46 protein-coding genes and 1 tRNA gene (2 of these 47 cut by a window edge) are annotated in these 57,671 nt (G+C 72.4%); 20 read left to right on the top strand and 27 right to left on the bottom strand.

Going from position 1 to position 57,671, the window contains the following annotated elements:
* Nucleotides 1–1,159 carry the 3' portion of an MFS transporter gene (locus OG937_31850; protein WUD78955.1) on the top strand. The gene continues 146 nt to the left of window position 1, outside the view, so 1,159 of the gene's 1,305 nt are visible here — the last part of the coding sequence; the start codon falls outside the window, past its left edge; the stop codon is at nucleotides 1,157–1,159.
* Nucleotides 1,160–1,170: 11 nt separating this feature from the next.
* On the opposite strand, the gene OG937_31845 is transcribed toward OG937_31850, so the two are convergent.
* The 7 genes from OG937_31845 to OG937_31815 all read right to left on the bottom strand — a co-directional run bounded on the left by OG937_31845 (nucleotide 1,171) and on the right by OG937_31815 (nucleotide 10,803).
* Nucleotides 1,171–2,151: a TerC/Alx family metal homeostasis membrane protein gene (locus tag OG937_31845; GenBank protein WUD75962.1), complete on the bottom strand. Its 981-nt coding sequence runs from the start codon at nucleotides 2,149–2,151 to the stop codon at nucleotides 1,171–1,173.
* Between the two features lie 252 nt (nucleotides 2,152–2,403).
* Nucleotides 2,404–4,161, bottom strand: coding sequence for a TerD family protein (locus tag OG937_31840; protein ID WUD75961.1), 1,758 nt, complete (start codon nucleotides 4,159–4,161; stop codon nucleotides 2,404–2,406).
* 20 nt (nucleotides 4,162–4,181) lie between these two features.
* Nucleotides 4,182–4,760: a TerD family protein gene (locus OG937_31835; protein ID WUD75960.1), complete on the bottom strand. Its 579-nt coding sequence runs from the start codon at nucleotides 4,758–4,760 to the stop codon at nucleotides 4,182–4,184.
* 109 nt (nucleotides 4,761–4,869) lie between these two features.
* Nucleotides 4,870–6,966, bottom strand: coding sequence for an excinuclease ABC subunit UvrB (gene uvrB, locus OG937_31830; protein WUD75959.1), 2,097 nt, complete (start codon nucleotides 6,964–6,966; stop codon nucleotides 4,870–4,872).
* Between the two features lie 49 nt (nucleotides 6,967–7,015).
* Nucleotides 7,016–8,167 (bottom strand): acyltransferase, encoded by a 1,152-nt coding sequence (locus OG937_31825; GenBank protein ID WUD75958.1) that lies wholly within the window; start codon nucleotides 8,165–8,167, stop codon nucleotides 7,016–7,018.
* Entirely contained in the window at nucleotides 8,164–10,338 is a 2,175-nt protein-coding gene (locus tag OG937_31820) for a glycosyltransferase (protein WUD75957.1), read from the bottom strand. Before OG937_31820 ends, OG937_31825 begins: the two co-directional genes overlap by 4 nt.
* Nucleotides 10,339–10,344: 6 nt before the next feature.
* A complete protein-coding gene (locus tag OG937_31815; protein WUD75956.1) occupies nucleotides 10,345–10,803 on the bottom strand; it encodes a hypothetical protein in 459 nt (152 codons plus the stop codon).
* 283 nt (nucleotides 10,804–11,086) lie between these two features.
* On the opposite strand from OG937_31815, the gene OG937_31810 reads away from it, so the two are divergent.
* Complete coding sequence (locus OG937_31810; GenBank protein ID WUD75955.1) at nucleotides 11,087–12,124, top strand: chitinase; 1,038 nt, start codon at nucleotides 11,087–11,089, stop codon at nucleotides 12,122–12,124.
* On the opposite strand, the gene OG937_31805 is transcribed toward OG937_31810, so the two are convergent.
* Together OG937_31805 and OG937_31800 are read right to left on the bottom strand one after the other, a co-directional pair.
* Nucleotides 12,089–12,880 carry a hypothetical protein gene (locus OG937_31805; protein ID WUD78954.1) on the bottom strand — a complete coding sequence of 264 codons (792 nt, stop codon included), beginning with the start codon at nucleotides 12,878–12,880 and terminating at the stop codon, nucleotides 12,089–12,091. The genes OG937_31810 and OG937_31805 overlap by 36 nt on opposite strands.
* Nucleotides 12,881–13,074: 194 nt before the next feature.
* Nucleotides 13,075–14,013 carry a hypothetical protein gene (locus OG937_31800; protein WUD75954.1) on the bottom strand — a complete coding sequence of 313 codons (939 nt, stop codon included), beginning with the start codon at nucleotides 14,011–14,013 and terminating at the stop codon, nucleotides 13,075–13,077.
* Nucleotides 14,014–14,195: 182 nt separating this feature from the next.
* Here OG937_31800 and OG937_31795 point away from each other — a divergent pair, with 182 nt between their 5' ends.
* Together OG937_31795 and OG937_31790 are read left to right on the top strand one after the other, a co-directional pair.
* Nucleotides 14,196–14,774, top strand: a complete 579-nt coding sequence (locus OG937_31795; protein ID WUD75953.1) for a methylated-DNA--[protein]-cysteine S-methyltransferase — start codon at nucleotides 14,196–14,198, stop codon at nucleotides 14,772–14,774.
* 68 nt (nucleotides 14,775–14,842) lie between these two features.
* A complete protein-coding gene (locus OG937_31790; GenBank protein WUD75952.1) occupies nucleotides 14,843–15,673 on the top strand; it encodes an N-formylglutamate amidohydrolase in 831 nt (276 codons plus the stop codon).
* Here the strand turns inward: OG937_31790 and OG937_31785 are convergent.
* The 6 genes from OG937_31785 to rpsA all read right to left on the bottom strand — a co-directional run bounded on the left by OG937_31785 (nucleotide 15,666) and on the right by rpsA (nucleotide 23,615).
* Nucleotides 15,666–18,770, bottom strand: coding sequence for an alpha-N-acetylglucosaminidase (locus OG937_31785; protein ID WUD78953.1), 3,105 nt, complete (start codon nucleotides 18,768–18,770; stop codon nucleotides 15,666–15,668). The genes OG937_31790 and OG937_31785 overlap by 8 nt on opposite strands.
* 147 nt (nucleotides 18,771–18,917) lie before the next feature.
* On the bottom strand, nucleotides 18,918–19,286 hold the full coding sequence (locus OG937_31780) for a tetratricopeptide repeat protein (GenBank protein ID WUD75951.1): 369 nt from the start codon (nucleotides 19,284–19,286) through the stop codon (nucleotides 18,918–18,920).
* A 92-nt stretch (nucleotides 19,287–19,378) separates the two neighbouring features.
* Nucleotides 19,379–20,314, bottom strand: a complete 936-nt coding sequence (locus OG937_31775) for a slipin family protein (protein WUD75950.1) — start codon at nucleotides 20,312–20,314, stop codon at nucleotides 19,379–19,381.
* A 77-nt stretch (nucleotides 20,315–20,391) separates the two neighbouring features.
* On the bottom strand, nucleotides 20,392–20,994 hold the full coding sequence (coaE, locus tag OG937_31770) for a dephospho-CoA kinase (protein ID WUD75949.1): 603 nt from the start codon (nucleotides 20,992–20,994) through the stop codon (nucleotides 20,392–20,394).
* 41 nt (nucleotides 20,995–21,035) lie between these two features.
* Nucleotides 21,036–21,971 (bottom strand): PAC2 family protein, encoded by a 936-nt coding sequence (locus tag OG937_31765; GenBank protein WUD75948.1) that lies wholly within the window; start codon nucleotides 21,969–21,971, stop codon nucleotides 21,036–21,038.
* Between the two features lie 147 nt (nucleotides 21,972–22,118).
* Entirely contained in the window at nucleotides 22,119–23,615 is a 1,497-nt protein-coding gene (gene rpsA, locus OG937_31760) for a 30S ribosomal protein S1 (GenBank protein WUD75947.1), read from the bottom strand.
* A 303-nt stretch (nucleotides 23,616–23,918) separates the two neighbouring features.
* Between rpsA and OG937_31755 the strand changes: the two genes are divergently transcribed.
* Nucleotides 23,919–24,779: a methyltransferase domain-containing protein gene (locus OG937_31755; GenBank protein ID WUD75946.1), complete on the top strand. Its 861-nt coding sequence runs from the start codon at nucleotides 23,919–23,921 to the stop codon at nucleotides 24,777–24,779.
* A complete protein-coding gene (gene hrpB / locus OG937_31750; GenBank protein WUD75945.1) occupies nucleotides 24,683–27,346 on the top strand; it encodes an ATP-dependent helicase HrpB in 2,664 nt (887 codons plus the stop codon). Before OG937_31755 ends, hrpB begins: the two co-directional genes overlap by 97 nt.
* On the opposite strand, the gene OG937_31745 is transcribed toward hrpB, so the two are convergent.
* Together OG937_31745 and OG937_31740 are read right to left on the bottom strand one after the other, a co-directional pair.
* Nucleotides 27,315–28,052 (bottom strand): hypothetical protein, encoded by a 738-nt coding sequence (locus tag OG937_31745; protein WUD75944.1) that lies wholly within the window; start codon nucleotides 28,050–28,052, stop codon nucleotides 27,315–27,317. The two genes, hrpB and OG937_31745, sit on opposite strands and share 32 nt — an antisense overlap.
* Nucleotides 28,053–28,163: 111 nt before the next feature.
* Nucleotides 28,164–28,236, bottom strand: a tRNA-Leu gene (locus tag OG937_31740).
* 99 nt (nucleotides 28,237–28,335) lie between these two features.
* Between OG937_31740 and OG937_31735 the strand changes: the two genes are divergently transcribed.
* Nucleotides 28,336–28,962, top strand: coding sequence for a response regulator (locus OG937_31735; GenBank protein ID WUD75943.1), 627 nt, complete (start codon nucleotides 28,336–28,338; stop codon nucleotides 28,960–28,962).
* 18 nt (nucleotides 28,963–28,980) lie between these two features.
* Here the strand turns inward: OG937_31735 and OG937_31730 are convergent, their stop codons facing one another.
* Complete coding sequence (locus OG937_31730) at nucleotides 28,981–29,538, bottom strand: DUF4352 domain-containing protein (GenBank protein ID WUD75942.1); 558 nt, start codon at nucleotides 29,536–29,538, stop codon at nucleotides 28,981–28,983.
* A gap of 247 nt (nucleotides 29,539–29,785) precedes the next feature.
* Here OG937_31730 and OG937_31725 point away from each other — a divergent pair, with 247 nt between their 5' ends.
* From OG937_31725 to OG937_31705, 5 genes are all read left to right on the top strand, one after another.
* On the top strand, nucleotides 29,786–30,958 hold the full coding sequence (locus OG937_31725; GenBank protein WUD75941.1) for a branched-chain amino acid ABC transporter substrate-binding protein: 1,173 nt from the start codon (nucleotides 29,786–29,788) through the stop codon (nucleotides 30,956–30,958).
* 133 nt (nucleotides 30,959–31,091) lie between these two features.
* Complete coding sequence (locus OG937_31720) at nucleotides 31,092–32,021, top strand: branched-chain amino acid ABC transporter permease (protein WUD75940.1); 930 nt, start codon at nucleotides 31,092–31,094, stop codon at nucleotides 32,019–32,021.
* Nucleotides 32,018–33,385 (top strand): branched-chain amino acid ABC transporter permease, encoded by a 1,368-nt coding sequence (locus OG937_31715; protein ID WUD75939.1) that lies wholly within the window; start codon nucleotides 32,018–32,020, stop codon nucleotides 33,383–33,385. Before OG937_31720 ends, OG937_31715 begins: the two co-directional genes overlap by 4 nt.
* Nucleotides 33,382–34,314 (top strand): ABC transporter ATP-binding protein, encoded by a 933-nt coding sequence (locus OG937_31710; protein ID WUD75938.1) that lies wholly within the window; start codon nucleotides 33,382–33,384, stop codon nucleotides 34,312–34,314. The genes OG937_31715 and OG937_31710 overlap by 4 nt, the downstream gene beginning before the upstream one ends.
* Nucleotides 34,311–35,078, top strand: coding sequence for an ABC transporter ATP-binding protein (locus tag OG937_31705; GenBank protein ID WUD75937.1), 768 nt, complete (start codon nucleotides 34,311–34,313; stop codon nucleotides 35,076–35,078). Before OG937_31710 ends, OG937_31705 begins: the two co-directional genes overlap by 4 nt.
* A gap of 94 nt (nucleotides 35,079–35,172) precedes the next feature.
* Here the strand turns inward: OG937_31705 and OG937_31700 are convergent, their stop codons facing one another.
* Complete coding sequence (locus tag OG937_31700; GenBank protein WUD75936.1) at nucleotides 35,173–35,658, bottom strand: hotdog fold thioesterase; 486 nt, start codon at nucleotides 35,656–35,658, stop codon at nucleotides 35,173–35,175.
* 56 nt (nucleotides 35,659–35,714) lie between these two features.
* Nucleotides 35,715–38,024, bottom strand: a complete 2,310-nt coding sequence (locus tag OG937_31695) for an FdhF/YdeP family oxidoreductase (protein WUD75935.1) — start codon at nucleotides 38,022–38,024, stop codon at nucleotides 35,715–35,717.
* 67 nt (nucleotides 38,025–38,091) lie between these two features.
* On the opposite strand from OG937_31695, the gene polA reads away from it, so the two are divergent.
* Nucleotides 38,092–40,827: a DNA polymerase I gene (gene polA / locus OG937_31690; protein WUD75934.1), complete on the top strand. Its 2,736-nt coding sequence runs from the start codon at nucleotides 38,092–38,094 to the stop codon at nucleotides 40,825–40,827.
* Here polA and OG937_31685 read toward each other — a convergent pair.
* Nucleotides 40,758–41,660, bottom strand: coding sequence for a DUF4184 family protein (locus OG937_31685; GenBank protein WUD75933.1), 903 nt, complete (start codon nucleotides 41,658–41,660; stop codon nucleotides 40,758–40,760). The two genes, polA and OG937_31685, sit on opposite strands and share 70 nt — an antisense overlap.
* 140 nt (nucleotides 41,661–41,800) lie before the next feature.
* Between OG937_31685 and OG937_31680 the strand changes: the two genes are divergently transcribed.
* The 3 genes from OG937_31680 to OG937_31670 all read left to right on the top strand — a co-directional run bounded on the left by OG937_31680 (nucleotide 41,801) and on the right by OG937_31670 (nucleotide 44,299).
* Complete coding sequence (locus OG937_31680; GenBank protein ID WUD75932.1) at nucleotides 41,801–43,015, top strand: lytic transglycosylase domain-containing protein; 1,215 nt, start codon at nucleotides 41,801–41,803, stop codon at nucleotides 43,013–43,015.
* A gap of 87 nt (nucleotides 43,016–43,102) precedes the next feature.
* Nucleotides 43,103–43,237, top strand: coding sequence for an SPW_0924 family protein (locus OG937_31675; GenBank protein ID WUD75931.1), 135 nt, complete (start codon nucleotides 43,103–43,105; stop codon nucleotides 43,235–43,237).
* Between the two features lie 12 nt (nucleotides 43,238–43,249).
* On the top strand, nucleotides 43,250–44,299 hold the full coding sequence (locus OG937_31670; protein ID WUD75930.1) for a DUF3068 domain-containing protein: 1,050 nt from the start codon (nucleotides 43,250–43,252) through the stop codon (nucleotides 44,297–44,299).
* Here the strand turns inward: OG937_31670 and pyk are convergent.
* Both pyk and OG937_31660 read right to left on the bottom strand, forming a co-directional pair.
* Nucleotides 44,208–45,647, bottom strand: coding sequence for a pyruvate kinase (gene pyk, locus OG937_31665; GenBank protein WUD75929.1), 1,440 nt, complete (start codon nucleotides 45,645–45,647; stop codon nucleotides 44,208–44,210). The genes OG937_31670 and pyk overlap by 92 nt on opposite strands.
* Nucleotides 45,648–45,786: 139 nt before the next feature.
* Nucleotides 45,787–46,491 (bottom strand): SIMPL domain-containing protein, encoded by a 705-nt coding sequence (locus OG937_31660; protein ID WUD75928.1) that lies wholly within the window; start codon nucleotides 46,489–46,491, stop codon nucleotides 45,787–45,789.
* Nucleotides 46,492–46,665: 174 nt separating this feature from the next.
* Between OG937_31660 and OG937_31655 the strand changes: the two genes are divergently transcribed.
* On the top strand, nucleotides 46,666–48,495 hold the full coding sequence (locus OG937_31655) for a 5'-nucleotidase C-terminal domain-containing protein (protein WUD75927.1): 1,830 nt from the start codon (nucleotides 46,666–46,668) through the stop codon (nucleotides 48,493–48,495).
* 133 nt (nucleotides 48,496–48,628) lie between these two features.
* Here OG937_31655 and OG937_31650 read toward each other — a convergent pair whose 3' ends face one another.
* The gene (locus OG937_31650; GenBank protein WUD75926.1) at nucleotides 48,629–49,516 is read right to left on the bottom strand and encodes a LysR substrate-binding domain-containing protein; all 888 of its coding nucleotides are present in this window, start codon (nucleotides 49,514–49,516) and stop codon (nucleotides 48,629–48,631) included.
* A gap of 91 nt (nucleotides 49,517–49,607) precedes the next feature.
* Between OG937_31650 and OG937_31645 the strand changes: the two genes are divergently transcribed.
* From OG937_31645 to OG937_31635, 3 genes are read left to right on the top strand one after another with little or no spacing between them, the layout of a single operon-like run.
* Nucleotides 49,608–50,342 (top strand): succinate dehydrogenase cytochrome b subunit, encoded by a 735-nt coding sequence (locus OG937_31645; GenBank protein ID WUD75925.1) that lies wholly within the window; start codon nucleotides 49,608–49,610, stop codon nucleotides 50,340–50,342.
* The gene (locus tag OG937_31640) at nucleotides 50,339–52,279 is read left to right on the top strand and encodes a fumarate reductase/succinate dehydrogenase flavoprotein subunit (protein ID WUD78952.1); all 1,941 of its coding nucleotides are present in this window, start codon (nucleotides 50,339–50,341) and stop codon (nucleotides 52,277–52,279) included. The genes OG937_31645 and OG937_31640 overlap by 4 nt, the downstream gene beginning before the upstream one ends.
* Nucleotides 52,276–53,034: a succinate dehydrogenase/fumarate reductase iron-sulfur subunit gene (locus OG937_31635; protein ID WUD75924.1), complete on the top strand. Its 759-nt coding sequence runs from the start codon at nucleotides 52,276–52,278 to the stop codon at nucleotides 53,032–53,034. Before OG937_31640 ends, OG937_31635 begins: the two co-directional genes overlap by 4 nt.
* On the opposite strand, the gene OG937_31630 is transcribed toward OG937_31635, so the two are convergent.
* The 3 genes from OG937_31630 to pepN form a co-directional block, all read right to left on the bottom strand.
* Entirely contained in the window at nucleotides 52,976–54,409 is a 1,434-nt protein-coding gene (locus tag OG937_31630) for a SidA/IucD/PvdA family monooxygenase (GenBank protein WUD75923.1), read from the bottom strand. The genes OG937_31635 and OG937_31630 overlap by 59 nt on opposite strands.
* Nucleotides 54,406–55,809: an aminotransferase class V-fold PLP-dependent enzyme gene (locus OG937_31625; GenBank protein ID WUD75922.1), complete on the bottom strand. Its 1,404-nt coding sequence runs from the start codon at nucleotides 55,807–55,809 to the stop codon at nucleotides 54,406–54,408. Before OG937_31625 ends, OG937_31630 begins: the two co-directional genes overlap by 4 nt.
* Before the next feature lie 308 nt (nucleotides 55,810–56,117).
* Nucleotides 56,118–57,671, bottom strand: the 3' portion of a protein-coding gene (pepN, locus tag OG937_31620) for an aminopeptidase N (GenBank protein WUD75921.1). 948 nt of this gene lie beyond the right edge of the window; only the last 1,554 of its 2,502 coding nucleotides appear in the window; its start codon lies beyond the right edge, outside the window; the stop codon is at nucleotides 56,118–56,120.

Raw genomic sequence — 57,671 nt, 5'->3', positions numbered from 1 at the left:
CACCTTCGCGGCGGGCTTCGTCGCCCGCCCGCTCGGCTCGGTCCTCTTCGGCCACATCGGCGACCGCGTCGGACGGCGCCCCGTGCTGATCGGCTCCCTGCTGCTGACCGGGCTGGCGACCACCGCCGTCGGCTGCGTCCCCGCTCACGCCTCGATCGGCCCGGCCGCGCCCGTGCTGCTGGTGACCCTGCGTTTCCTGCAGGGGCTGGGGCTGGGCGGCGAGTGGGGCGGGGCGGTGCTGCTCGTCGCGGAGCACGCGCCGGGGCGGCGCCGCGGACTGTGGGCGAGCCTGCCGCAGACCGGTCCCGCGGTGGGCTTCCTGCTGGCGAACGGGATCGTGCTCGCCCTGTCCGCGGGGCTGAGCGACGCGGCCTTCCGCTCCTGGGGCTGGCGGGTGCCGTTCTGGGTGGCGGGCGTGCTGGCGCTGGCCGGGCTGGCGCTGCGGGCGGCGCTCCCGGAGAGCCCCGCGTTCGCGGCGGCCGCGGGGCGCGGGGACCTGGCCCGGGTGCCCGTCTCGGAGCTGCTGCGCGAGCACGGCCGCCTGGTGCTGCTCACGGCGGGCGCCATGGCGTGCGGCTACGCCGTCTTCTACACGGTGACCACCTGGTCGCTGGCGTACGCCACGGAGCACCTCGGCATGGACCGCACGGTCGTGCTGGGCTGCGTCCTGGTGGCCGTCCTGGTCAAGGGGGTCCTGACCCCGCTGGCGGGACTGCTCGGCGACCGCTTCGGACGCCGGCGGATGGCACTGGCCGGTACGGCGGCGATGGGCGTGGTGATCTTCCCCTACGCCGGACTGCTCGCGAGCGGCTCGCCGGTGGCGATCACCGTGGGGTCCGCCGCGGAGCTGCTCGCCTTCATCACGGTCTTCGCCGTCGTGGGCGCGTACCTCCCGGAGCTGTACGCGCCCCGGGTGCGCTGCACCGGCGCCGCCCTGGGCTACAACCTCGGCGGTGTCCTGGGCGGCGCGCTGACCCCGGTCGTGGCGACCCGGCTGGCGGCGGGCTCCGGCACGCCCTGGCCGGTGGCGGCGTACGTCGCGGGGGTCGCGCTGCTCAGCCTCGGCTGCTTCGCGGCGCTGCCGGAGACCCGGGGCGAGGCCGCCGCGGACGCGACGGCGGGGTGCGCGGCGGTCCGCCGCGCACCCCGTCCGGGCTGAGGAGCCGTGGGTCAGGCGTCGATGTGCTCCTCGTCGCGCTTGTCCGCGGCCGCCTGCTTCTTCGACGCCATGAGGCTGGTGACCGTGGTGACGGCGAGGACCACGACGATGAAGCCGAGGGAGAACGGGATGCTGATCTCGGGGACGTGGACCCCCGCCTCGTGCAGGGCGTGGAGCACGAGCTTCACGCCGATGAAGCCGAGGATGATCGACAGCCCGTAGGAGAGGTGGACCAGCTTCTTCAGCAGACCGCCGATGAGGAAGTACAGCTGCCGCAGGCCCATCAGGGCGAAGGCGTTGGCGGTGAAGACGATGTACGGGTCCTGGGTCAGGCCGAAGATCGCCGGGATGGAATCCAGCGCGAACAGGACGTCGGTGGTGCCGATCGCCAGCATGACCACCAGCATCGGGGTCATGATCCGCTTGCCGTTCTGCTGGATGAAGAGCTTGGTGCCGTGGTAGCGGTCCGCGACGCCGAAGCGGCGCTCGGCGGCCTTGAGCAGCCGGTTCTCCTCGAACTCCTCGTCGTGCTCCTCGGCCCGGGCCTCCTGGACCAGCTTCCACGCGGTCCAGATGAGGAAGGCGCCGAAGATGAAGAAGACCCAGGAGAAGCTGGCGATGATGGCGGCGCCGGCGGCGATGAAGGCCGCTCGCAGGACGAGCGCGATGAGCACGCCGAAGAGCAGCACGCGCTGCTGGTACTGGGACGGCACCGCGAACTTCGCCATGATCAGGACGAAGACGAAGAGGTTGTCGACGCTGAGCGACTTCTCGGTGATGTAGCCGGCGAAGAACTCGCCCGCGGGCTGCCCGCCGGCGAAGAACAGCAGGCCGAGCCCGAACAGGGCGGCCAGGACGATCCAGACGACGGTCCAGGTCCCGGCTTCCTTGACGGACACCTCATGGGGCTTGCGCCCGATGAAGAAGTCGGCGGCGATCAGGGCGCACAGACCGGCGATGGTCAGCACCCACAGAGTCAGGGATACATCCACGCGATGCCTCCGGCAGATGGGCTGGCAATTGTCAGCGTTGTCGCTGCCGGAGGTCTCTTCCACCCGGGCCGTCAGGCCGGGGCCGGTGTCCCGGGGCCGTTCCGGCCCGTGATGACGGGATGCACCGCAAGCAGGGAGTACTCCCCTCCGCGTAAAGAAGAGTACATGAAATCCCAAGGAAAGGTAAAGAGAGTAAAGTGATGGTCAATCAGGAGGGTGTGCCGGGGCCTCGTGGGGCTGGTCGGCAGCCGGTCAGTGGCGGCCCGGGTCGTAGGTCCGGCGCGCGGCGGCCACCTGGCGCAGCACCTGCGCCAGGACCGCGCTGCCGGCCGGGGCCAGCAGCGGTTCGTACGTCCAGGCGTGGCCCACCCAGGGGTCGGCGAGGTGGTCGTCGGGCTGCGGGGTCAGCCGCAGCATCGAGCGCCACAGCGGGTCGAGGAGCGGACCGTACTCGCGGGCGTCCTCGCGGTCGGCGACCAGGACCAGGTGGACGCCGACCTGCGGGCCCTCGTCGGCGAGGTAGCGCAGCTGGTTGACCGTCCGGTCGTCGAAGCCGTACGGGAAGTCGTTGACGACCAGCACCTGGCGGGCCGGGTCGACGCCCGGGGGGACCTCGAAGGGGACGTCGGCGCGCAGGGCCATCTGCACCAGGTCGACCCGCTCGGTGAGCCGGGCGAGCAGGGCCGCCACCCCGGCGGCGCCGGTGGCGGGCGGCTCGCGCAGCGCGCCGGAGTCCGTGAACGGGGCCAGCGCCGTCCCGGCGGAGCCCGCCGGGTCGATGACGTGGACGGCGCAATCCCCCGCCGGGTGGGAGGCCAGCAGGCGGGCGGCGAGCGCCACGGCCACGTCCACGGCACGGCGGCGGTCCTGGGCGCTGTCCACCCACAGCCCGCGCTCCAGCGGCAGCCGTATCAGCAGGGGGACGCGCAGCTCCGGGCGCTCGGGCAGGTGGAGGTCGCCGAGCCGGACCGCCATCGGCGGCTCGGCGGGGGCGCGGTAGCCGTGCCAGGCCGGGCTCTCCCAGCCCGCGTAGGGCGGCGGCAGGGCGGGCTCGACCACCTCGGCCTCTGCGATGAGCTGGGCCAGGTCGCGGTCGAGCACGGCACGCGCCCGGTCCACCAGCTCGGCCTGGCGGGCCCTGGCCTGGTCGCGGGCGGCCTCGGCGGCGGGGCCGACCCGGGTGCGCGGGTCGGCGAGGAGCGTGTCCAGCTCTTGGTCGAGCCGGGACTCGGCGAAGTCGACGGCGCTGCGGTACGCCGCGATGGTGCGGGCCAGGTCCTCGAACATCCCCCAGACCTGGTTGTAGAGCCGTTCCTCCATGCTCCAGCCCGCGGCGTCACCCGCGACGGGGGCGGAGGCCGGGGGCACCGTGTGCGGCACGGAGTCCGCGGGGGGCGGGGTCGGGGGAACGGGGGGCGGGGGCGGCGCGGGGGAGGGTGCGGTGGGCACCGTGGGCGCGGGGCGTACGGCGTCCGCCACGCGCGCGGCCACGGCGTCCGCCTCGGAGCGGCCCAGCCCCTGGTCGCGCAGCAGCTCCGCCAGCCCGCCGCCGTACCCCTGGCCGAGCGCCCGCACCTTCCAGGCGCCCTGGCGGCGGTAGAGCTCCAGGGCGACGATCGCGGCCTCGGCGCCGAGCCCGGTGACGGTGAAGCTCACGACCGGCGCCCCGTCGGGGCCGGCGACGGTCAGATGGGGCGCGGGGCAGGCCCCGAAGCGGGTCGGTGCCCCCGCGACCGGTGGCAGCGCCAGCAGGACGTGGACGCGATCCACGTCCGCCGGCACGGCCGCCAGGTCGGCGGTGACGCGCTGCTCGGCGGCGAGGCCCGCGGGCACCTGGATGCCCGGCAGCCGCGGCGCCCCGGGGTGGGCGACGGACCCGGGGCCGCTCACGCGCCCCTGCCCGTCACCCAGCGAGACGCCGGCCACCACCGGCGTGCCGGCCGACACCCGTACCACCAGCGAGGTGCCGGGAAGCGGATGGTTCTGCCCGTGGACCAGCTCGATGGTCATGCCCGCGCCCCCCTGTGCGGTCAGAGCGCCGGCAGGATCGCCGGCATGAGGTCCTGGAACGTGCGGCCGTTGGCCGGGGAGCCGATCGCGGTCATCGACCAGCCGTCACCGCTGCGCTGCACCTTCGCCATGATCTGCGCGGTGTAGCCACCGCCCCCGGTCAGGGTGTAGCGGGCGAGTTCCTGCCCGTTGGTCTCGTCGACCAGGCGGCAGAAGGCGTTCTGCACCTCCTGGAAGGTCTGCCCGGTGAAGGAGTTGACGGTGAAGACGATCTGGTCGATGTGCACCGGCACCCGCTGCAGGTCGACCAGGATCGACTCGTCGTCGCCGCCCTGTCCGGCACCGCCGACGAGGTTGTCGCCGGTGTGCCGGACCGAGCCGTCGTCGCTGACGAGGTGACGGAAGAACACCACGTCCACGGGCTGCTTGTCGGCGAACAGGACCGCGGAGGCGTCGAGGTCGATCTCCCGGGTGCGGGAACCGAAGAGACCGCGACGCGGGGCGGCCTGCCAGCCGAGCCCCATGCGGACCGACGAAAGCGTCCCCCCGTCCGACTTCTGCAGGCTGATCTTCTGACCCTTGGTCATGTTGACCGTCACGCGCTGTCCCCTCTCAACCGTTTTGCCGTCGTGCGGTTGCTCCGCACCCTATGGGGAGACGCACGGGTAGGGCACCGTGGTTCGGCAAGAGATTCGACAGCCGGTACGGTCAGGCCACGCCGGCCTCCCGCATCTGCCGCAGCTCCTTCTTCAACTCGCCCACCTCGTCGCGCAGCCGGGCCGCGACCTCGAACTGGAGATCCGCGGCGGCGGCGTGCATCTGGTCGGTCAGCTCGCCGATGAGCTCCGCCAGTTCGGCCGCGGGCAGGCTCTTGGCGGCCCGCTTCTCCCCCGCCTTGGCGGACAGGCCCGGCACCGGCGCCTTGCCGCGCGAACGCTGGCGGCCGGAGCCCAGCAGCTCCTCGGTGTCGGCGTCCTCGCGGGCGAAGGAGTCCAGGATGCCGGCGATCTTCTTCCGCAGCGGCTGCGGGTCGATGCCCCTCTCCTCGTTGTACGCGATCTGCTTGGCCCGGCGCCGGTTGGTCTCCTCGATGGCCTTCTCCATCGCCGGGGTGATCTTGTCGGCGTACATGTGGACCTGGCCGGAGACGTTGCGCGCCGCGCGGCCGATGGTCTGGATCAGGGAGGTGCCCGAGCGTAGGAAGCCCTCCTTGTCGGCGTCGAGGATGGCGACCAGCGACACCTCGGGCAGGTCCAGGCCCTCGCGGAGCAGGTTGATGCCGACCAGGACGTCGAACTCGCCCGCCCGCAGGTCGCGCAGCAGCTCCACCCGGCGCAGGGTGTCGATGTCGCTGTGCAGGTACCGCACCTGGATGCCGAGTTCCAGCATGTAGTCGGTGAGGTCCTCGGACATCTTCTTGGTGAGGGTGGTGACCAGGACGCGCTCGTCGCGCTCGGCGCGCAGCCGGATCTCGTGCACCAGGTCGTCGATCTGCCCCTTGGTGGGCTTGACGATGACCTCGGGGTCGACCAGGCCGGTCGGACGGATGATCTGCTCGACGACGCCGTCGCCGCGGGAGAGCTCGTACTTGCCCGGGGTGGCCGACAGGTAGACGGTCTGCCCGACGCGTCCCAGGAACTCCTCCCACTTCAGCGGGCGGTTGTCGAGGGCGGAGGGCAGGCGGAAGCCGTGGTCGACCAGGGTGCGCTTGCGGGAGGCGTCGCCCTCGTACATGGCGCCGATCTGCGGCACGGTGACGTGCGACTCGTCGATGACGAGGAGGAAGTCCTCGGGGAAGTAGTCGATGAGGGTGTCGGGGGCGGAGCCCGCCTCGCGGCCGTCGATGTGCCGCGAGTAGTTCTCGATGCCGGAGCAGGTGCCGATCTGCCGCATCATCTCGATGTCGTACGTGGTGCGCATCCGCAGCCGCTGGGCCTCCAGCAGCTTGCCCTGCTTCTCCATGACCGCGAGCTGCTCGCCGAGCTCCTTCTCGATGCCGGCGATGGCGCGCTCCATGCGCTCGGGGCCGGCGACGTAGTGGGTGGCGGGGAAGACGTACAGCTGCTGGTCGTCGGTGATGATCTCGCCGGTGAGCGGGTGCAGCGTGTACAGGGCCTCGATCTCGTCGCCGAACATCTCGATGCGGACGGCGAGCTCCTCGTAGACCGGGAAGATCTCGATGGTGTCGCCGCGCACCCGGAAGGTGCCGCGGGTGAACGCCACGTCGTTGCGCGCGTACTGGATGTCGACGAACTTGCGCAGCAGCGCGTCCCGGTCGATCTCCTGGCCGACCTTGAGCCGCACCATGCGGTCGATGTACTCCTGGGGGGTGCCCAGGCCGTAGATGCAGGACACCGAGGCGACCACGACCACGTCGCGGCGGGTCAGCAGCGAGTTGGTGGTGGAGTGGCGCAGCCGCTCTACCTCCTCGTTGATCGAGGAGTCCTTCTCGATGTAGGTGTCCGTCTGCGGGACGTAGGCCTCGGGCTGGTAGTAGTCGTAGTACGACACGAAGTACTCGACCGCGTTGTTCGGCAGCAGCTCGCGGAACTCGTTCGCCAGCTGGGCGGCCAGGGTCTTGTTGGGCGCCATGACCAGGGTCGGGCGCTGCAACCGCTCGATCATCCACGCCGTGGTCGCCGACTTCCCCGTGCCCGTCGCGCCGAGCAGGACGACGTCGTTCTCGCCCGCGCGGATGCGCCGCTCGAGGTCGTCGATGGCGGTCGGCTGGTCGCCGCTGGGCTGGAAGGGGCTGACGACCTCGAAGGGCGCCACACTGCGTTCGATGTCTGATACGGGCCGCATGGGTCAACGGTACGACCCCCCACCGACAACCGGTCCCGACCGGCCCGGGTCAGGGCAGGAGCCGGGGCCGGCGCCCCGCGGCGAGGTCCTCCACCCGGCCCAGGAGCAGAACCGCCACCGCGATCAGCACCCAGGCCACCGCGAACTGGAACCAGGTGCTGTCCAGCGGCAGCGACAGCTCGAGGAGCCTGACCCGCCACATCAGGTCGATCAGGGGGACGCTGAGCATGAGGGCGACCTCGTGCCACAGGTAGACGGTCACGGCCCGCGCGCTGACGATCCGCGCCGCCCGGTCCAGCGGCCGGAGCCGCCCGGCCGGGCCGGCGCCCGGCCGGAAGCGCAGCAGGAGCAGGACGAAACCGGCCGACCACAGGGCCTGGGCGAACGGGATCTCGTTGAGGTCGTACGAGCCGTCCGCACGGTGGGACCAGGCCCACCAGCCGCCGGCCGCCATGGCGACGGCGGCCAGGACCGGCACCAGGCCCGCCCGCGCGCGGTCCAGCAGTCCGTCGCGGTGGGCGAAGCCGAGCAGCCAGCAGGGGAGGAATGTCGCCAGATCGGTGACGGCGCTCCCGGCCCCGCCCAACGGCGGGATCCGGAGCGTCTGCAGGAGCACGACCGGGGCGAGGGAGGCGACGATCACGGCGGTGGGTGACCGCCGGAACACGCGCAGCAGCAGCGGCGAGAGCAGGACGAACCACAGGTAGGCGCGCACATACCACAGGACCCCCGTGGCCTGTTCGGCCCAGACGCTGCCCGGCGGGTCCGCCAGCGGCACCACCCACCACAGCAGCCGCGCCCACCAGCGCCCCGCGTGGTGCTCTCCTGGCGACCAGCCGTGGAGCAGCATCGCCGGGACCAGGACGGCGCCGAGGCACCACAGCGGCGGCAGGAGCCTGCGCAGCCGCCCCCGCACCACCGGCAGCGCGGGCCGCTTCTCCAGCGACCGCGCCATGAACGAGCCCGCGAGGGCGAACATCACGCCGAGGGAGGGGAAGACCAGGCTCAGCCACGCCCAGCCGAACGTGTGGTACGTCACGACGCGGACGAGCGCCAGGGCGCGCAGCAGGTCCAGGTATCGGTCGCGGGCGCCCGGGGCAGTGGTGGCGGCGGTGGCGACCGCCCGCGCGCCGCGGCGGGCGGCGTGCCGGCCGGAGGTCCCGGGCCGCGGCAGGGGCAGGGAGGTGCCGGACGCGGTCACCGGGCGGCTCCCGCGGACGCCTGTGGGGAGTTGACCTCGCCGGTGCGCTCGAGCTTCTGCCAGCGCAGCCGGCCTCCGGTCATGGCCGTGACGCAGGAGTGGATCAGGACGAGGTACATCAGCTGCCGGTAGACGATCTGCTGCAGCGGCAGCATCAGCAGGTGGCGGTAGTGCTCGCGGTCCAGGCGGAAGGCGTAGGCCGCGCACAGCAGCTGCACGGACATCAGCGCGGCCCAGGCGAGGAGCGACCTGACCGGGGCGACGAAGACGGCGCCGTAGACGGTCAGGAGGTCGATCAGCGGCGCGAAGAGGGGCGTGACGATCTGGAAGAGCACGACCAGCGGCATGCCGACCCGGCCGAAGCGTCCCGAGGGCCCGCGGTCCACCAGGGAGCGCCGGTGCTTCCACAGCGCCTGCATGGTGCCGTAGCTCCAGCGGTAGCGCTGCCGCCACAACTGGCCGATGCTGCCCGGTGCCTCGGTCCAGGCGCGGGCGTGCTCGGCGTACACCACGCGCCAGCCCGCGCGGTGCAGCGCGATGGTGACGTCGGTGTCCTCGGCGAGGGTGTCCCCGCTCATGCCCCCGGCCTCGAGCAGCGCGGCGCGGCGGAAGCCGCCGACGGCGCCCGGGACGGTGGGCATGCAGCCGAGCAGGTCGTACATGCGCCGGTCGAGGTTGAAGCCCATCACGTACTCGATGTGCTGCCAGGCCCCGATCACCGTGCCGCGGTTGCCGACCTTGGCGTTGCCCGCGACGGCGCCGACCCGTGGATCGGCGAAGGGCTGCACGAGGCGGTGCACGGTGCCGGGCTCGAAGACGGTGTCGCCGTCCATCATCACGACGAGGTCGTGACGGGCGTGCTCCAGGCCGCGGTTGAGCGCGGCGGGCTTGCCCGCGTTCTCCTGGCGCACGACGCGCACCTGGGGCAGGCCCATCGCCTCGACGATGGCGGCGGTGCCGTCGGTCGAGCCGTCGTCCACGACGACGATCTCCACCGGGTGGCTGCTGGCCGCGAGCGAGCCGACGGTGTTGGCGATGCACTCCTTCTCGTTGTAGGCGGGCACGATGACGCTGACCGGTTCGGTGACCGCGGGCCCCCAGCTGAAGCGGCGGCGGCCGCGGATCCTGGCGTGCCGGCGGGCGAGGACGAGCATCAGGGCGAAGCGGGCCAGGACGGCGACGCCGACCACGACGAGCAGCCAGAACAGGACGGGCATGGTGAACTCGGCCAGCGCCACGACCCCGATCAGGGCGCGCCCCTGCCACAACTCGGCGCCGCTCGCCCGGTGGTTGGCGGTCGTGGCGCCCAGGCTCGCGGTCAGCGTCGTGAAGGTGTAGCCCTTCGCCTTCATGGTGTCGATGTACGTGCCGAGCGCCTCCACGGTCTGGGAGCGGTCGCCACCGGCGTCGTGGAAGAGCACGGAGGCGCCCTTGCCGCCCCTGGGGGTGGCGTCGCGGACGATGGCGGCGACACCGGGGCGCCGCCAGTCCTCGCTGTCGGTGTCGACGAAGGCGCTGATGTAGCCCTTGGTGCCGAGGTAGCGGTAGACGGGCCACGTGGTGTCGTCGACCGCGTCGGCCTCGGAGGAGTACGGGGCGCGGAAGAGCGAGGTCGTGATGCCCGCGGCGCCCGCGAGCGCCAGCTGGGTCTGGGCGAGTTCCCGGTCGATCCTGGCCCTGTCCTGGTACGCCAGGTCGACGTGGGAGAAGGTGTGGACGCCGATCTCGCCGCCGGAGTCGACGATGTCGCGGATGAGCGCGGGGTACCGGGCGGCCATCTGGCCGACGACGAAGAAGGTGCCCGGCGCGTCGTGCTCGCGCAGCACCGCGAGCACCTTCGCGGTCCACCGGGGGTCCGGGCCGTCGTCGAAGGTGAGCGCGATCGTCCGGGGCGGCAGGGTGTGGCTGACGGGCTCGCCGTCGGCGCCGAAGGTCAGCACGGGGCCGCCCTCGAGGACGGAGGCGGGCACCTGGCTCGCGCTCCCGGACTCGTGGACGCGGCCGTCGTTGCCGATCTCCGAGTGCAGGTAACCGTCCAGCAGCATCACGCACACGAGCGCGAACAGCCCCAGCACGGCCATGACCACGCGAGGTCTGGGCACGGCCTGCCGGCCGGCCGACGCCACCTTGGTGATCGCACCGGGTGCCGCGTGCCGGGCCGTCCGCGCCATGGCCGCTCAGTCGTCCCAGCCGTCGCCGGGCACCGGGTCTCCGCCGGCGTCGCCCGGGGGGAAGGCGGGGGTGTCCGGCCCGGGTGTCACGGGGACGGAGGCGGACGGCGAGGCGGTGGCCGTGGGGGTGCGCGCGGACGTGGGCCGCGGGGAGGCGCTCGCCGTCGCGGTGGCGCCGGTGCCGCCGGGGCCGGCGGAGGGGGTCGCCGAGGCCGTGGCGCGGCGCCCGGTGGCGGAGGGGGTGACCTCCGCGGCCGCGACGACGGTGGGCGCGGCGGCGGGGCCCCGGGCCGCCGGGGCGGGGGCGTGAACGGCGGCAGGGGCGCTCGCGACGCGTTCCGCGGTACCCCCGGTTCTTCCACCCGCCTCGGCCTGCGCCGACGCGCCCTCGGGGACGTCGGCGCCCGGAATCAGGGTCTGGGGCGCGAAAGGGGTGCCTCCCGCGAAAGCCACCCCCAGCAGCACGGCATATCCCGCGCAGGCGATCCCGACGGCCAGTCCGGCGCGCCGGATAATGCGCGCCCGGCGGCCCGACGCATCGACGAATACGGGCCCTTCCTCCGTGGACCGCCCACGGGGACACGCCCGTCGGGAGAGGGAATGCATGGGCAGAATGCTAGCAGTAATTTCTCTCCATGAATTCCGCGGATTCACTTCCGCATTAATCCCACAAATAACCCGAGGCCTTCATTCACTCAATTCAAGGAAAGCGTGATCCGAAATTCCCGGGGCAGATAGTCTCTCCGTCATGAAGAGCCGCACGGCACAGCTGATCACCGGACTCGTGGCAGTCGCCGTCGCCGCCACGACCGCCTCCCTCCTCACCGGCACCGAGCCCGCCGGCTCCCCGGCGCGCCACGCGCCCGAGGGGAGGGAACCGGTGGCCGAGGTGGCCTTCACCCCCTACGTGGACGCCTCGCGTTCCACCGCGTACGACATGGCGGACGCCGCCCGCAGGACCGGGGCCGACGGTTTCACCCTCGGGTTCGTGACCGCTCGCGGTGACTGCGCCCCGACCTGGGACGGGCGCGACGGCATCGCCCACGGCGACCTGGCGGGCCGGATCGCCGCGCTGCGGGCCGCCGGCCGCGACGTGCGGGTCTCGTTCGGCGGCGCCGACGGCACGGAACTCGCCGGCGCCTGCGACGACGTGGACGAACTCGCCTCCGCCTACGCCGATGTGATCGGGCGTTACCGGCTGACCGGGGTCGACTTCGACGTCGAGGGCGACGACCTCGTGGACACCGCCGCCGGCACCCGCCGGGCGCGCGCCGTCGCCCGCCTCCAGCGGGAGGCCGAGCGGGAAGGCCGGACGCTGTCGGTCTCCTTCACGCTGCCCGTGATGCCGTCCGGGCTGACCCCCGAGGCCTGCGCGCTGCTCGCGGACGCCCGGCGCCAAGGGGTACGCGTCGACGCGGTCAACATCATGGCGATGGACTACGGGGAGACGTACACCGGCGACATGGGCCGGTACGCGATCCAGGCGGCCACCGCGGCGCAGCGGCAGCTCAAGGCTCTGCTGGGCCTGCCGGACGCCGCGGCGTGGCGGACCCTCTCGGTGACCCCGATGATCGGGGTGAACGACATCCAGGGCGAGGTGTTCACCCTGCGGGACGCGGCCGCACTGGCCGCCTTCGCCCGTGAAAAGGGGCTGGGCGGCCTGTCCATGTGGTCGGCAGACCGGGACCGGCCCTGCGAGGACGACACCAAGGGGACGGCCCCGGCCCGGTGCAGCGGGGTCGACCAGCCGTCACTGGCGTTCGCGCGGGCGCTCGCGGACGCGTGAGGGCCGGGCGGCGTGCGAGGAGCGGGCCGCCCGCGAGGAACGGCGGCCGCGGGCGGGCGCGGGCTCGGGCTCTGACTCGGGGTCGAAGTCGCCGACAGGCGGGTCCAGCGCCACCACGACCCCCGCGAGGAAGAGGAAGACGACCGGCCCGATCAGCACCGGGGCGAGGAACGCGGCCGGTCCCGCCCCGCTCGATCCCTCCCGCGCGCCGCTGTGCAGATGCACCGTCAACGCGGCCATGCCGATGTAGTGCATGGCGGTGACGGCGAAGCCCAGGACGAGGCTGGCGAGCACGCCGGCGTACAGGCGCCGGACGGAGACCGCCGACCACAGGGCGACGGTGGCGGCCAGGACGGCGACGCCGACCGACAGCACCACCGTGGACTGCGTGTACTCCAGGTCGCCGCGCAGCCGCATGCCCCGCATGCCCATGTAGTGCATGGCGGCGATGCCGAGTCCCGTGACGCAGCCTCCGGCCAGTACGGCGGGGAGCGTGCGGCCCACGAAGCCGACGAGGAACACCCCGAGAGCGACGACCACGACGGCGACCAGCAGGCTCTCGAAGGTGACGAGCGTGTCGTAGGTGATCCGCACCTCGCCGACGGTGAAGCCCATCATGGCGATGAAGTGCATGGTCCAGATGCCGGAGCCGATGGCCGCGGAACCCAGCGCGAGCCAGCCGGCCCGTCGCGAGGGGTGCATGGCCAGGGCCCGGGTCGTGCAGCGCAGCCCGAGGGCGGCGCCTAAGCAGGCCATCAGGAAACCCGCGAGAGGGGTCGCCCATCCGTAGGTGAAGCCATTGACCGTTCCGTACGTGCCGCTCACGGCACCCTCCCCTTGCCGCCCCGGTCCCCCGCTTCCTTCCGTCCCCCGTGCTGACACACGCTAGGCTCGCCCGCCCGCCCCGCGCGGCCGCCTCATGGCGACTTCATCGCGCGGACACCCGTACGTCACATCGCCCCGGGCAGTGCCGTGATGCGGTCCAGCGGGCCGTACGGTCCGGCCGCGAGCGCGGTGCGCAGGGCGGCGACGACCTCGGCGGGGCTGCGGGTGAGCGCGGCGGGCGCGACCCGCAGCACACGCAGACCCAGCGACTCCAGCCGGCCGCGCCCGGTCCCCGGGCCGAGGTCCAGGACGAGGCCGTAGCGCACCCAGTACGCGTCGGGCGAGCCCAGGAAGGCGCCGTCGAGCTGGAGCGTGGGACGCCACAGCGGCTGCCGGAGTCCCGACCGGGCCACCAGGGCGCGGGCCATGGGCTCGGCGGAGGCGGCACGCGGGCCGGGATCCATGGCGTCGAGCAGGGCGGCCACGGCGGGGCGCCGGGCGAGTACCGTGCCACCCAGTTCCGCGGCGAGCACGGGGGCGGGCACGCCGAGCGCTATGACCAGTTCGCGGACCACTTCCAGGGCCCACTCGGGGTCGATGGACTCCCGTACGCCGTCGGCCGCCGCCCGGGCCACCGGCGCCACGGGCACACCGGCCAGGGTGTCGGGCACGGGGAGCCCGCGGCCGTGGTGGACCCGTACCCAGGTGTGGGTGCGGATGCGGCGCTCGCTCGGGACGAGCACGTCCACCACCGGGAGCCCGCAGGGCGGCGCGGCCACGGCGACGCCGTGCAGGGCGAGCCCCGCCACGCCGGTGATCATGGCCGGGACCTGCGGGTACCCGGCGAAGGCCAGGGCCGCCCTGGACCGCTGCGCGGCGGTGAGCGGACCGGGCTGGAGGACGACCACCCGGGGCAGCGGCCGCTGCCACCGGCCGCCGGGGCGGCACCACTCCCGCAGCCTGCTCTCCGGCACGCCCACCGCGGCGAGCTGGGCGACGGTGGCGACCCGGTCCTGTTCACGGGCGAGCCGGCGGACGGCCGGGGTGAAGTCGTTTCGCGTCATGCGCGCCCCATCCCCCCTCATAACCGGTCGACTACCGCTTGTGACAGACCTGTCGAGAACGGCCACCCTCCCGGGTGGCGGGGCGTGCGGCCGGTTGCCGTGGCCGTCCCGGACCCCGGTGGGAACCCCGGCGCGACCCCGGCCGGGACCGGCTGTCAGTGCCCCGTCCTACGCTGGGGACCGTGACGCAACCACAGACCCCTTCCGCCGAGGTCGCCTGGTCGGTGCTGGAGGTACCGGTCGGGCCGCTGCTGCTCGCCGCAACCGGGCAGGGCCTGGTCCACGTCGCCTTCCGGACCGGGGAGGAGGAGGCGCCCGCCGTGCTGGAGCGGATCTGCTCCCGGCTGGGTGCCGCGCCCGCGCGCAGGCCCGGTCCCGCGAGCGCCGCGGGGGCCCGGCTGGACGAGGCGATACGCCAGGTGGAGGCGTACTTCGCCGGGACGCGCCACACCTTCGACCTCGACCTCGACTGGTCTTTGACGACCGGCTTCAACCGCCGTGTGCTGCGCGAGCTGTCGGCCGGCGTCCCGTTCGGCAGTGTGGTCGGTTACCAGGACCTCGCCAAGCGGGTCGGTGAGCCGGGCGCCGCCCGGGCCGTCGGGGTGGCCATGGGCGCCAACCCGCTGCCCGTCGTCGTCCCGTGCCACCGGGTCCTGGAGAGCGACGGGGGCATCGGCGGCTTCGGCGGGGGCCTGCGCATGCTCGACATCAAGCGCTCGTTGCTGGCCCTGGAGGGCGTCCTGCCGGAGCCGCTGTTCTGAGGGTTCCTCAACACACCGCCGTGCGGGACGGCAGGTCACACCGGCGGGGGTCGGGGAGGGGTGGAGAAATGGACGAATCGACTTTCCGCGTCACCGAGGGCGCGCCGGACTCGCCTGTGCTCCTCCACGTCCCGCACAGCGCCCGCGCCGTGCCCGGGCACGTCCGTGAGCGCATCCTCCTGGACGACGCCGGACTGGCGGCCGAGCTCGACCACATGACGGACTCGCACACCGACCTGATCGCGGCGCGCGCCGCCGGACGGACGGGGGCCTGGCAGTTCACCAACCGGCTGTCGCGGCTGGTCGTCGACCCCGAGCGGTTCCCGGACGAGCGGGAGGAGATGCGCGCCGTCGGCATGGGCGCCGTCTACACCCGCACCTCGCACGGGGCGCCGTTGCGCGAGCACGACCCCCGGCACGAACGGGCCCTGCTGGAGGCCTACTTCGAGCCGTACGCGGCCGCCATGACGGCGGCCGTACAGGACCGGCTGGAGGCCACGGGGCGGGCGGTCGTCATCGACGTGCACTCCTACCCCGGCGCGCGACTCCCCTACGAGCTGCACGGCGACGGGCCCCGCCCCGCCGTCTGCCTGGGCACCGACGCCTTCCACACCCCGGCCTGGCTGCTGGACGCCGCCCGCGATGCCTTCGCGCCGTGCGGGGAGGTCGGTGTCGACTCGCCGTTCGCCGGCACCTATGTGCCGTTGAAGCACTACGGCGAGGTCCGCGAGGTCTCGGCGCTGATGGTCGAGATCCGCAGGGACGGGTACATGAGCGAGCCCGGTGGTGCCCCCGGCGAGGGACTGGACCGGCTCGGTGACGCGCTGGCCGCCCTCGTCGCCGCCGTGGGCACGGGTGGCGGAACCGGCGGTGGCAGCGGAACCGGCGGCCTCAGGTGACGCGGAAGCCGGTGAACTCCACCAGGCCGTGGTCGCCCGTGCCGCCGTTCCCCGCGGTCATGAAGAGCCCCACGTCCTGGGTCCGGGCCGCCGCCGGGACGGTCACGGTCGCGACCTTCCGCCACGTCGTCCCGTCGTCGGTGCTGCACTCCCCCGTGTACGCACGGCCGCTGCGGCGCAGCCTCAGCAGCACCGGGGCCCGCACGCCGGCGAGCCGCCGGTAGCGGTTCAGCAGGCCGTCGCCGTCGGAGTCGTACGACAGCGTCACCCCGTGCCCGGGGCTCACCGCCAGGTTCAGGAAGCCCGGGGCGTCCGGGTCGTCGAGGTCGTCGCGGACGACGATGCCGGCCCGCGCCCATGCGGCGGTCTCGGCCTGGCTGTCGACCCGGGTGGTGACCGTCCCGCCGTCCCGCAGCGCGCCGGGCCGCAGGACCGCCGCGAACTCGGCGGTGCCCTTCCACAGGTCGCGCCCGGCGCCGTCGATGGCGAAGCGGTCGCCGAGCTGTCCGAACACGGCTCCGGTGCCGTTGACGGTCCGGTACGCACGGTCCAGCGGACCCGCGACGTACAGGTCCCCCGCGGCGACCGCGGGCACCCGCGCGCCGCCCGGCACCGGCTCGTACGCGGCCCGCGCCTCGTACCGCAGCGGCGACAGCGGCCGTTTGGGGCGCGCCTCGGGCGCGGTGACGTGCCAGGTCGCACGGCCGGTGCCGCCGGCCGCCACGCGCGGCAGCGACAGCGCCCCGCGCGGTGCGGCCCGCACCCCGTCCGTGGTCAGGGAGAAGCCGACCGTGCCGGTGGGGGCGAGCCCGTTGGTGTTGGCGAACTCCGCGGTGACCAGGGCCCGGCCGCCCGGCACCAGCGTCACCGGGTCCGCGGTCACGGTCAGCGTGCCCTGGTAGGGGGCCGCGGCAAGGATCTCGTAGGCCCGCCGGGCGAGCGTGTGCGCGTCGCCGGTGGGCCGGGTGGGGTAGCGCCCGGCGCGCTTCGTCCAGGGCTCCTCGGCGCGGTACCAGTCGACGGCCCGCGGTGTGCGGCGGGTGGTGAGGGCCGCCGCACACTCGTCCAGGAAGGTCCGCCAGCGCGGCAGGTAGAAGTCCGCGACCAGCCCGTTCCAGTCACGGTTGGCGTACTCGTGCAGCGACACCGACGTCGCGCGCCCGCCCCAGGTGGTGGTCAGCACCCGGGCGGTGCGCTCGAGTTTGGCGCGCTGCGCGTCCGCCCCGCCCCAGGCCCGGGCCTCCGCGAGCCAGGGGCCGAGCAGGAAGGCCCGGTGGCCGCCCGCGACCTCGTCGGCCAGTCGCATCAGCCGCAGCCACAGCTCGGACAGTTGGCGGAAGACCGCCGCGTCGCCGCGCGCGAACGCGCCGCGCAGTTGCGGCAGGAGCTGCCGGCTGCGGTTGGCGACGGCCTGCCGGGCGACGTCGGTCAGGTCGTAGCGGTAGGCGTCGCTGCCGCGTGCCCCGGCGGACACCGCCAGCAGCGCGGCGAACGCCGCGTCGAAGGCGGCGGGATCGTAGGTGAGGGCGTTCGGCGCGTACACGCTGCTGGAGTCGGCGGTCAGCGAGGGACGGGCCGTGAAGAGGCTGTCGTGGGCGTCGGCGCGCTCCAGAGCGTCGTGCCGGTAGGCGGTGCGGCGCAGCGCCTGCCAGGCGACGCGTGCCTGGCCGTCCTCGGTGCCGTAACGGGTCCGCGCGTAGGTGTCGAACCAGGTCGGCAGGTCCACCCGCTGCTCGTGCCAGGGCAGTTCGCAGAACAGCTCGAAGGCGGCCGGGTCGCGCTCGGCGGCCTCCGGGAGGTAGCAGGTGCCGGCCAGGGCGCTGCCGGGCTTGTCCCGCCAGCTGAAGAAGCGGTCCGCCCACACGTGGGTCTTGGCGCCGATCGTCGTCCGGCCGCCGAAGTTGGGGATGGAGCCGAAGGCGTACGGGGTGCCCGCCCAGTCCCGCTCGCGGTCGGTGACCGAGGCGAACCGGTCGGAGACGCCGTCCACGACGAGCATCCGCTCCTTGTCGACCGCTTCCAGCAGGTCGGCCCGCGGGTTCTTCTCCCAGCCGAGGATCACCCAGGTGGCGCGGGGGTGCGCCGCGCGCAGCGCCGCCTGGACGCCGCGGGCGGCCGCGGCCACGGGGACCCCGCCCGCGGTACCGCCCTCGTGGAGCAGGTCCATCTTGAAGTACGCGGCCTCGCCGAACAGCTGTTTCTGGTGGCGGTAGAAGGAGGCGGCCACCGCGGCGAAGGCGCCGGTGCGCGGGTCGAGCCAGTCCGGACGGGCGAAGCCGTGCCAGGTCCCCTGCGGGACGACGCGCGCCCCGGCGTTGCGACGGGCGAAGCCGTCCGGGACGGTGCCGAAGTAGCCCGGCAGCACGGGTGCCATGCCCAACTCCCGCAGCCGCGCGGTGATCCTGCGGCCCAGCGCCGCGCGGGCGTCGACGATGCCCGCGGTCAACGGGCCGCCGTACCCAGAGAGGTTCTGCAGCAGCCACCACGGCTGGTGGGACGGGGCCGGCAGCCAGGCCAGGGCCTCCTGGCCGGAGTAGCCGAACTCGCGCAGCACGCGCCGGTACACGGCCTCCGCACCGGCCACCACCAGCACCTCGTTGCAGCCGTGCAGTGCCAGGACGTCGATGAAGCGCTCCCAGTGCGACCAGTCGGCGTAGGGGGCGGTGTAACCGTCGTTGGTGTCGTTGAGGACGAAGCGGTGCGGCACCGTGGCGCGGCGGGCGATGCCGCCCGGGGGCGGCGCCGGGAGCGTCGCGGGCAGGGCGTCCAGGCTGTCGCCCACCCAGGAGACGCCCACGCCGCACACGTGCTTGAGGTACCAGCGCACGCCGCACAGCAGTGTGGCCGGGGACGTGCCAGCCACCTCGATACGGCCCCGCGCACCCGCGATCCGGAAGCGGTCGGATCGTTCACCGTCCTTGCCGCCGTTCCCCCGGCCTTGCGCGACCAGCCGGAACTGCCCCGCGTGCCGTGGCAGCAGCCGGCCCAGCGCGGCGCGTGCGGGAGCGGTGTCGAAGGCGGCGGCCGTGGTCGCGCCCGCCGCCCCCGTCGCGAACACCGCGCCCGTCGCGGTCGCGGCGGCGGAACCCAGCAGCATCCGCCTGGTCACTCGAGTCACGGCCGGCTCCCGACAGTTGAGGCTGCGTCAGAATGCGTGCCCCGGAACGGTAACGGGAGTGACGATACGGATCAATGTGACGCGAGGGGTGTTCGCCGTAAAAGCGGACGAACTACCCACCCTGGCTCACGCCGGGTCGGGGAAGCGGGCCGCCTGCAGGTAGTCGGGCTTGGGGTCGAGCGCCGCTGCCAGCCGGAAGTGCCGCAGCGCCTCTCCGGAGCGGCCGGAACGCTCCAGGGTGCGGCCGAGGGCGAAGTGCGCGTACGCGTTGTCCGGCTCGCGCTCCAGGACGACCTGGAACTCCAGCTCGGCCGGGCGCAGCTGCGCGGACAGGAAGAAGGCCCGCGCGCGCAGCAGCCGCGCGGCGGTGTTCTCCGGGTGGGCGGCGATGACCGAGTCCAGCAGCTTCACCGCCCCACGGGCGTCGCGGGCCGCCAGCAGCTGCTCGGCCGCACGGAAGTCGATGACGTGGTTCTCGGGGCTCTGCTCGGGCACAGCCGCCTCCTTCCCCGGGCACTCGGCACCACACAACTACCCAACATCACCATTCGCATATGCATTCCCCGGCGGAACAGCCCGGCGGTCGCTCACGCCTCCTCGTCGGCCGGGCGCCGTTCCGCCGGCACCGCGGGCCCGGCCGGGCCCTTCGGCGCCTCCAGGGCCGCCGGCGCCGCGCCGTCGACCTGGGCGACGGGTCGCGCCGGCTCCACAGCCGCGGCGGGGTCGGGTGCCGGGGCAGGAACAGGGGCCGGTTCGGCGGCCGGGCGTTCGCTTCCGGCCGCCCGCTCGAAGAAGCGCAGCATCTCCACCGGGAACGGCATGACCAGCGTCGAGTTCTTCTCCGCGGCCACCTCCACGACCGTCTGCAGCAGGCGCAGCTGCATCGCCGCCGGCGTGCCGTCCATCGCGGCCGCGGCCTGCGCGAGCTTCTGCGAGGCCTGCAGTTCGCCGTCGGCGGTGATGATGCGCGCCCGGCGCTCGCGGTCGGCCTCGGCCTGCCGCGCCATCGACCGCTTCATCGACTCCGGCAGTGCCACGTCCTTGATCTCCACGCGGTCGATGTGGATGCCCCACTCGACGGCAGGCGTGGCCAGCATCAGCTCCAGGCCCTCGTTCATCGCCTCGCGCCCCGACAGCAGGTCGTCCAGCTCGCTCTTGCCGATCACCGAGCGCAGCGAGGTCTGGGCCACCTGCAACATCGCGAATTGGTAGTTCTGCACGTCCACCGTGGCCTTGATCGGGTCGATGACCCGGAAGTACAGCACGGCGTCCACCCGGACCGAGACGTTGTCGCGGGTGATGCCCTCCTGCGAGGGCACCGGCATGGTCACCACCTGCATGTTGACCTTGGTCATCCGGTCCGCCAGCGGCACCAGCAGACGCGGTCCGGGCTGCTTGGCGTGCGGCCGCACCCGCCCGAAGCGGTAGACCACACCCCGCTCGTACTGCTTGATCACCCGGAAACTGCTCTTGAGACCACCCAGTCCCAGCACCACGACGGCGATCCCGATCGCTGCCGACACGGCTTCCATCCCAGCCCCCTCTGTCCGCGGTGGAGCGACGCTACTGCTCCACAGACGTCCGCGGAGAGGATTCCGGATCAGCTCTTGACGATCTTTTGACGCAACTGCTCCCACACCTGCCGGACCTGGGGCTCCAGCGCCTCCAGCGGCCCGTCGTTGTCGATCACGACGTCGGCGACCGCCAGCCGCTGTTCCCGGGTGGCCTGGGCCGCCATCCGGGCCCGGGCGTCCTCCTCGGCCATGCCGCGCAGCCGCACCAGCCGGTCCAGCTGGGTCTCCGGTGCGGCGTCCACCACCACGACCAGGTCGTACAGCGGTGCCAGGGCGTTCTCCGCCAGCAGCGGCACGTCGTGCACGACGACCGCGTCCGGGCCGGCCGCCTGCTCCAGCGCCGCCGAACGGTCCCGGACCAGGGGGTGGACGATGGCGTTCAGCGCCCGCAGCCGCTCGGGGTCGGAGAAGACGATCGCGCCCAGCTTCGGCCGGTCCAGGGCGCCGCCGGCGGCCAGCACCCCCTCGCCGAACTCGGCGACCACCGCCGCCAGCCCGGGTGTGCCCGGCTCCACCACCTCGCGCGCGATCCGGTCGGCGTCGACCAGCACCGCCCCGTACGAGGCCAGCAGCCGCGACACCTCGCTCTTGCCCGCCCCGATCCCGCCCGTCAACCCCACTTTGACCATGGCGCGAGACTACCGGTGCCCCCGCGCACCCACGATCCGGGTCAGGAGCCGTCGTCCTCGCGGTCGGCCAGGAAGCGCTCGAACTCCGCCGCCAGGTCGTCCGCCGACGGCAGCTCGACCGGCTCGGCGATCAGGTTCTGCCGGCTGCCGCCGCCCGCCAGCGCGTCGTACTGGTTCTCCAGACCCTGCACCACCGCGACCAGCTCCGCGTCGCCGTCGGCGACCTGCCGGTCGATCTCGGCACGCACCGTGTGCGCCTCCATCCGCAGCGCGTGCGCCACCTGCGGAAGCACCAGTCCGGTGGCGGCCGTCAGCGTCTCCACCACCGTCAGCGCGGAGTCCGGGTAACCCGAACGCGCCAGGTAGTGGGGCACGTGGGTGGCCAGGCCCAGCACATCACGGCCCGCCTCCGCCAGCCGGAACTCGACCAGCGACTCCGCGCTGCCCGGCACCTGCGCCTCGTCGAACCAGCTGCGGTGCCCCGGCACCAGGTCCAGCCGGTTGCCGTGCGGCGTCAGCCCCACCGGGCGGGTGTGCGGCACGCCCATGGGGATGCCGTGGAAGTTGATCGCCAGCCGTACCCCCAGCCGCTCCACGACCTGCACCACCGCGGCGGCGAAACGCTCCCACTCGATGTCCGGCTCCTGGCCCGACAGCAGCAGGAAGGGGCTGCCCGTACTGTCACGGACCAGCCGCAACGCGATCTCCGGCGCGTCGTACGCCGTCCAGCGGTCCCGCTTGAAGGTCATCAACGGACGGCGCGCGCGGTAGTCCACCAGGCGGTCCGCGTCGAAACGCGCCACCACCTGGTGCTCCTGCCGCTCCAGCAGCTCCTCGACGACCTGCGCGCCGGTCTCCCCGGCGTCGATGTACCCGTCGAAGTGGTACAGCAGCACGGGTCCGGTCTCACCGAACGCCTCGTCGACCGCCTCTGCCCCGCCCGGCTCGTATGCGTACAGCCCCTGCGGATCCAGCACTGCGCACCCTTCCTTCGGTCTTCGTCAACTCTGAGTGCAACGGACCGCACAGCCCGCGCATTCCCACCCGGACCCGGCAACGCGGAAGGACCCGCCCTCCAGGGGAGAGCGGGTCCTTCCGTGGTGCATGGGCGATACGCCCTGCGATCAGCTCTGGCCGCCGGCCAGCTTCTCGCGGAGCGCGGCCAGCGCCTCGTCCGACGCGAGCGCGCCGGACTGGTCGCCGGACTCCGAGGAGTACGAGCCACCGGTCGGGCCGGCCGGAGCCGCCTCGCCGGCCGCGGCCGCAGCCTCGGCGTCGGCCTCGCGGGACTTGATGACCTGGGCCTGGTGCTGCTCGAAGCGGGACTGCGCCTCGGCGTACTGGTGCTCCCACGCCTCGCGCTGGGTCTCGTAGCCCTCGAGCCAGTCGTTGGCCTCGGGGTCGAAGCCCTCGGGGTAGATGTAGTTGCCCTGGTCGTCGTAGGACGCGGCCATGCCGTACAGGGTCGGGTCGAACTCGACCGAGGCCGGGTCGGCACCGAAGGACTCGTTGGCCTGCTTCAGCGAGAGGCTGATGCGACGGCGCTCGAGGTCGATGTCGATGACCTTGACGAAGATCTCGTCGTTGACCTGGACGACCTGCTCCGGGATCTCCACGTGGCGCTCGGCCAGCTCGGAGATGTGGACCAGACCCTCGATGCCCTCGTCCACGCGGACGAACGCACCGAACGGCACCAGCTTCGTGACCTTGCCCGGCACGACCTGGCCGATCTGGTGGGTGCGGGCGAACTGCTGCCACGGGTCTTCCTGGGTCGCCTTCAGCGACAGGGAGACACGCTCGCGGTCCATGTCGACGTCCAGGACCTCGACCGTGACCTCCTGGCCGACCTCGACGACCTCGGAGGGGTGGTCGATGTGCTTCCAGGACAGCTCCGACACGTGCACCAGGCCGTCCACGCCACCCAGGTCCACGAAGGCACCGAAGTTGACGATGGAGGAGACGACGCCGGAGCGCACCTGACCCTTCTGGAGGGTGGTGAGGAAGGTCTGACGGACCTCGCTCTGGGTCTGCTCCAGCCAGGCACGGCGGGACAGGACCACGTTGTTGCGGTTCTTGTCCAGCTCGATGATCTTGGCCTCGAGCTCCTTGCCGACGTACGGCTGGAGGTCGCGGACACGGCGCATCTCGACCAGCGAGGCGGGGAGGAAGCCACGGAGGCCGATGTCGAGGATGAGACCACCCTTGACGACCTCGATGACGGTACCGGTGACGATCCCGTCCTCTTCCTTGATCTTCTCGATCGTGCCCCAGGCACGCTCGTACTGAGCGCGCTTCTTGGACAGGATCAGGCGGCCCTCCTTGTCCTCCTTCTGGAGGACCAGGGCCTCGATCTCGTCGCCCACGGCGACGACCTCGTTGGGGTCGACGTCGTGCTTGATCGAAAGCTCGCGCGAGGGGATGACACCCTCGGTCTTGTAACCGATGTCGAGCAGGACCTCGTCCCGGTCGACCTTCACGATGACGCCGTCGACGATGTCGCCGTCGTTGAAGTACTTGATCGTCTCGTCGATCGCGGCGAGGAAGGCTTCCTCGGAACCGATGTCGTTGACCGCCACCTGCGGGGTGGTACGAGGGGCCTGGGCCTCGGTGCTGCTCGTCATTAGGAAAAGGGCTCCGGTACGGACATGAAGTCGTAGGTACTGCTACGCCGTAAGCCCGTTTCGCTCCTGCCGATTCCGGACAGCCCAGAGGCCGAGAGGTTTACAACAGATGTGAGCGCAGCCTGCTCCGTCCGAGGCGCGCAGGCTCGCAGCGCAACTTGTAGCATACGGGGGCAGCCGGGCACGGTCAATGCACGAAGAGCGCACCACGGGCGTAACACCCCGTACCGGGCACTGGCACATAGACGTGTTGCGGCGGCACCGCAGCCACAGGTCACCACAGAGGGTACGACGAGCAGCGCAATGATCCAAGCACCGGCCCCCCGGCCCGTCCCCGAAGAACCCGAGGCCACGCGCCGTGTCGCAGGCGCCACGGAGAGCAGCCGAGCCAACCGCGGATGGTGGGACCGCAACGCCGACGAGTACCAGAACGACCACGGAGAGTTCCTCGGCGACGGAGATTTCGTCTGGGGCCCGGAAGGAGCAACCGAGGACGAGCTCCACCTCCTCGGACCCGCCGCCGGACTGAAGGGCGCGTCCGTCCTGGAGATCGGCGCCGGCGCCGCCCAGTGCTCCCGCTGGCTCGCCGCGCACGGCGCCCGGCCCGTCGCCCTCGACCTCTCCCACCGCCAGCTCCAGCACGCCCGCCGCATCGACGACGAGCGCGCCGCCCGCTCCCCCGCCCCTCCCGTCACCGCGTTCCCCCTCGTCCAGGCCGACGCCGGCGCCCTCCCCTTCGCCGACGCCTCCTTCGACCACGCCTGCTCCGCCTACGGCGCCCTCCCCTTCATCGCCGACACCGCCCACGTCATGCGCGAGGTCCGGCGCGTCCTGCGCCCCGGCGGCCGCTGGGTCTTCTCCGTCACCCACCCCATCCGCTGGGCCTTCCCCGACGAACCCGGCCCCGACGGACTCACCGCCTCCGCCTCCTACTTCGACCGCACCCCCTACGTCGAACAGGACGAGAGCGGACACGCCGTCTACGTCGAACACCACCGCACCCTCGGCGACCGCGTCCGCGAACTCGCCGCCGCCGGCTTCCACCTCGTCGACCTCGTCGAACCCGAATGGCCCGCCTGGAACACCGCCGAATGGGGCGGCTGGTCCCCGCTGCGCGGCAGGATCATCCCCGGCACCGCGATCTTCGTCTGCGTCGCCCCGTGACCCCCCGCCCCGCGGGCCTGCGCGAGGACGCCCTCGCCGCCCTCCCGGTGCGCACCGCCCTGCCCGCCCTCCACGACGCCCTCGACAGCCACGGCTGCGCCGTCCTCGCCGCCCCGCCCGGCACCGGCAAGACCACCCTCGTCCCGCTCGCCCTCGCCGGGCTCCTCGACGACGGCCGCCCCGCACGGACCGTCGTCGTCGCCGAACCACGCCGCATGGCCGCCAAGGCCGCCGCCCGCCGCATGGCCTGGCTCCTCGGCGAGGAGACCGGCGGCCGCGTCGGACACACCGTGCGCGGCGACCGCAAGGTCTCCCCCGGCACCGTCGTCGAGGTCGTCACCACCGGCGTCCTCCTCCAGCGGCTCCAGCGCGACCAGGAACTCCCCGGCACCACCACCGTCCTCCTCGACGAGTGCCACGAACGCCACCTCGACGCCGACACCGCCATGGCCTTCCTCCTCGACGTGCGCGCCGCCCTCCGCCCCGACCTGCGCATCGTCGCCGCCTCCGCCACCACCGACGCCGACGCCTGGTCCCGGCTGCTCGGCGACGCACCCGTCGTCCACGCCGAAGGCCGCCTCCACCCCGTCACCGTCACCCACGCACCCCCGCCGCACGGCATCCGGCCGCCGCACGGCATGCGCGTCGACCCCGCCTTCCTCGACCACGTCGCCGCCACCGTCCGCACCGCGCTGCGCACCAGCGACGGCGACGTCCTGTGCTTCCTCCCCGGCACCGGCGAGATCGCCCGCGTCGCCGGGATGCTCGGCGACGCCGGCGCCGACGTCCTCCAACTCCACGGCCAGGCACCCGCCGCCGTCCAGGACGCCGTGCTCCGCGGCGGCGACGGCACCCGGCGCCGCGTCGTGCTCTCCACCTCCGTCGCCGAATCCAGCCTCACCGTCCCCGGCGTACGCGTCGTCGTCGACTCCGGCCTCGCCCGCGAACCCCGCACCGACCACGCCCGCGGACTCGGCTCCCTCACCACCGTCCGCGCCTCCCTCGCCACCGCCGCCCAGCGCGCCGGACGCGCCGGACGCGAAGCCCCCGGCACCGCCTACCGCTGCTGGAACGAGGCCGAGGACACCGCCCGGCCCCGCTTCCCCTCCCCCGAGATCGCCATCGCCGACCTCACCCCCTTCGCCCTCCAGGCCGCCGCGTGGGGCGACCCCGACGCCTCCGGGCTCGCCCTCCTCGACCCGCCCCCGCCCGGCGCCCTCGCCGCCGCCCACGACGTCCTCACCGCCATCGGAGCCCTCCGCCACGACGGCCGCACCACCGACCGCGGCGACCGCATGGCCCGCATCGGCCTCCACCCCCGCCTCGCCCGCGCCCTCCTCGACGGCGCCCCCCGCACCGGCACCCGCCGCGCCGCCGACATCGTCGCCCTCCTGTCCGAACAGCCACCGCGCGAGCGCGGCGACGACCTCGCCGCCGCCTGGCGCACCACCCGCCGCGCCCACGACGCCCACGCCGACCGCTGGCGCCGCGAGGCCCGCCGCCTCGCCGCCGCGGCCCCCGACCACCCCGCCACCGCGCTCACCGACGACACCGCCGCCGGCCTCCTCACCGCACTCGCCTTCCCCGAGCGCGTCGCCCGCCGCCGCGCGGGCACGGGCAGCGGCAGCGGCACGGGGACCGGCTACCTGATGGCCTCCGGCACCGCCGCCGACCTCGCCGACGGCACCCGCCTCGGCACCCCCCAGTGGCTCGCCGTCGCCGTCGCCGACCGCCCCGCCGGCTCCCCCGCCGCCCGCGTACGCCTCGCCGCCGTCATCGACGAGGACACCGCCCGCACCGCCGCCGCGCCCCTGCTCACCGGGACCGACGAGGTCACCTGGGCCGACGGCGACGTCACCGCCCACCACGCCGCCCGCCTCGGCGCGATCACCCTCACCACCCGGCCCCTGACCGACCCCGACCCCGCACAGCTGCGCACCGCGCTCCTCGACGGCCTCCGCCGCGAAGGACCCCGCCTGCTGAAGTGGACCCGCGACGCCGACACCCTGCGCCGGCGCCTGGCCTTCCTCCACCGCGAGATCGGCGCCCCCTGGCCCGACGTCTCCGACGAGGCCCTGCTCTCCCACGCGGACGACTGGCTCGCCCCCGAACTCGCCACCGCCCGCCGCCGCGCCGACCTCGCCCGCGTCGACGCCGCCACCGCCCTGGGCCGCCTCCTGCCCTGGGCCACCGGCGACGCCGCCCGCCTCGACGAACTCGCCCCGGAACGCCTGGAGATCCCCTCCGGCTCCAAGGTCCGCGTCTCCTACGACGAGGACCGCCCCGTCCTCGCCGCCAAACTCCAGGAACTCTTCGGCTGGACCGCCACCCCCCGCATCGCCGGCGGCCGCGTCCCCCTCCTCGTCCACCTGCTCTCCCCCGCGGGACGCCCCGCCGCCGTCACCGCCGACCTCGCCTCCTTCTGGCGCGACGGCTACCGCGCGGTGCGCGCGGAACTCCGCGGCCGCTACCCCAAGCACCCCTGGCCCGAGGACCCCACCACGGCGGTCGCCACCCGGCACACCAACGCCCGCCTCAATGCTTCGGGCCGACGAACCGGTCCATGAGCGTGACGGCCTCCCGGCGGGCGACGGAGATGTTGCAGGCGTTGGCCTGCCTCCAGGCGACGCCGAGGGCGTCGAGCGTGTCGGTGCACAGGCGCCGGATGTCGTCGGACCTGTTGGTGAAGAAGTAGCGCGGGTACGCGTAGCTCCTGGTACCGCCAGCCACGGTCCGGGTGGTCCGGTTGACGACGCGGCTCCCGTCGGAATGGATGAGCCCGCGCAGGAAGTCCCAGGGCCGTTCGTCGACGACGGCCTGCTGCCAGGGCTCCAGCGCGATGCGGCGCTCGTGCTTCCTGCCGGGTCCGTGCTGGGGGAAGAGGCAGGGCCAGTGGTCGCTGTAGGACGTGACCATGGTGCAGCCCTGGGTGTGGACGCGGCACACGGAGTTCCCGGGCCGGACGGCCCTCATGGCCTGCTCGCACGCGTCGATCAGTCCGGGCCAGGCGTCGCCGCAGGCGATGCGCAGGGCGTGGCCGCCGTGCGGCTGGGGGCTGATGCAGCCGTCGCCGAGGTAGAGACCGAGCAGGTAGGCGTAGGCGGGGCCGGATGCCCGGCCGGTGCAGCCGGTGCCGCTTCGCCTGGGTTCGATGCGGGTGCGCCAGTCGCGGATGGCGGAACGGGACACGCCGGTCATCCGGCTCACGGAGTTGAGGCTCCGGCCTTCGGTGAGGAGCGCGAGGGCCCGACGACGGGTTTCCAGGTCGTACATGTGAACTACTTTGGCGTGATTCCCGCCACGCGTGACCGGAAATCCCGTGCCGCTCACTCGACTCAGTGAAGATCACCCTGAGTGATAAACGCCTTGAATTTGAAGGTGGAGTACCCCGGGTGGGATTCGAACCCACGCTATATGGTGTTTGAGACCATTGCCTCTACCGCTGGGCTACCGGGGCTTCCTTTGAAGTGAAGGCTAGCGTATACCCTCCGTGTCCTAAACATACCGGAGATAGGTAGGCTCTTGGGGCAGCACCTGCCCTGGAACGAGGAGTCCCGTGAGCGCCGCCGAGCCCGTTGACGAGCAGTCGCACGTACCGCCGCTGACCACCCGTGTGGTGATCGCCGAGGACGAGGCTCTGATCAGGCTCGACCTGAAAGAGATGCTCGAGGAGGAGGGCTACTCCGTCGTCGGTGAGGCGGGTGACGGCGAGACGGCCGTGAAGCTCGCCGAGGAGCTGCGGCCGGACCTGGTGATCCTGGACGTGAAGATGCCCGTGCTGGACGGGATCTCGGCCGCGGAGCGGATCGCCAAGGAGAAGATCGCGCCGGTGCTGATGCTGACCGCCTTCTCGCAGCGCGAGCTGGTGGAGCGGGCCCGGGACGCGGGCGCCATGGCGTACCTGGTCAAGCCCTTCAGCAAGAGCGACGTCGTCCCGGCGATCGAGATGGCCGTGTCGCGGTTCACGGAGCTGCGGGCGCTGGAGGCGGAGGTCGCGGACCTGAGCCTGCGGCTGGAGACGCGGAAGCTGGTGGACCGGGCGAAGAGCGTCCTGCAGACGAAGTACGGGCTGACGGAGCCGGCCGCGTTCCGGTGGATCCAGAAGACGTCGATGGACCGTCGCATGACGATGCAGGCGGTGGCGCAGGCCGTGCTGGACGAGGTGGACGGCGCCGCCAAGTAGCGTCGGCCGCGAACCGGGTCAGGCCGCGCGGTCGGGCCAGTCGCGCTGTGGCAGGGGGATGTCCGCCGTGGGCATCCCTTTGTCGTTGGTGACGGCGAGGTGGTCGACGGCGGTGTCGCGGGGGATGTCGAACCACAGGTCGTACGTGGCGCTGTCGTGGGCGCCGATGTCGATCGTGAGGGGCTGGCGCTTGATCTGCATGGCCTCCCAGTCCATGGTGTGCCGGCTGCCGTCGGTGAGGACGAGCCGGTGGAGGTCGTTGTCGAGGCGCGCGCTGACGGAGTCGTCGACGGTGACGGTGACGCGGATGCGGCACAGGCGGCCTTTGGCGGGGTGTTCGGCGTGGGTGCCGATGATGACGGCGATGCCGCAACGCAGGGCGAGGGCGCGGAATTCGAGGTTCCCCGCGTGGACGGCCGGTGCGTCGAGGGGGATTTCGAGCTGACGGAGGGGTTGGCCGGTCCGGGGTGGGGAAGGGGTGGGCCATATCGCGGCGGCGGCGAGGGCCGCTACCGTGGCTCCGGCGAGCGCTGCGGCCAGGGCCGTCAGGGCGGGCCGGCGGGCCAACCGCCGCACAAGGCCACCAAATCGGACCTTTGCTTCCATCTCTCCCCCACGGGTCGTCCGGTTACCGGTAAGGACCGTTCTGTTTCCGGCACATGACCGAGGTCACCGTCCGATCACATATCTTCCGACGGCCTATCTGAGTGCCTGATCAGCGGATTACATTCCCGCCAACCCGCGTGGAGTTCACGCGGTCGCAATCCGGAGGGCCTACGGCCCGCCGACTCGTAATCTCATTGAGCGGCTCCAGGGGGTCGTAGTGCTCAACAAGAAGCTCGTCAAGCTTGCCATCCCGGTGGCAGTTGGCGCTCTCGCGCTCACCGCATGCGGTGGCGACAAGGACGACAGCAGCAGTGGCGGCGGCAAGCCGACGTTCTCCATCGGCTTCCAGGGTCCGCTGTCGGGTGACAACAGCGCGCTGGGCATCAACGAGGACAACGGTCTGAAGCTGGCCGTGGAAGAGGCCAACAAGAAGGGCGACCTGCCCTTCACGCTGAAGGTCGTGGACGGCGACGACCAGGGCCTGCCGGACCAGTCGCCCGCTGCGGCCCAGAAGCTGATCGGTGACACCAGCGTCGTCGCCGTCGTCGGCCCCGCGTTCTCCGGCCCGACGAAGGCCGCGGGCGGTCTGTACGCCCAGGCGCAGCTCGCCGCGGTGACGCCGTCGGCGACCAACCCGGACCTGACGAACCAGGGCTTCTCCTCGTTCCTGCGCGGTGCGCCGAACGACAACGAGCAGGGTGCCGGCATGGCCGAGTACCTCTCGAAGCACGAGAAGGCCAAGAAGGTCTTCGTCATCGACGACAAGAGCGAGTACGGCGTCGGTCTGGCGAAGGTCGCGATCGACAGCCTGAAGGCCGCGGGCGTCACGGTGGAGACGGACTCCGTCCCGGCGAAGACCCCGGACTACACCGCCGCCGCGACGAAGGTCGTCAACTCCAAGGCCGACGCGCTCATCTACGCGGGTTACTACGCGGACCTGGCTCCGTTCGCCAAGAAGCTGGCCGACGGCGGCTTCAAGGGCATCGGCGTCTCGGGTGACGGCTCCAACGACGCGAAGTTCGTCGAGCTGGCCGGCGCCGCGTCCGAGAAGTGGTTCCTGACCTGCCCGTGCACCGACGCCACGAAGAACGAGAGCACCAAGGCGTTCACCGAGGCGTACACCGCGAAGTTCAACACGCCTCCGGGCACCTACTCGGCCGAGTCGTACGACATCGCGAACCTGATCATCTCCGAGATGAAGAAGCTCGGTAAGGACGTCACGCGCGACAAGCTGCTGGCGGCTCTGAAGGGCGTCAACTACAAGGGCCTGACCAAGGAGTTCGCCTTCGACGACAAGGGTGAGCTGAAGACCAAGAACGTGTACCTGTACCAGGTCGCCGACGGCAAGATCGGCTACCTGGGTGACGTGGCCACCCTCAGCGCCAGCTGACCCGGCAACTGACACCTGAGGTGGGGGGCGTGGGGCGCGGCACGGATTCCGGCCGCCGCCCCGCGCTCCCCATCGCTGTGTCGGACGCGTTTTCGCCGCCCTTCACCGGCTTCAGCAAGGATTCCCACGCACGATGAATCTCTTCCACAACTTCTGGGACTACTTCATCCCAGGCTTGACGACGGGTTCCATGTACGCCGTCATAGCGATCGGGTACACCCTGGTCTACGGCGTGCTCCAGCTCATCAACTTCGCGCACAGCGAGGTCTTCATGATGGGCGGCTTCGGTTCGCTCGTCGTGCTCTCCGAGCTCGCCCCGCAGTCCCCGCACGGGTTCAACTCCGTCGTGTGGGTGATCGTCGGCATGATCGCCGGCGCCCTGGTCGGAGCGCTGACCGCGTTCGGGCTGGAGAAGGCGGCGTACAAGCCGCTGCGCAAGCGCAACGCCCCCAAGCTGGTCTTCCTGATCAGCGCCATCGGCGCGTCGTTCTTCCTGTACAACCTGGCGGGCAAGCTGTGGGGCCGCAACCCCGTGCCGATGCCGGAGCTGTACACCAACGGTGAGGTCTTCAGCGTCTTCGGCACCCCGGTGAAGATCACGCAGCTGATCATCATCGGTTCCGCGGTCGCGATGATGATCGGTCTGGACATGGTGGTCAACCGCACGAAGATGGGTGCGGGCATCCGGGCCGTGGCGCAGGACGCCGAGACGGCGGGTCTGATGGGTGTCGACATCGACAAGATCATCTCTCGTACGTTCATCATCGGCGGTCTGCTGGGTGGCGCGGCCGGCTTCCTGTACGGCTTCGGCATCTCCGGCCAGGTCTGGTTCACGGTGGGCTTCCTGCCGGGCATCAAGGCCTTCGCGGCGGCGGTGCTGGGCGGTATCGGCAACATCCGTGGTGCGATGCTGGGCGGTCTGCTGCTGGGCATCGTCGAGAACCTGAGCTCCCCGCTCTTCGGCACCCAGTGGATCGACGTGACCGCGTTCGTGATCCTGATCCTGGTGCTGATGTTCCGTCCGACGGGCATCATGGGCGAGCGTCTGGGGAGGTCGGCATGAGCAACGCGACCGCTGCCAAGTCCTTCTCGGTGGACGTGGCGAAACTGCGCCGCAAGGCCTGGTACCAGCAGCCCCGCTGGACGCGGCTGCTCGGCATGCTGGTGCTGGGCTTCATCCTGGCGCTGATGACGGGCGAGGACGGCAACCCGGCGGAGAGGCTGTCGGCGTTCACCGGCGCCTTCCAGTCGGCGCGGCTGTGGATCTGCCTGGCCATCATGGTGGGCGTGTGGGCGCTGGTGGAGTTCGGCGCTCCGGTGCGCGACGCGGCCCGGCAGGGTGCGCAGGGTGTCGGCAAGTCGCTGGAGCCGACGCGGGCGATGTTCCGGTCCAACGGCTGGCTGCGGCTGGGCGGACTGGTGGTCGTCCTGGTGCTGGCGATCGTCATCCCGGCCAACACCAGCCTGTTCTGGCAGGAGGTCCTCGTCACGCAGATGGGGATCTTCATGATCATCGCGGTCGGTCTGAACGTGGTGGTCGGCTGGGCCGGTCTGCTGGACCTGGGCTTCATCGCCTTCTACGCGATCGGCGCGTACTCCTGCGCCTTCTGGACCGGCCACATGCCGGTGAAGCCGCCGTTCACGGTGGGCGCGCTGGAGTCGATCCCGTTCGCCATCGTCACCTGTCTGATCGCCGGTGTGCTGCTGGGCGCCCCGACGCTGCGGCTGCGCGGTGACTACCTCGCGATCGTGACGCTGGGCTTCCACGAGATCGTGTACCTGGTCGCGAAGAACTCGGACGGTTTCACGAACGGTTCGCGCGGTGTCATCGGCATCCCGCACCCGTCGATCCACATCGGTCCGATCAACTACGACTGGACGCTGGACCCGCTCCCGTACTGGTACCTGCTGCTGTTCTTCCTGGTGGTGCTGATCTTCCTGTACAACCGCCTGGAGCACTCGCGGATCGGCCGCACCTGGACGGCGATCCGGGAGGACGAGGTGGCCGCCTCCGCGACGGGCATCAACACCGTCCGGTACAAGCTGCTGGCGTTCGCGATCGGCGCGTCGACCTCGGGTCTGGCGGGCGTCGTCTACTCCAGCAAGGTCGGCTTCATCAACCCGGAGAACTTCACCATCGTGCTGTCGGTGCTCGCGCTGGCGTACGTGGTGTTCGGCGGCATGGGCTCCATCGCGGGCGTGCTGTTCGGTGCCGCGCTGCTGGTGTGGCTGCCGAACGCGCTGCGTGACCTGGTGCCGGAGCAGGACCGCTTCATCTACCTGGGTGCGCTGCTCGTCATCATGATGATCTTCCGTCCGCAGGGTGTGATCCCCTCCCGCCGCAGGCAGCGTGAGCTGCACATGGCGGAGGCGGGCATCGGTGACGCCGATGCGATGACCGAGCCGACGGGAGGCGTGAAGTCGTGAACGCGGTGGAGGAAGCGGGCGTGCAGCCCGCGCAGACCGGCGATGCGGTGCTGCAGGCCCGTGGCGTGACGCTGCGGTTCGGCGGTCTCACCAGCCTGTCGGACGTCAACCTGACGATGCGGCGGGGCGAGATCCTCGCGGTGATCGGCCCGAACGGCGCGGGCAAGACCTCGCTGTTCAACTCCCTGACGGGCGTGTACGTCCCGCAGGAGGGCACGATCACCTTCCACGCGGAGGGCGGTTCCGAGCACAAGCTGCTCGGCGCCAAGCCGTACCTGGTGAACCGTTACGGTGTCGCCCGGACCTACCAGAACATCCGGCTCTTCAGTGCCCTGACGGCGCTGGAGAACGTCAAGATCGCGGCGGAGTCGCGGCAGAAGTCGGGAGCGATCTCGATCATGCTGGGCCTGCCGTGGGCGCGCCGGGACGAGAAGGCCAGCGACGAGCGGGCGCAGGAGCTGCTGTCGTACGTGGGCCTGTCGGGCAAGCACAACGAGCTGGCCGCCAGCCTCTCCTACGGTGACCAGCGGCGTCTGGAGATCGCGCGGGCGCTGGCGACCGACCCGAAGGTGCTGCTGCTGGACGAGCCGGCGGCCGGTACGAACCCGACGGAGAAGCTGGAGCTGGAGCAGCTGATCCGCCGGATCAACCAGGACCTGGGCGTCAGCGTGCTGCTGATCGAGCACGACATGAAGCTCGTGATGTCGGTCGCGGACCGCGTCATGGTGCTGAACTTCGGCAAGGTGATCGCCGAGGGTCTGCCCGAGGAGGTGCAGCGCGATCCCGCGGTGATCGAGGCGTACCTGGGTTCTGCCGACGAGGAGGCCGTGGAGGCCGTCGCGGAGATGGTGGAGATCGTCGAGTCGCACCACACGGCCGACGCACCGGAAGTCCCCGCACCGCGTGAGTCCGAGGAGGAGGGCCGATGACCGAGGCCGCCAACTTCGAGAAGGCGACGGACGGTTCCGTCGCCCAGGCCCCGGCGATGCTGGAGCTGGTCGACCTGCAGGTGTTCTACGGTGCGATCCAGGCGCTCAAGGGCATCAACGTGACGGTCCGGCAGGGTGAGGTCGTGGCGCTGCTCGGCGCGAACGGCGCCGGCAAGACGACCACCCTGCGCACGATCTCCGGTCTGCTGCAGCCCCGCCACGGCGAGGTGCGCCTCGGCGGTGAGCGGATCGACGGCGTTCCCTCGCACAAGGTCGTGGAGCTCGGCATCGGCCAGTCGCCGGAGGGCCGCCGCGTCTTCCCGGTGATGACGGTGCTGGAGAACCTGGAGATGGGCGCGTACCGGTTCAAGGGCGTCTCCAAGGACGACCTGGACCGTGTGCTGACGCTCTTCCCGCGCCTGGCGGAGCGGCGTACGCAGCTGGCGGGCACCCTGTCCGGCGGTGAGCAGCAGATGCTGGCCATCGGCCGGGCCCTGATGGGCCGCCCGAACCTGCTGCTGCTCGACGAGCCGTCGATGGGCCTGGCGCCGCTGATCGTCCAGCAGATCTTCGAGATCATCAAGGAGATCAACGACCAGGGCACCACGGTGCTGCTGGTGGAGCAGAACGCCTCGCAGGCGCTGCAGCTGGCCGACCGCGGCTACGTGCTGGAGACGGGCGCGATCGTCATGGAGGACGACGCCTCTGCCCTGCTGTCCGACCCGCGCGTGCGTGCGGCGTACCTCGGTGAGGGCGCGGCGTAGCGTCCGGCGTCGTACGGCGTGCCATACGGCGAGGAGGGCGGCTCCCGGAGGATTCCGGGGGCCGCCCTCCTCGTGCGTCCCGTGCGGGCGGCCGTCAGGCGGTGACGGTGCCCGGCGTGGCCGGGGTGGCCGGGCGCAGCGCGCAGGTGAGGCGGGCGGAGCAGACCCGGCGGTCCTGCTCGTCGCTGATGACGACCTCGTAGGTCGCGGAGGAGCGGCCGCGGTGGACGGGGGTGGCGACCCCGGTCACCCGGCCGGAGCGCAGGCCGCGGTGGTGGGTGCAGTTGAGGTCGACGCCGACGGCGAGCTTGCCGGGGCCGCCGTGCAGCATGGCGCCGATGGAGCCGATGGTCTCCGCCAGGACCGCGGAGGCGCCGCCGTGGAGGAGCCCGTAGGGCTGGGTGTTCCCCTCGACGGGCATGGTGCCCACGACGCGCTCCGCGGACGCCTCGACGATCTCGATGCCCATGCGGGAGCCGAGGTCGCCGGCGGAGAACAGCGCCACCAGGTCGACGCCGAGTCCGGCGTACTGCTCGATGACCTCCGGGGAGAAAAGGCTGGTCGTGGTCTGCTCGCCCATGGACGGTGGCTCCGATCGTCGTCGTTCGGTGTACTGGCCCGTTTTCTACCGGACGGTCAGTGGGGACCGCCGGGCGGGGTGGTCCGTTCCAGCCGGACGACGACGGACTTGGACGCCGGGGTGTTGCTGGTGTCGGCGGTGTGGTCGAGCGGGACCAGCACGTTGGTCTCCGGGTAGTAGGCGGCGGCGCAGCCGCGGGCCGTCGGGTAGTGGACCACCCGGAAGCCCTCGGCGCGGCGTTCCGTGCCGTCCGTCCACTCGCTGACGAGGTCGGTGTAGGCGCCGTCGGCGAAGCCGAGGGCGGCGGCGTCGTCAGGGTGGACCAGGACGACGCGGCGGCCGCCCTTGATGCCGCGGTAGCGGTCGTCGAGGCCGTAGATCGTGGTGTTGTACTGGTCGTGCGAGCGCAGCGTCTGCAGGAGCAGCCGGCCCTCGGGGACCCGGGGGTACTCCAGGGGGGCGGCGGTGAAGTTGGCCAGCCCCGTGGCGGTGGGGAAGCTGCGGGAGTCGCGCGGGGCGTGCGGGAGGGTGAAGCCGCCGGGGCGGCGCACCTTGACGTTGAAGTCGTCGAAGCCGGGGATCACGCGGGATATGCGGTCGCGGATCCGGTCGTAGTCGCCCTCGAGCTCCTGCCAGGGCACGCGGCTGTCCGGGCCGAGGACGGCGGCGGCGAGGCGGCAGACGATGGCCGGCTCGGACAGCAGCAGGGGGCTCGCGGGCTCCAGGCCGCCGCGGGAGGCGTGCACCATGCCCATGGAGTCCTCGACGGTGACGAACTGCTCGCCGGCGGCCTGGACGTCCCGCTCGGTGCGGCCCAGGGTGGGCAGGATCAGGGCGCGGGCGCCGGTGACCACGTGGGAGCGGTTGAGCTTGGTGGACACGTGCACGGTGAGGCGGGCCCGGCGCATGGCGGCCTCGGTGACGTCCGTGTCGGGCGAGGCGGCGACGAAGTTGCCGCCCATGGCGAAGAAGACCTTGGCGTCGCCGTCGCGCAGGGCGCGGATGGCGGCGACGGTGTCCAGGCCGTGCTCGCGGGGCGGGGCGAAGCCGAACTCCTTCTCCAGGGCGTCGAGGAAGGCGGGGGCGGGCTTCTCGTAGATGCCCATGGTGCGGTCGCCCTGGACGTTGCTGTGGCCGCGGACGGGGCACACGCCGGCGCCGGGGCGGCCGATGTTGCCGCGCAGGAGGAGGAAGTTGACGACCTCCTTGATGGTGGGCACGGAGTGCTTGTGCTGGGTGAGGCCCATGGCCCAGCAGACGATGACGCTCTTGGCGCCGAGCACCATGGCGAGGAGTTCGTCGATCTCGGACCGGGGCAGCCCGGTGGCGCGCAGCACCTCCTCGGGGTCGGTGGCGCGGGCGGCGGCGGCGCACTCCTCGAAGCCGTGGGTGTGCCCGTCGATGAAGGCCTGGTCCAGGACGGTGCCGGGCGCCTGGTCCTCGGCCTCCAGGAGCGCCTTGTTGAGGGCGCGGAAGAGGGCCTGGTCGCCGCCGAGCCGGATCTGCAGGAAGAGGTCGGCGAGCGCGGTGCCGCCGCCGGCCAGGCCCTTGGGGGTCTGCGGGTTCTTGAAGCGCTGCAGGCCGGCCTCGGGCAGCGGGTTGACCGTCACGATCTTCGCGCCGCCCGCCTTCGCCTTCTCCAGGGCGGAGAGCATGCGGGGGTGGTTGGTGCCGGGGTTCTGCCCGGCGACGATGATCAGGTCGGCGCGGTAGAGGTCCTCGAGCAGGACGCTGCCCTTGCCGATGCCTATGGTCTGCGCGAGCGCGGAGCCCGACGACTCGTGGCACATGTTGGAGCAGTCGGGCAGGTTGTTGGTGCCGAACTCGCGGGCGAAGAGCTGGTAGAGGAAGGCGGCCTCGTTGCTGGTGCGGCCCGAGGTGTAGAACACGGCCTCGTCGGGACCCGTCAGGCCGTTCAGCTCGTCGGCGACGATCTCGAAGGCGCGTTCCCAGGGGACGGGCTCGTAGTGGTCGGCGCCGTCCGGCAGGTACATGGGCTGGGTGAGGCGGCCCTGCTGGCCCAGCCAGTAGCCGCTGCGCCGGGCGAGGTCGGCGACGGGGTGCGCGGCGAAGAAGTCCGGGGTGACCCGGCGCAGGGTGGCCTCCTCGGCGACGGCCTTGGCGCCGTTCTCGCAGAACTCGGCGGTGTGCCGGTGCTCGGGCTCGGGCCAGGCGCAGCCGGGGCAGTCGAAGCCGTCCTTCTGGTTGACCTTGAGGAGGGTGAGCGCGGTGCGTCGCACCCCCATCTGCTGCTGCGCGATGCGGAGGGTGTGCCCGATGGCCGGGAGCCCGGCAGCGGCGTGCTGCGGGGCGCTGACCTCGGGTGCGTCCTGGACGGGGTCGCCTGCGGGTGCTTTGCCTGCCATGGCTTCGATCCTGCCACGACAAGGCGGCGGACCGGCAGTGTCGGTCGGGCGTGGGAGGATCGGGGACGTGGCAGCCAAGGCAGAGAAGACGAACGCAGCGACCGGCACCGGACCCCAGGGGGGTGAGCGGCCCCGGTTGCTCCTGCTGGACGGGCATTCGCTGGCGTACCGGGCCTTCTACGCGCTGCCGGTGGAGAACTTCAACACCACCACCGGGCAGCCGACGAACGCGGTGTACGGCTTCGCGTCGATGCTGGCGAACACGTTGCGTGACGAGCGGCCGACGCATCTGGCGGTGGCGTTCGACGTCTCGCGGCGCACGTGGCGTCTGGAGGAGTTCCCGGAGTACAAGGCGACCCGGTCCGCGACGCCGGACGAGTTCCGCAGCCAGGTGACGCTGATCGGCGAGCTGCTGGACACGATGAAGGTGCAGCGATTCGCCACGGAGGGTTACGAGGCGGACGACGTGATCGCCACGCTGGCCACGCAGGCGGAGGCGCTGGGGTACGAGGTGCTGATCGTCACCGGCGACCGCGACTCCTTCCAGCTCGTCTCGGACCACGTCACGGTGCTGTACCCGACGAAGGGCGTCTCGGAGCTGACCCGGTTCACCCCGGCGAAGGTCGAGGAGAAGTACGGGCTGACCCCCGCGCAGTACCCGGACTTCGCGGCGCTGCGCGGCGACCCGTCGGACAACCTGCCCGGCATCCCGGGCGTCGGGGAGAAGACCGCCGCCAAGTGGATCACCCAGTTCGGCTCGTTCGCGGAGCTCGCGGACCGCGCGGAGGAGGTGAAGGGCAAGGCGGGCGAGAACCTGCGCGCCCACCTGGAGTCGGTGAAGCTGAACCGCCGGCTGACGGAGCTGGTGCGGGACGTGGAGCTGCCCTGCGGGCCGGAGCAGCTGGCGCGGCAGGCGTACGACCGGGACGCGCTCGACGTGGTGCTGGACACCCTGGAGTTCCGCCACCCCAACTTCCGGGAGCGGCTGTACGCGGCCGACCCGGGTGCCGCGGAGCAGGGCACGCCGGAGGTCGCCGGCGGTGTGGCCGTCGAGGGCCGGGTTCTGGCCGCGGGCGAGTTGGCGGACTGGCTGGTGGAGCACGCCGGCGGGCCGCTGGGCGTGGCGACGGTCGACGCGTGGGCGCTGGGCGCGGGCAGCGTGTCCGAGGTGGCGCTGGCGACGGCGGCGGGCCCGGCGGCGTGGTTCGACCCGGCGGCGCTGGACGAGAAGGACGAGCAGACCTTCGCGGCGTGGCTGGCGGACGCCGCCCGGCCGAAGGTGCTGCACAACGCCAAGAACGTGATGCGGGTCTTCGCCGAGCACGGCTGGAGCGTCGACGGGGTCACGATGTGCACGGCGCTGGCCGCGTACCTGGTCAAGCCCGGCCGCCGCTCGTTCGCGCTGGACGACCTGTCGGTGGAGTACCTGGGGCGGGAGCTGGCCCCCGCGGGCGGCGAGGACGGCCAGTTGGCCTTCGGCGCCGACGACGAGGCCGAGGCGGACGCCCTGATGGTGCAGGCGCGCACCGTGCTGGACCTGGGCGACGCGTTCGCCGCGCGGCTGGAGCAGGACGGCGCGCTGCGGCTGCTGCGCGAGGTGGAGCTGCCGACCTCGACGCTGCTGGCGCGGATGGAGCGGGCGGGCATCGCGGCGGACCGCGAGCATCTGGAGCGCCTGGAGCAGCGGTTCGCGGGCGAGGTGCAGCTCGCGGTGAAGGAGGCGCACGCCGCGGTCGGGCACGAGTTCAACCTGGGCTCCCCCAAGCAGCTGCAGGAGGTGCTCTTCGGCGAGCTGGGGCTGCCCAAGACGAAGAAGACCAAGACGGGTTACACCACCGACGCGGACGCGCTGGCGTGGCTGGCGGCGCAGACCGAGCACGAGCTGCCGGTGATCATGCTGCGTCACCGGGAGCAGGCGAAGCTGCGGGTGACGGTCGAGGGGCTGGTCAAGACGATCGCTCCCGACGGGCGGATCCACACCACGTTCAGCCAGATCGTGGCGGCCACGGGCCGGCTGTCCTCGACCGACCCCAACCTGCAGAACGTGCCGGTGCGCACCGACGAGGGCCGGGCGATCCGCCGCGGCTTCGTGGTCGGCGAGGGCTACGAGTCGCTGCTGACCGCCGACTACAGCCAGATCGAACTGCGGGTGATGGCCCACCTGTCGGAGGACGAGGGGCTGATCGCGGCCTTCGACTCCGGCGAGGACCTGCACACCACGGTCGGCAGCTACGTCTTCTCGGTGCCGCCGGAGCAGGTGGACGCCGAGATGCGCCGCAAGATCAAGGCGATGTCGTACGGGCTGGCGTACGGGCTGTCGGCCTTCGGCCTGTCGCAGCAACTGGGCATCGAGGCGGCCGAGGCGCGCGGCCTGATGGAGACGTACTTCCAGCGGTTCGGCGGCGTGCGGGACTATCTGCAGCGGGTGGTCGAGGAGGCCCGGGTCACGGGCTACACCGAGACCTTGATGGGCCGCCGCCGTTACCTTCCCGACCTCACCAGCGACAACCGTCAGCGCCGCGAGATGGCCGAGCGGATGGCGCTCAACGCGCCGATCCAGGGCTCGGCCGCCGACATCGTCAAGATCGCGATGCTGAAGGTGGACGCGGCGCTGGCGCGGGAGGGGCTGCGGTCCCGGATGCTGCTGCAGGTGCACGACGAAATCGTGGTCGAGGTCGCCCCCGGCGAGCGGGCCGCGGTGGAGGAGCTGGTCCGCCGCGAGATGGCCGCCGCCTACCCGTTGCGGGCGCCGCTGGACGTCTCCGTGGGCGTCGGTCCGGACTGGGAGTCGGCGGCCCACTGACCGCCGGTCCCCGGGCCGTCGCGGCGGGCGGCGCGGTGCGTGAGGTGCACCGCGCCGGCGCAGGTCGCGGCGGCCAGGGCGAGTCCCGCCCCGGCGCCGAAGAGGCCGGCGGGGATCATCCCGGCGGCGTCGCCGGTCGCCCCGTACCACTGCTCCGCGCGTACGGCCGCTCCGGCGGCCGTGGTGACGCCGAGGGCGGCCAGGGCGAACCGCCGGGCCCGGCGCGAGAGCCGGGGCACAGAGGAGGGGCGCTTTCCGGCCGGACTTGGCACGGCCCTCAGGGCGCGCAGCCCGTACCAGCCCAGCAGGGCCAGCGCCACGGCCGAGCTTCCGTACTGGACGTACTTGTGCAGGGCGGTGCCGTGCACCTCGTGGTCGAGCACGGGCAGCAGGCGCACGCCCCACCGCCCGGGGTGGGTGAAGGCGTCCCAGACCACGTGGGTGGTCGCCCCGGCCACGGCCGACGCCCAGAAGGCCGCGACCGAGCATGGCGAGGGCCGCATGCGGTCGCCGACGCCCGCCAGGGCGGCGATCCCGGCCTGCCGGTGCTCGGGCAGCAGGGCCACGAGGGGGCCGCGCAGCACCGCCCAGCCGCCCACCAGCCCGGCGGCGATGACCGGGTCCACGAGGGCGACGCCCAGCGGGGCGTGGGTGACCTGCCCGAAGCCGAAGAGGCCCCGCACCAGTGAATCGGCGAAGTAGGGCACGTCGGGGGCGAAGGAGCCGGCGACGAGGGCGGCCGCGACGAGCGGGCCGCGTCCCCGTACGGTGCCGGCGCGGTCCTGCCGCAGACCCGGCAGCACAGCCAACGCATGACTCATCGTGAACGGCATGCAACCTCTTCCGGAACACATCTGTCTGATCAGTATGCGACGTCCGGGACGGTGGCTCCGTTCGGGAAGTTGCCGTAGGGTCACCAGGGTTGCCACGCAGGGAGACGGGCGACACACGGCTTTCGGGAGGGGCAGCGGGTATGCGAGCGCGGTACGGACGGCGGATCCGCAGGGGAGTCGCGGGCACCGCGGTGGCCGCCGCGGCCATGGCGGCGCTGACGGGTTCCCAGGCTCCGGGACTGCTGCCGGGCATCCTCAACACCAGCGCAGGCGCCCCGATCGTGCCCCCGCCCGGCGACCCCATCGACGGCAACTCGTCGGAGTACTTCACCGCGCTCCCGCCGCTCAACACACCCGCTCCCGGCACCTCCGCCACCCCGGGCACCGGGCCGGGGACCGGCACCGGCACGACCGACGGCACGGGGCTGCCGGTGTCCGTCCTGGAGGCCTACCGCAGGGCCGAGACGGCGCTCGCCGCCAGTGACCCCGGGTGCAACCTGCGCTGGGAGCTGCTGGCCGCGATCGGCCAGGTCGAGTCCAACCAGGCGCGCAGCGGCAACGTCGACTCCGCGGGCACCACGCTCTCCCCCATCCTGGGCCCGGTCCTCAACGGCAACGGCTTCGCGAACATCACGGACACCGACGACGGCGTCTGGGACGGGGACAAGGTCCACGACCGCGCGGTCGGCCCGATGCAGTTCATCCCGTCGACCTGGCAGACCTGGGGCGCGGACGGCAACGACGACGGCGTCACCAACCCGAACAACATATTCGACGCGGCGCTCGCCGCCGGCCGCTACCTGTGCGCGGGCAACCGCGACCTGTCCGTCGAGCACGACCTCCACCGCGCGATCCTGGGCTACAACAACTCGACCGCGTACCTGAACACCGTCCTGTCCTGGTACGACCACTTCCGCAAGGGCGACGTCGTCTCCGTCCCCGACGTGGGCGGTGCGGGCAGCGACACCCCCGATGACCCGCCGTCCTCCACGGCGCCGTCCACCTCGCCCTCGCCGACGTGGTCCCCGAGCATGAGCGCCTCGCCCCGGCCGACGAAGTCGTCCACGCCGACCGCGACCGCCAGCGGCACGATCGGCCCCCCTTCGGGCAGCCCCTCGCCGACGACCTCGCCCACCGACTCCCCGACGACGGGCCCCACCACTGGCCCGACGGACCCGACGGACCCGCCGACCTGCCCGACGGACTCCGCGTCGCCCACGGCGACCCCCACCGACACGGCCTCCCCGTCGCCGTCCGGTACGTCCGACCCCTGTGCGACGGCCTCCCCCGGCGACAGCCCGTCGCCGACCGCGACGGAGACCGAGGGCGCCACCGCCTCCGGCCCGACCAACTGACGCCGTAGAACCTGTTCTCATTTCAACTCCCGGTTGCTACGGTGCACCGGCCCAGCCGACGTAGCCGTACGACCGGGAGGTACGGCCATGCGCGCAGTCATCGCCGCGGCCATCGGACTCGTCGCCGCGCTCGGGATCGTCCTCCTCGTGACCGCGGTCGGTCCGCCGGACGGCAGCACGTCCCCCGAGCCGCTGCTCACCACCGTCCCCGCGCACCCGTAGGAGGGCGGTCCCATGCGCCGCAGGTCAAGCCTGGTCCTCCTCTCCCTCGCGGTGTTCTTCGCCGCGCTGTCACCGCTGGTGCGCTGGTACGCCTTCCCCCGGCTGGCGAAGATCCCGGCCGGCCAGTACCAGGCGGTCGTCCTGGAGGCGCGGGACGCCACGCTGCTCGACTACGGGACGATGCGGCCGAAGAAGGTCTCCAAGGTCAGCATCGTGCAGACCCTGAAGGGCAACGTGGAGGAGGCGCATCGGATCGACCGGCTCACCGGCCGGGACGTGGTCGTGTGGGACGGACTGGCCTACGTGGTGGGCCCGGACGGCGCGATGGTCTCCCAGGTCCCCGAGCGGTACGTCTTCGACGCGCACACGCAGGAACCCGTCCACGCGGGGGGCGAGAGCGTCGACGGCGATGCCGTCGAACGCCGGGGCGTCGAGTTCAAGTTCCCCTTCCTCACCGAGAAGCGGGACTACTACTACTTCGACGCGCAGGCGCGGAGCTCGGCGCCCATCCACTACCGGGGCACGCGGCAGTTCCGCGGCCTGGACGTCTACTACTTCGAGCAGACCGTGCCCTGGACCAAGGTGCCGCTGCCCAAGAAGATGCCGGTCGAGGGCGTCACCCCGCAGACCGTCGCGGCGATGGGCATGGAGCGCTGGTACACCACCAAGCGCATGTTCTGGGTGGACCCCGTCACCGGGGCCCCGGTCAACGGGGAGGAGGTCCACCGGGAGGAGATGCGCTTCACCGACGGGAAGCAGCAGCCGGTCACCGCGTTCGCCGGGCACGTGAAGATGCGCGAGGACTACGTGCGGCACACCGTCGGCCTGGTGAAGTCCCAGCGGCAGGTGGTGCTGGCGATGACCTCCTACCTGCCGTGGGGCTCGCTCCTGCTGGGCGCCGCACTGCTGTCGCTCGCGCTCGTCCTGGAGGCGCGCGGCCGCCGCCCGGCAGCGGGCGGCGTCGGCGGCCTCAGCGGGGCGAAGGGGAGTCGTCCTCGCCGATGTGGTGCACGCGCACGAGGTTGGTCGTCCCCGAAACACCGGGCGGCGAGCCCGCCGTGATGACGACGACGTCGCCCTCCTGGCAGCGGCCGATGCGCAGCAGCTGCTCGTCGACCTGGTCGACCATCTCGTCGGTCGTCTGCACCATCGGCCCGAGGAAGGTCTCCACGCCCCAGGTGAGGCTGAGCTGCGAGCGGGTGGCCGGCTCGGGGCTGAAGGCGAGCACGGGGATCGGCGAGCGGTAGCGGGAGAGCCGCCGGGCGGTGTCGCCGGACTGGGTGAAGGCCACCAGGTACTTGGCGTCGAGGAAGTCGCCCATCTCCGCGGCCGCGCGTGCGACGGCGCCGCCCTGGGTGCGGGGCTTGTTCTGCTCGGTCAGCGGCGGCAGGCCGGCCGCGAGCATGTCCTCCTCGGCGGCGGCGACGATCCGGCCCATGGTCCTGACCGTCTCGACGGGGTGCTTGCCGACGCTGGTCTCGCCGGAGAGCATGACCGCGTCGGCGCCGTCCATGACGGCGTTGGCCACGTCCGAGGCCTCGGCGCGGGTGGGACGCGAGGAGTCGATCATCGACTCCAGCATCTGCGTCGCGACGATCACCGGCTTGGCGTTGCGCCGGGCGAGGGCGACCGCGCGCTTCTGCACCATGGGCACGGCCTCCAGCGGCATCTCCACGCCGAGGTCGCCGCGGGCCACCATGATCCCGTCGAACGCGGCGACGATCTCCTCGAGGTTGTCGACCGCCTGCGGCTTCTCGATCTTGGCGATCACGGGGACCCGGCGGTCCTCCTCGCGCATGATGCGCAGCACGTCCTCGGCGTCCCGGCCGCTGCGGACGAAGGACAGCGCGATGATGTCGGCACCGGTGCGCAGCGCCCAGCGCAGGTCCTCGACGTCCTTCTCGGACAGGGCGGGCACGGAGACGGCGACACCGGGCAGGTTGAGCCCCTTGTTGTCGGAGATCAGACCGCCCTCGATGCACAGGGTGCGGACCCGGGTGCCCTCGACGCCGGTGACCTCCAGGGTGACGCGGCCGTCGTCGACGAGGATCCGCTCACCACGCGTGACGTCGGCGGCCAGGCCCTTGTACGTGGTGCCGCAGATCAGCCGGTCGCCCTCGATCTCCTCGGTGGTGATCGTGAACTCGTCACCGCGTTCAAGCAGTACGGGGCCCTCCGCGAAGCGTCCCAGCCGGATCTTCGGGCCTTGAAGGTCCGCGAGGATCCCGACGCTGCGGCCGCTCTCGTCGGCGGCCTTGCGCACGCGCCGGTAACGCTCCTCGTGATCGGCGTGGCAACCATGGCTCATGTTCAGGCGGGCGACGTCCATACCGGCTTCGACCAGGGCCTTGATCTGGTCGTAGGCGTCGGTGGCGGGCCCGAGGGTGCAGACGATTTTTGCTCGGCGCATGGACCGAGCCTATGACCTACTTCACAGTAGGTACCTCGTGGAAGGCGACTGTCCAACGTCAGCCTGATTAACGGTTGTTGACAAGTGGTGAAGTGAGCTGGGACCCGCTCCGATGAGCACACCGCCGGTGGGGCGGGGCTCAGGCCGACAGGTCGGGCGCCGTCATGGTGAAGTGCGCGGTGACCTGCGCGTACACGTTCTGTCGCTCCGGCTCCATGTCAAGGGCCTGGGCCGTGTCCTCGGCGCCGCCGGGTGCCGCGAAGGCGGCGGTCCGCATCGCCGGGCGGGCCCGGAAGGGCGCCGACTGCTGCACTCCCTCGTCGGCCAGCTCGACCAGGGCGACCAGCCGGGCGCCGAGCGCCTCCGCGTACTCGCGGGCACGCTGCACCGCGTCGCGCACGGCCTGCCGGCGGGCCTCGCTGTAGGCCGCGGAGTCCGGCCGCAGCGACCACCAAGGGCCGTCGACACGGGTGAGCTCCAGATCGGCCAGCCGGGTGGTGAGCTCCCCCAGAGCGGTGAAGTCGGTGAGGGTCGCCCCCACGCGCACGCTGCCGTGGTAGGCCCGTACGCGCTCCCCGCGGCCCCGCTCCCGCAGCTCGGGGGTGATCACGAAGGCCCCGGTCTCCAGCTTCTCGACGGCGTCGGTGTAGCCCTTGACGAGGTCGAGCACCTGCGCGTTGCGCCGGCTGAGGTCGTCCAGCGTGGCGCGGCGGTCGGTGCCGCGGGCGCTGACGGTGACGGCGATCCGGGCGAGCTCGGGCTCGACCTCGAGGGTCGCCTCGCCCCGCACCCCCACATGTGGGGTCTCGGGCGTCGGGTACGTCCTGGCCGGTTCTGTGCTCATGCGTCCCACCTTGCCAGGCCGGTACCGCCGTGACGAGTCATCTGTTCGCAACCTGGCGGGGGTGTTGCCCGGAGCACCCGTGCGCCAGAATCTACGCGCGTTAACACCACCAGCAGACCATCATCCCGCCCCCGGCGACCGCCGGAGGCGCCCCCGGACACCAGGAGCCGACGCATGCCGCTGAACCGCAGGGACTTCCTCAACCGCTCCGCCGTCACCGGCGCGGGCCTCGCGCTGGCCGGCACGGCGGGCGCCCTGGCCGGCGCGGCTCCGGCCCAGGCCACGGGCCGCCACGGGCAGGGGCACGGTCACGGTCACGGGCCGAAGAAGTACTCCTTCAGCGTCCTCGGCACCACCGACCTGCACGGCAACGTCTTCAACTGGGACTACTTCACGGACGCGGAGTACGACGACAAGGCGCACAACGACGTCGGCCTCGCCAAGATCTCCACCCTGGTCACGCAGCAGCGCGCGGCGAAGGGCCGCCGCAACACCCTGCTGATCGACGCGGGTGACACCATCCAGGGCACCCAGCTGTCGTACTACTACGCCAAGATCGACCCGATCACCGCCAAGCACGGTCCGGTGCACCCGATGGCGCAGGCCATGAACGCCATCGGCTACGACGCCGCGGCGCTGGGGAACCACGAGTTCAACTACGGCATCCCGGTGCTGCGCAAGTTCGAGGAGCAGTGCGACTTCCCGCTGCTCGGCGCCAACGCGCTCGACGCGCGCACGGGCCGACCGGCCTTCCCGCCGTACTCCTTCCACCGGCTGCGCGTGGACGGCGCCCCCGACGTGAAGGTGGCGGTCCTGGGCCTGACCAACCCCGGCATCGCGATCTGGGACAAGGCCAACGTGCAGGGCAAGATGACCTTCCCGGGCCTGGAGGAGCAGGCCGCGAAGTACGTGCCGCGGCTGCGTGCGATGGGTGCCGACGTGGTCGTCGTCTCGGCCCACAGTGGCTCCTCCGGCACCTCCTCCTACGGTGACCAGCTGCCGTACGTCGAGAACGCGGCGGCGCTGGTCGCCGAGCAGGTGCCGGGCATCGACGCGATCCTGGTCGGCCACGCCCACTCCGAGATCCCCGAGTACGTGGTGGCCAACAAGCAGACCGGTCAGGGCGTGGTGCTCTCCGAGCCGCTGAAGTGGGGCCAGCGCCTGACCGTCTTCGACTTCGACCTGGAGCTGGTCCGGGGCTCGTGGGAGGTCGTCACCGTCGGCGCGTCCGTCCTCAACTCCAACACGGTCGAGGAGGACCCGCGGATCGTCCGGCTGCTCTCGGACGAGCACAAGGAGGTCGTGGGTTACGTCAACCAGGTGATCGGCACGTCGGCCGCGGCGATGTCGGCCGAGGAGTCCCCCTACAAGGACACGCCGATCATCGACTTCATCAACTTCGTCCAGGCCGAGACGGTCAAGGCGGCGCTCGCCGGGACCGAGCACGCCTCCCTGCCGGTGCTGTCGCAGGCCGCGTGCTTCTCGCGCACGGCCGCCATCCCGGCGGGCCAGGTCACCATCCGCGACGTCGCCGGGCTGTACGTCTTCGAGAACACCCTGGAAGCCCGGATCCTGACCGGTGCCCAGGTCAAGGCGTACATCGAGTTCTCCGCGAACTACTTCGTGCAGACGGCGCCCGACGCGCCCGTCGACGTCGCGAAGCTTACGAACGCGAACGGCACGCCCGACTACAACTACGACGTGGTCAGCGGCGTCACCTACGACATCGACATCTCCCGCCCCGCCGGTTCCCGGGTGTCGAACGTGCTCTTCCAGGGTGCGCCGATCGACGAGTCGGCCCGCTTCGTCCTGGCCGTCAACAACTACCGGGCCAACGGCGGCGGCAACTTCCCCGGCGTCGCCACGGCGCAGCAGGTGTGGGCCAACTCCGAGGAGATCCGGAACACCATCATCACCTGGGTGCAGGCGGGCGGCTCCATCGACCCGGCGCGGTTCGCCTCGCAGGACTGGAAGCTGACCCGCGGCGGTGTGCCGGTCTTCTAGTTCTTCCGACTTCTCGTTCTACCGATCGCTCTTCCGAGCGGTCCCGGTACACCGGAGGGCATGTGCGGGCTGTGCACATGCCCTCCGGGCGTTCCGCGGTGGCCGTGCGCCGAGGACGCCGGCACCGCCGGCCTCAGGCCGGCACGTGTTCCAGCAGCACGCGGCGCAGTTCCCTGGCGGCGCGCGGGGGCTCGGCGTCCTTGCGGTGCGCCAGGGCGACCGTGCGCTGCAGCCCGGGGGCCTCGAAGGGCGTCGTACGCAGTCGGGGCCGGCGTCCGGCGACCATGCTGGGCACGACCGCGGGGCCGAGTCCCGCCTCCACGAAGCCCAGCACGGCGTCCATCTCGCCGCCCTCGATCGCGAAGCGCGGTTCGAAACCCGCCGCCCGGCACGCGGCGACGGTGAGGTCCCGCAGGTCGTAGCCGCTGCGGAACATGACCAGCGGCCGGTCCCTGAGGTCGGCGACCCGGAGGGTGGGCCCCGCGGAGGGCGGCGGCTCGTCGGCGGCGGTCACCACCACCAGGTCCTCGTGGAGCAGCGGCGTGGCGTCCAGGGCCGGGTCGTGGCTCTGCAGCGGCAGCACGATCAGGGCGAGGTCGAGGCTGCCGGAGGCGAGCTCGCGCACCAGGTCGCGTGAGCCGCCCTCCTCGACGACCAGCCGGATGCCGGGGTAGCGGTCGTGGAAGTCGCGCAGCACGTCCGGCAGCAGGCCGGTGGCGAGGCTGGGGGTCGCGCCGAGGCGCACCCGGCCGCGGCGCAGGTGCACCAGCTCCTGGACCTCCTGGGTGGCGGTCTCGGTGTCGGCGATGATGCGGCGCGCCAGCGGCAGCAGGGCCTGCCCGGCGTCGGTCAGCGCGATGTTGCCGCGGGCGCGGCTGAACAGGTCCGCGCCCAGCTCCCGCTCCAGGGCCTTGATCTGCTGCGACAGCGAGGGCTGCGCGACGTGGACGCGTTCGGCGGCGCGGGTGAAGTGCAGGGTGTCGGCGACCGCCAGGAAGTACACGAGCTGCTGCAGCTGCATATCGGCACGATAACGCGATAGGTGTCACCTATCGAAACGAGCCGGAACATGTCTTGGACCTTTCGTGGCAGGCAGACCTAGCGTCGAGCGCATGGCTTTGGCGACGACGAGGACGAGGGCGACGACGGGGGCGACGGGTACGGGCCGCCGCCCGTCGCTCCTACGGGCACTGTGGGGCTCGACCGTGGGCAAGAAGGCGGTCATGGCCGGGACCGGCGTGATCATGCTGCTGTTCCTGGTCGCGCACATGCTGGGCAACCTGAAGATCTTCTTCGGCCCGGAGGAGTTCAACGGGTACGCGGCGTGGCTGCGCACCATCGGTGAGCCCGCCCTGCACAACAGCTGGTACCTGTACATCCAGCGCACCGGCCTGGTCGTCGCGGTGGTGCTGCACGGCGTCGCCGCCTACCAGCTCAGCAAGCGCGACATCAAGGCGCGCCCGGCGAAGTACGAGCACAAGCGGCAGCGGGCCAGCTACGCGACCCGGACGATGCGCTGGGGCGGGGTGATCCTCGGCCTCTACATCGTCTGGCACATCCTGGACCTGACCACGCTCACCGTGAACCCGCTGGGCAAGGAGCACCACCCCTACGAGAACATCGTGGCCGACTTCCGGATCTGGTGGGTGGACGTCGTCTACATCGTCGCGATGCTCGCCCTCGGCCTGCACATCAGGCACGGCTTCTGGAGCGCCGCGCAGACCCTGGGGGCGGTGAACAAGCGCCGCGACCGCGCGCTGAAGATCACGGCGAACGTGCTGGCGGCGGCGCTGACCGCGGGCTTCCTCGTCGTACCCGTCTCCGTGATGACCGGATTGGTGGACTGACCGTGGAGTACCGACTGGGCGAGCCGATCGCCGACACCAAGGCGCCGGACGTACCGATCGCCGAGCGCTGGGACCGCCGCAGGTTCGAGGCGAAGCTGGTCAACCCCGCCAACCGCCGCAAGCACACGGTGATCGTGGTCGGCACGGGCCTGGCGGGCGGCGCCGTGGGCGCCACCCTGGCCGAGCAGGGCTACCACGTCGTGCAGTTCTGCTACCAGGACTCCCCGCGCCGGGCGCACTCGATCGCCGCCCAGGGCGGCATCAACGCGGCGAAGAACTACCGCAACGACGGCGACAGCGTGCACCGCCTGTTCTACGACACCGTCAAGGGCGGCGACTTCCGCGCCCGCGAGTCCAACGTGCACCGCCTCGCCGAGGTCTCCGTGCAGATCATCGACCAGTGCGTGGCGCAGGGCGTGCCCTTCGCCCGCGAGTACGGCGGCCTGCTGGACACCCGCTCCTTCGGCGGCGTCCAGGTCTCCCGCACCTTCTACGCCCGCGGCCAGACGGGCCAGCAGCTGCTGCTGGGCGCCTACCAGGCGCTGTCCCGGCAGATCGACGCGGGCAACGTGGAACTGCACGCGCGCACCGAGATGCTCGACCTGATCGTGGTGGACGGCAAAGCCCGCGGCATCGTCGCCCGCGACCTGGTGACGGGCGAGGTCTCGACGCACATGGGCGACGCCGTGGTGCTGGCGACCGGCGGCTACGGCAACGTCTTCTACCTGTCGACCAACGCCAAGGGCTCCAACGCCACCGCCATCTGGCGCGCCCACCGGCGCGGCGCGTACTTCGCCAACCCCTGCTTCACGCAGATCCACCCGACCTGCATCCCGCGCTCCGGCGACCACCAGTCCAAGCTCACGCTGATGAGCGAGTCGCTGCGCAACGACGGCCGCATCTGGGTGCCGAAGGCCAAGGGCGACACGCGCCCGCCGAACGAGATCCCCGAGGACGAGCGCGACTACTACCTGGAGCGGATCTACCCCGCTTTCGGCAACCTGGTGCCCCGGGACATCGCCTCCCGCGCCGCCAAGAACGTCTGCGACGAGGGCCGCGGCGTCGGTCCCGGCGGCCAGGGCGTCTACCTGGACTTCGCCGACGCGATCGCCCGCATGGGCCGCGCCAAGGTGGAGGAGAAGTACGGCAACCTCTTCGAGATGTACGAGCGGATCACCGCGGAGGACCCGTACACCCGGCCCATGCGGATCTACCCCGCCGTGCACTACACGATGGGCGGCCTGTGGGTCGACTACGACCTGCAGACCACCGTCCCGGGCCTGTTCGCCATCGGCGAGGCCAACTTCTCCGACCACGGCGCGAACCGGCTCGGCGCCAGCGCCCTGATGCAGGGTCTGGGCGACGGCTACTTCGTCCTCCCCGCCACCATCAACGACTACCTGGCGCGCGGCCCCCACGACACCGTGGCCCCCGACCACCCGGCGGTCGCCGAGGCCGTCGCCGACGTCGAGGACCGGCTGAACCTGCTGCTCGCCGTGGACGGCGACCGCACCCCGGACTCCTTCCACCGCGAGCTCGGCGAGCTGCTGTGGGACGAGTGCGGCATGGCCCGCACCGAGGCCGGGCTGCGCAAGGCGCTGGAGCGGATCCCGGCGCTGCGCGAGGAGTTCTGGCGCCGGGTGAAGGTGCCCGGCAGCGGCGAGGAGCTCAACCAGTCCCTGGAGAAGGCCAACCGGGTCGCCGACTTCCTGGAGCTGGCCGAGCTGATGTGCCTGGACGCCCTGCACCGCGCCGAGTCCTGCGGCGGCCACTTCCGCGAGGAGAGCCAGACCCCGGACGGCGAGGCCCTGCGCGACGACGAGAACTTCTCGTACGCCGCGGCCTGGGAGTTCACCGGCTCCGGTGAGGACCCGGTGCTCCACAAGGAGGCCCTCGACTTCGAGTACGTACACCCCACCCAGCGGAGCTACGCGTGAACCTCACCCTGCGCATCTGGCGCCAGCAGTCCTCCGAGGAGGAGGGCGCCATGGTCACCTACCGCGTCGAGGACATCAGCCCCGACATGTCCTTCCTGGAGATGCTCGACGTCCTCAACGAGGAGCTGATCCTCGCGGGCGACGAGCCCGTGGCCTTCGACCACGACTGCCGGGAGGGCATCTGCGGCGCGTGCGGCATGGTCATCAACGGCCAGGCCCACGGCCCGGAGCGGACCACCACCTGCCAGCTGCACATGCGGCACTTCAAGGACGGCGACACCGTCGACGTCGAGCCGTGGCGGGCCGCCGCCTTCCCGGTCGTCAAGGACCTGGTGGTGGACCGCTCGGCCTTCGACCGGGTGATCCAGGCGGGCGGCTACATCAGCGTGCCGACCGGCAGCGCGCCCGAGGCCCACGCGACGGCCGTGCCGAAGGAGGCCGCCGACTTCGCCTTCGAGCACGCGGAGTGCATCGGCTGCGGCGCGTGCGTGGCGGCCTGCCCCAACGGCTCGGCGATGCTGTTCACCTCGGCCAAGGTCAACCACCTCAACGTGCTGCCCCAGGGGCAGCCCGAGCGCGAGACCCGGGTGCTGGACATGGTCGCCGCCATGGACGACCAGGGCTTCGGCGGCTGCACCAACACCGGGGAGTGCGCGACGGCCTGCCCCAAGGGCATCCCGCTGCCGTCGATCGCCGCTATGAACCGCGAGTACCTGCGGGCCTTGCGTAAGGAGAAGTCGCGGTCCAAGGGCTGACCGGGTTGGTGGCCGCGCCGAGCCCGAAGGTCGTGAAGGCCGTGCGGGAGGGCAGCGGGTAGGGCTCCTTGCCGGTCACCGCGTTGAGGACGACCGCCGAGCGCCACGCGGCCAGCCCGAGGTCGGGGGCGCCGACGCCGTGGGTGTGGCGCTCGGCGTTCTGCACGTGGACGGCCGCGCCGGTGCTCGCGACGACCGGGTCGAGCTCCAGCCGGTGGCTCCCGTCGATCCGCGGCCGGCCGGCCGCGTCGCGGCGGATGTAGGGGTGGATCGGGGCGAGCAGCGCGTCCAGGGAGCGCTCCCGGTAGCCGGTGGCGAGGACGACCGCGTTGGTGATCAGCCGGCTGCGGCTGCCCTGCTGCTCGTGCTCCAGGTGGAGTTCCACGGCTCCCATGCCCATCCGGCCGGCCGTACGGACCGTCACGCCGGGGGTGAGGACGGCGTCCGGCCAGCCGCCGCCCAGGGTGCGGCGGTACAGCTCGTCGTGGACGGCGCCGATCGTGCCGTGGTCGATGGCCCGGTGCAGTTGCCACTGCCGGGGCAGGAGCTCGTCGCGGACCGGCTCGGACAGCCCGTGGAAGAACCGCGTGTAGTCGGGGGTGAACTGCTCCAGGCCGAGCTTGCTGTACTCCATCGGGGCGAACGAGGGGCTGCGGGCGATCCACGTCAGCCGTTCACGCCCGGCGGGCCGGGCGCGCAGCAGGTCCAGGAAGACCTCGGCGCCCGACTGCCCGGAGCCGACGACGGTGACGTGCTCGGCGGCCAGCAACCGGTCCCGGTGCTCCAGGTAGTGCGCGGAGTGCACGACGGGGACGGCGGGCGACTCGGCGAGCGGCCGCAGCGGCTCGGGCACGTACGGCGCGCTGCCGACGCCGAGCACCAGGTTGCGGGCGTACGTACGGCCGAGGGCCTCGGCCTGGCCGTCGGCGTCGAGCTGGGTGTGGTCCACCTCGAAGACGGCGCGTCCGGGGTTCCAGCGGACGGTGTCGACCTGGTGCCCGAAGCGGGTGCTGGGCAGCGACTCGGCGACCCAGCGGCAGTAGGCGTCGTACTCGGTGCGGTGCGCGTGGAAGCGCTCGGCGAAGTAGAAGGGGTAGAGCCGCTCGTGGGTCCTGAGGTAGTTCAGGAAGCTCCACCGGCTCGTGGGGTCGACCAGGCTCACCAGGTCGGCGAGGAAGGGCACTTGGAGGGTGGCGTCGTCGAGCAGCAGCCCGGGGTGCCAGCGGAAGGAGCGCTCCTGCTCGTAGAAGGCGGCGCTCAGGTACGGGACGCCGTCGGCGAGGGCGGCCAGGGACAGGTTGCACGGGCCGATCCCGATGCCGAGCAGGTCGTAGGGCTGGTCCGGGTGGGGGTCGTGGTCGTCGGTGGCGGTCATCGGGGGGTGCTGCCTTCCTGGTGGGTCGCGCATACGAGCGTGAGCAGAGCCTCGAGGTCGGTGGGCGTGGTGGTCGGGTTGAGCAGGGTGGCCTTGAGCCAGAGCCGTCCGTCGGCGCGGGCCCGGCCGAGGACGGCGCGGCCGTCGAGCATGAGCCGGCGGCGGATCGCGGCGACCTCCTCGTCGCCGGCGCCGGTGGGGCGGAACAGCACGGTGCTGACGGCCGGGCGGGCGCGCAGGGTCAGTGCGGGATGCCGCTCCACCAGGTCCGCCAGGTACCGGGCGTGGTCGCAGACCGCCTCGACGAGCCCGCCCAGCCCGCGACGGCCCAGGGCGCGCAGCGTGACGGCGATCTTCAGCACGTCGGGGCGGCGGGAGGTGCGCAGCGAGCGGCCGAGCAGGTCGGGGAAGCCGGCCTCGGTGTCGTCGGCGGCGTTCAGGTAGTCGGCGCGGTGGTCCAGCGGGCGCAGCAGCGCGGCCTCGCGCACCGCGAGCACCCCGGCCGCCACGGGCTGCCAGCCCAGCTTGTGCAGGTCCAGGGTGACGGTGTCGGCTTCCCGCAGCCCGGCGAGCCTCACCGCCTCCCGGTTGCTGAACAGCAGCGACCCGCCGTAGGCGGCGTCCACGTGCAGGCGCGCGCCGTACTCCCTTGCGACGCGGGCGAGTTCGGGGAGCGGGTCGATGTCGCCCGAGTCCGTGGTGCCCGCGGTGGCGACCAGCAGGGCGGGCCCCCCGCCCGCGGCGAGCGCGGCCCGCACCCGCTCCGGGTCGAGCACTCCGCCGGGGGTGTCCACGACGACGGGAGCGGGCATCCCGAGCAGCCAGGCGGCCCGCGGGACGCTGTGGTGGCCGTTGGCCCCGGCGACGACCCGCACGCCCGGATCGCCCGGAACGCCCCGGGCGCTCTCCCGGGCCAGCAGCAGCGCGAGCTGGTTGGACTCCGTGCCGCCGGTCGTGACCAGCGCGTCCGGCGCGGCCGCGTCCGGGTGGACCAGGCGGGCCAGCGCGTGGGTGACCTCCGCCTCCAGGGCGGTCGCGGCCGGGGCCTGGTCCCAGGAGTCCATCGACGGGTTGAGCGCGCTCGCGGCCAGGTCGGCCGCCACGGCCGCCCCCAGCGGCGGGCAGTGCAGATGGGCGGCGCACAACGGGTCCGCCGGGTCGGCCGCGCCCTCGGCGACGACCCCGACCAGCGCGCGCAGCGCCTCCGCCGCCCCGGTGCCGTCCTCCGGCAGGGCCTCCCCCAGCACCTCCCGTACCCGCCGCGCGACCGCCCCGGGACCACCCGCGGGAAGCGGCCCCTTGCGGGCGGCCGCGCCCGCCGCGAGCGCGCCGAGCACGGCCTCGACCAACGGGCGCAGCCGGTCCGGCCCTTCACTGCCTCCGGCGAGATGGGGTGGCATGGAGTCGGCGCCCCTCCGTTGTCGCGGAACACCGGCGCGTGCGCGCTGGGCGACCTGCGTAACGACGCTCCCCCGCCCCGGGTGTTGCCCCCACACCCCGAACGGTCGCCGCCCCGGCGCACCGACGGGAGCGTTCGCCCAGCTGTCGTGTGCGGCGCCGTCGTGGTTGCGGTTGGGGTTTCTCCCCCGCCCTCCCGCCCTCCCCCAGCCTTCGGCCGGGGGAGGGCGGGAGGGCGGGGGACGCCCGCCGCAGGCGCAAACAACCCGCACACGACAACCGGCCCGCGCAGACGCACCCCGGGCACCCGCTACGCGGAACCCGTGCGGACGCGGAGGGCGCGGCGCAGGTCGTCGAGCTGGTCTGCGAGGCGGCGGCGCAGGGCGGGGGTCGGGGCGGGATCGCCGGAGCGGAGGCACTGCTCGCCGAGGTCGAGCACGGCGGGCTCGACGACGGGGACGGGGAAGGCCCAGCGGCCCGCGGCCTCGGCGAGTGCGGGTCCCCGGCGGGCGGCGACCGCGACGGCGGCGGGGAAGAAGCGGGGCACGTACTCGCGGACGAGGTCGAGCTGTTCGGGCTGCCAGAAGCCCTGGGCGGTGGCCGTGAAGAGGTAGTTGGACAGGGTGTCGCCGTCGAACATCCGCTCCCAGGCGTCCCGCTTCGCCTCCGGATCGGGCAGCGCGGCCCGGCAGCGGGCGGCGCCCTCCTGGCCGGTGGCGCTGGGGTCGGTGTCCAGTTCGGCCGCGATGTCCTCGGCCGACGCCGCGCCCAGGACGGTGAGCCGGGTGAGGATCTGCCAGCGCAGTTCGGGGTCGAGCGCGGGCCCGCCGGGCAGGGTGCCCTCGGTGAGCCAGCCGCGCAGGGCGCCGGGGTCGGCGGTGGCGGCGATGAGCTCGCGGGCCGCGGCCAGTCGCAGCCCGGGGTCCTGACGGGTGAGCAGGTCGCGGGCGAGCGCCTCCAGGGCGGCGAGCGCGCCGGGGCGTTCGGCCGCGGGGAGGTAGCGGTCGGCGATCTGCCCGCGGGCGAAGCCGAGCACGCCCTGCACGACGGCGATGTCGCTCTCGTACGGCAGGTGGGCGCGGGCGACGTCGAGGTAGGCGGCGGGCGGGAGTTCGCCGTCCCGGACGAGGTCGCGGGCGGCGTTCCAGACCAGGGCGCGGCTGAGCGGGTCCGGCAGGCCGCGCAGCGCGGCGACCAGGGTGTCCCAGGACTGCGCGTCGAAGCGGATCTTGGCGTAGGTCAGGTCCTGGTCGTTGAGGAGCACCAGGTCGGGGCGGGGGCCGGGACGGGCGCCGGGCGCCTCGCCGTTCGCGGGCACGTCGGTCTCGAAGCGCTCGCGCAGCACCAGCTGCGCCGGGTCGGCGTCGGCGCGGTCGTACGCGGCGACGGCGATGCGGTGCGGGCGGCTGCCCTGGTGCGTCACGTCGAGCCGCCAGCCGCCGTCGGCGCCCACGGGGACGGGGGTGAGCGTGTCGACGCCGGTGGTGCGCAGCCAGCGGTCGGCCCAGGCGTGGACGTCGCGGTCGGTGGCGCGGGCGAGGGAGTCGATGAAGTCGGCGAGGGCGGCGTTGCCGAAGCGGTGCCGTGCGAAGTGGTCGTTGATGCCGGCGAGGAAGTCCTTGCGGCCGAGCCACGTGACGAGCTGGCGCAGCGCGGAGGCGCCCTTGGCGTAGGAGATCCCGTCGAAGTTGAGCAGCGCCGAGGCGGTGTCGGGGACGGCCTCCGGGGCCGGGGCGACGGGGTGCGTGGAGGGGCGCTGGTCGGCGTCGTAGCCCCAGCCCTTGCGCGCGACGGCGAAGTCGGTCCACGTGCCCGTGAACCGGGTGGCCTCGGAGAGCACCTGGTAGCCCATGTACTCGGCGAA

This window comes from Streptomyces sp. NBC_00510, from assembly GCA_036013505.1.
Classification (GTDB): domain Bacteria; phylum Actinomycetota; class Actinomycetes; order Streptomycetales; family Streptomycetaceae; genus Actinacidiphila.
Note: the sequence above shows the minus strand (reverse complement) of the source record. Positions and strands in the feature narration are given on the sequence as shown.

What these genes read in the sequence shown, in the direction of transcription:
- OG937_31700 (WUD75936.1), bottom strand. Translation starts at nt 35,658, where the DNA reads ATGGGCGAGCAGACCACGACCAGCCTTTTCTCCCCGGAGGTCATCGAG.
- OG937_31755 (WUD75946.1), top strand. Translation starts at nt 23,919, where the DNA reads ATGATCCAAGCACCGGCCCCCCGGCCCGTCCCCGAAGAACCCGAGGCC.
- OG937_31675 (WUD75931.1), top strand. Translation starts at nt 43,103, where the DNA reads ATGCGCGCAGTCATCGCCGCGGCCATCGGACTCGTCGCCGCGCTCGGG.
- OG937_31645 (WUD75925.1), top strand. Translation starts at nt 49,608, where the DNA reads ATGGCTTTGGCGACGACGAGGACGAGGGCGACGACGGGGGCGACGGGT.
- OG937_31790 (WUD75952.1), top strand. Translation starts at nt 14,843, where the DNA reads ATGGACGAATCGACTTTCCGCGTCACCGAGGGCGCGCCGGACTCGCCT.
- OG937_31715 (WUD75939.1), top strand. Translation starts at nt 32,018, where the DNA reads ATGAGCAACGCGACCGCTGCCAAGTCCTTCTCGGTGGACGTGGCGAAA.
- uvrB (WUD75959.1), bottom strand. Translation starts at nt 6,966, where the DNA reads ATGCGGCCCGTATCAGACATCGAACGCAGTGTGGCGCCCTTCGAGGTC.
- OG937_31655 (WUD75927.1), top strand. Translation starts at nt 46,666, where the DNA reads ATGCCGCTGAACCGCAGGGACTTCCTCAACCGCTCCGCCGTCACCGGC.
- rpsA (WUD75947.1), bottom strand. Translation starts at nt 23,615, where the DNA reads ATGACGAGCAGCACCGAGGCCCAGGCCCCTCGTACCACCCCGCAGGTG.
- OG937_31660 (WUD75928.1), bottom strand. Translation starts at nt 46,491, where the DNA reads ATGAGCACAGAACCGGCCAGGACGTACCCGACGCCCGAGACCCCACAT.
- OG937_31680 (WUD75932.1), top strand. Translation starts at nt 41,801, where the DNA reads ATGCGAGCGCGGTACGGACGGCGGATCCGCAGGGGAGTCGCGGGCACC.
- OG937_31800 (WUD75954.1), bottom strand. Translation starts at nt 14,013, where the DNA reads ATGACGCGAAACGACTTCACCCCGGCCGTCCGCCGGCTCGCCCGTGAA.
- OG937_31650 (WUD75926.1), bottom strand. Translation starts at nt 49,516, where the DNA reads ATGCAGCTGCAGCAGCTCGTGTACTTCCTGGCGGTCGCCGACACCCTG.
- pyk (WUD75929.1), bottom strand. Translation starts at nt 45,647, where the DNA reads ATGCGCCGAGCAAAAATCGTCTGCACCCTCGGGCCCGCCACCGACGCC.
- OG937_31630 (WUD75923.1), bottom strand. Translation starts at nt 54,409, where the DNA reads ATGACCGCCACCGACGACCACGACCCCCACCCGGACCAGCCCTACGAC.
- OG937_31705 (WUD75937.1), top strand. Translation starts at nt 34,311, where the DNA reads ATGACCGAGGCCGCCAACTTCGAGAAGGCGACGGACGGTTCCGTCGCC.
- hrpB (WUD75945.1), top strand. Translation starts at nt 24,683, where the DNA reads ATGGCCCGCCTGGAACACCGCCGAATGGGGCGGCTGGTCCCCGCTGCG.
- OG937_31670 (WUD75930.1), top strand. Translation starts at nt 43,250, where the DNA reads ATGCGCCGCAGGTCAAGCCTGGTCCTCCTCTCCCTCGCGGTGTTCTTC.
- OG937_31820 (WUD75957.1), bottom strand. Translation starts at nt 10,338, where the DNA reads ATGGCGCGGACGGCCCGGCACGCGGCACCCGGTGCGATCACCAAGGTG.
- OG937_31805 (WUD78954.1), bottom strand. Translation starts at nt 12,880, where the DNA reads ATGGCCTGCTTAGGCGCCGCCCTCGGGCTGCGCTGCACGACCCGGGCC.
- OG937_31745 (WUD75944.1), bottom strand. Translation starts at nt 28,052, where the DNA reads ATGTACGACCTGGAAACCCGTCGTCGGGCCCTCGCGCTCCTCACCGAA.
- OG937_31695 (WUD75935.1), bottom strand. Translation starts at nt 38,024, where the DNA reads ATGGCAGGCAAAGCACCCGCAGGCGACCCCGTCCAGGACGCACCCGAG.
- OG937_31685 (WUD75933.1), bottom strand. Translation starts at nt 41,660, where the DNA reads ATGCCGTTCACGATGAGTCATGCGTTGGCTGTGCTGCCGGGTCTGCGG.
- OG937_31840 (WUD75961.1), bottom strand. Translation starts at nt 4,161, where the DNA reads ATGACCATCGAGCTGGTCCACGGGCAGAACCATCCGCTTCCCGGCACC.
- OG937_31785 (WUD78953.1), bottom strand. Translation starts at nt 18,770, where the DNA reads ATGCTGCTGGGTTCCGCCGCCGCGACCGCGACGGGCGCGGTGTTCGCG.
- OG937_31720 (WUD75940.1), top strand. Translation starts at nt 31,092, where the DNA reads ATGAATCTCTTCCACAACTTCTGGGACTACTTCATCCCAGGCTTGACG.
- coaE (WUD75949.1), bottom strand. Translation starts at nt 20,994, where the DNA reads ATGGTCAAAGTGGGGTTGACGGGCGGGATCGGGGCGGGCAAGAGCGAG.
- OG937_31810 (WUD75955.1), top strand. Translation starts at nt 11,087, where the DNA reads ATGAAGAGCCGCACGGCACAGCTGATCACCGGACTCGTGGCAGTCGCC.
- OG937_31625 (WUD75922.1), bottom strand. Translation starts at nt 55,809, where the DNA reads ATGCCACCCCATCTCGCCGGAGGCAGTGAAGGGCCGGACCGGCTGCGC.